The sequence below is a fragment of the Paenibacillus campinasensis genome (genome assembly GCF_002272015.1).
Taxonomy (GTDB): Bacteria; Bacillota; Bacilli; order Paenibacillales; family Paenibacillaceae; genus Paenibacillus_AQ; species Paenibacillus_AQ campinasensis.
This window is the reverse complement of sequence record NZ_NPBY01000010.1, coordinates 1-56890: the sequence shown is the minus strand read 5'-3', so window position 1 is coordinate 56890 and position 56890 is coordinate 1. Positions and strand designations below refer to the sequence as shown.

62 protein-coding genes, 1 riboswitch and 1 other annotated feature (1 of these 64 cut by a window edge) are annotated in these 56890 nt (G+C 52.7%); of the genes, 7 read left to right on the top strand and 55 right to left on the bottom strand.

The genetic code is table 11. The features are described from left to right. The 3 genes from prsW to CHH67_RS02945 form a co-directional block, all read right to left on the bottom strand. Positions 1-532, bottom strand: partial view of a glutamic-type intramembrane protease PrsW gene (gene prsW / locus CHH67_RS02955; protein WP_095263491.1) — the 5' portion only. It extends 173 nt beyond the left edge of the window; only the first 532 of its 705 coding nucleotides appear in the window; it begins with the start codon at positions 530-532; the stop codon falls past the left edge of the window. A 55-nt stretch (positions 533-587) separates the two neighbouring features. After that, on the bottom strand, positions 588-1199 hold the full coding sequence (locus CHH67_RS02950) for a genetic competence negative regulator (protein ID WP_095263490.1): 612 nt from the start codon (positions 1197-1199) through the stop codon (positions 588-590). 198 nt (positions 1200-1397) lie between these two features. Beyond that, complete coding sequence (locus CHH67_RS02945) at positions 1398-1760, bottom strand: hypothetical protein (RefSeq protein WP_095263489.1); 363 nt, start codon at positions 1758-1760, stop codon at positions 1398-1400. Positions 1761-1854: 94 nt separating this feature from the next. Here CHH67_RS02945 and CHH67_RS02940 point away from each other — a divergent pair, with 94 nt between their 5' ends. Next, entirely contained in the window at positions 1855-2775 is a 921-nt protein-coding gene (locus CHH67_RS02940) for a polysaccharide deacetylase family protein (RefSeq protein ID WP_095263488.1), read from the top strand. A gap of 103 nt (positions 2776-2878) precedes the next feature. Here the strand turns inward: CHH67_RS02940 and CHH67_RS02935 are convergent, their stop codons facing one another. The 3 genes from CHH67_RS02935 to CHH67_RS02925 all read right to left on the bottom strand — a co-directional run bounded on the left by CHH67_RS02935 (position 2879) and on the right by CHH67_RS02925 (position 4697). Beyond that, positions 2879-3691, bottom strand: a complete 813-nt coding sequence (locus CHH67_RS02935) for a metallophosphoesterase (protein ID WP_095263487.1) — start codon at positions 3689-3691, stop codon at positions 2879-2881. After that, a complete protein-coding gene (locus CHH67_RS02930; RefSeq protein ID WP_244908067.1) occupies positions 3692-4027 on the bottom strand; it encodes a hypothetical protein in 336 nt (111 codons plus the stop codon). It lies immediately after the preceding gene. Positions 4028-4097: 70 nt separating this feature from the next. Further along, positions 4098-4697, bottom strand: coding sequence for a CPBP family intramembrane glutamic endopeptidase (locus tag CHH67_RS02925; RefSeq protein ID WP_095263485.1), 600 nt, complete (start codon positions 4695-4697; stop codon positions 4098-4100). Positions 4698-4935: 238 nt separating this feature from the next. After that, positions 4936-5165 (top strand) — a binding site (T-box leader). A 170-nt stretch (positions 5166-5335) separates the two neighbouring features. Here CHH67_RS02925 and serA point away from each other — a divergent pair. After that, positions 5336-6928 (top strand): phosphoglycerate dehydrogenase, encoded by a 1593-nt coding sequence (gene serA / locus CHH67_RS02920; RefSeq protein ID WP_095263484.1) that lies wholly within the window; start codon positions 5336-5338, stop codon positions 6926-6928. A gap of 104 nt (positions 6929-7032) precedes the next feature. Here serA and CHH67_RS02915 read toward each other — a convergent pair whose 3' ends face one another. From CHH67_RS02915 to CHH67_RS02740, 36 genes are all read right to left on the bottom strand, one after another. After that, entirely contained in the window at positions 7033-8463 is a 1431-nt protein-coding gene (locus CHH67_RS02915; RefSeq protein WP_095263483.1) for an ATP-binding protein, read from the bottom strand. 1 nt (position 8464) lies between these two features. Continuing rightward, a complete protein-coding gene (locus CHH67_RS02910; protein WP_095263482.1) occupies positions 8465-9181 on the bottom strand; it encodes a response regulator transcription factor in 717 nt (238 codons plus the stop codon). Positions 9182-9292: 111 nt separating this feature from the next. Next, positions 9293-10546, bottom strand: coding sequence for a c-type cytochrome biogenesis protein CcsB (gene ccsB / locus CHH67_RS02905; RefSeq protein ID WP_095263481.1), 1254 nt, complete (start codon positions 10544-10546; stop codon positions 9293-9295). Continuing rightward, on the bottom strand, positions 10543-12243 hold the full coding sequence (resB, locus tag CHH67_RS02900; RefSeq protein ID WP_095263480.1) for a cytochrome c biogenesis protein ResB: 1701 nt from the start codon (positions 12241-12243) through the stop codon (positions 10543-10545). Before resB ends, ccsB begins: the two co-directional genes overlap by 4 nt. Beyond that, entirely contained in the window at positions 12240-12767 is a 528-nt protein-coding gene (locus tag CHH67_RS02895; protein WP_095263479.1) for a redoxin domain-containing protein, read from the bottom strand. The genes resB and CHH67_RS02895 overlap by 4 nt, the downstream gene beginning before the upstream one ends. A gap of 113 nt (positions 12768-12880) precedes the next feature. Then, positions 12881-13651, bottom strand: coding sequence for a pseudouridine synthase (locus tag CHH67_RS02890; RefSeq protein ID WP_095263478.1), 771 nt, complete (start codon positions 13649-13651; stop codon positions 12881-12883). Positions 13652-13672: 21 nt separating this feature from the next. Next, positions 13673-14011: a peptidoglycan recognition protein family protein gene (locus CHH67_RS02885; RefSeq protein ID WP_095263477.1), complete on the bottom strand. Its 339-nt coding sequence runs from the start codon at positions 14009-14011 to the stop codon at positions 13673-13675. An 88-nt stretch (positions 14012-14099) separates the two neighbouring features. Beyond that, positions 14100-14633: a spore maturation protein gene (locus tag CHH67_RS02880; protein WP_095263476.1), complete on the bottom strand. Its 534-nt coding sequence runs from the start codon at positions 14631-14633 to the stop codon at positions 14100-14102. Positions 14634-14639: 6 nt separating this feature from the next. Further along, on the bottom strand, positions 14640-15272 hold the full coding sequence (locus CHH67_RS02875) for a nucleoside recognition domain-containing protein (RefSeq protein ID WP_095263475.1): 633 nt from the start codon (positions 15270-15272) through the stop codon (positions 14640-14642). 51 nt (positions 15273-15323) lie between these two features. Continuing rightward, a complete protein-coding gene (locus tag CHH67_RS02870) occupies positions 15324-16514 on the bottom strand; it encodes a D-alanyl-D-alanine carboxypeptidase family protein (RefSeq protein ID WP_155617390.1) in 1191 nt (396 codons plus the stop codon). A gap of 186 nt (positions 16515-16700) precedes the next feature. Then, entirely contained in the window at positions 16701-17165 is a 465-nt protein-coding gene (ytfJ, locus tag CHH67_RS02865) for a GerW family sporulation protein (protein WP_095263474.1), read from the bottom strand. Beyond that, positions 17138-17818 carry a DUF2953 domain-containing protein gene (locus CHH67_RS02860; protein WP_095263473.1) on the bottom strand — a complete coding sequence of 227 codons (681 nt, stop codon included), beginning with the start codon at positions 17816-17818 and terminating at the stop codon, positions 17138-17140. Before CHH67_RS02860 ends, ytfJ begins: the two co-directional genes overlap by 28 nt. Positions 17819-17985: 167 nt before the next feature. Then, the gene (scpB, locus tag CHH67_RS02855; protein ID WP_095263472.1) at positions 17986-18585 is read right to left on the bottom strand and encodes an SMC-Scp complex subunit ScpB; all 600 of its coding nucleotides are present in this window, start codon (positions 18583-18585) and stop codon (positions 17986-17988) included. Continuing rightward, the gene (locus tag CHH67_RS02850; protein WP_095263471.1) at positions 18554-19345 is read right to left on the bottom strand and encodes a segregation and condensation protein A; all 792 of its coding nucleotides are present in this window, start codon (positions 19343-19345) and stop codon (positions 18554-18556) included. Before CHH67_RS02850 ends, scpB begins: the two co-directional genes overlap by 32 nt. Positions 19346-19410: 65 nt before the next feature. Further along, positions 19411-19878, bottom strand: coding sequence for a 6,7-dimethyl-8-ribityllumazine synthase (gene ribH / locus CHH67_RS02845; protein WP_095263470.1), 468 nt, complete (start codon positions 19876-19878; stop codon positions 19411-19413). Between the two features lie 35 nt (positions 19879-19913). Then, positions 19914-21155: a bifunctional 3,4-dihydroxy-2-butanone-4-phosphate synthase/GTP cyclohydrolase II gene (locus tag CHH67_RS02840; RefSeq protein WP_095263469.1), complete on the bottom strand. Its 1242-nt coding sequence runs from the start codon at positions 21153-21155 to the stop codon at positions 19914-19916. Positions 21156-21213: 58 nt separating this feature from the next. Next, positions 21214-21888 (bottom strand): riboflavin synthase, encoded by a 675-nt coding sequence (locus tag CHH67_RS02835; RefSeq protein ID WP_095263468.1) that lies wholly within the window; start codon positions 21886-21888, stop codon positions 21214-21216. 33 nt (positions 21889-21921) lie between these two features. Further along, a complete protein-coding gene (ribD, locus tag CHH67_RS02830; protein ID WP_095263467.1) occupies positions 21922-23022 on the bottom strand; it encodes a bifunctional diaminohydroxyphosphoribosylaminopyrimidine deaminase/5-amino-6-(5-phosphoribosylamino)uracil reductase RibD in 1101 nt (366 codons plus the stop codon). A gap of 360 nt (positions 23023-23382) precedes the next feature. After that, positions 23383-23566: riboswitch (FMN riboswitch) on the bottom strand. Between the two features lie 123 nt (positions 23567-23689). Further along, on the bottom strand, positions 23690-24241 hold the full coding sequence (locus tag CHH67_RS02825) for an SMI1/KNR4 family protein (RefSeq protein ID WP_095263466.1): 552 nt from the start codon (positions 24239-24241) through the stop codon (positions 23690-23692). Between the two features lie 80 nt (positions 24242-24321). After that, positions 24322-25554, bottom strand: a complete 1233-nt coding sequence (locus CHH67_RS02820) for an MFS transporter (protein ID WP_095263465.1) — start codon at positions 25552-25554, stop codon at positions 24322-24324. A 95-nt stretch (positions 25555-25649) separates the two neighbouring features. Next, the gene (locus CHH67_RS02815) at positions 25650-26081 is read right to left on the bottom strand and encodes a peptidylprolyl isomerase (protein WP_095263464.1); all 432 of its coding nucleotides are present in this window, start codon (positions 26079-26081) and stop codon (positions 25650-25652) included. A 240-nt stretch (positions 26082-26321) separates the two neighbouring features. Continuing rightward, complete coding sequence (gene lysA / locus CHH67_RS02810) at positions 26322-27653, bottom strand: diaminopimelate decarboxylase (RefSeq protein ID WP_095263463.1); 1332 nt, start codon at positions 27651-27653, stop codon at positions 26322-26324. Positions 27654-27769: 116 nt separating this feature from the next. Beyond that, the gene (locus CHH67_RS02805; protein WP_244908066.1) at positions 27770-29374 is read right to left on the bottom strand and encodes a spore germination protein; all 1605 of its coding nucleotides are present in this window, start codon (positions 29372-29374) and stop codon (positions 27770-27772) included. Positions 29375-29404: 30 nt separating this feature from the next. Continuing rightward, positions 29405-29833, bottom strand: coding sequence for a stage V sporulation protein AB (locus tag CHH67_RS02800; protein WP_095263461.1), 429 nt, complete (start codon positions 29831-29833; stop codon positions 29405-29407). After that, positions 29830-30477, bottom strand: coding sequence for a stage V sporulation protein AA (locus CHH67_RS02795; protein WP_095263460.1), 648 nt, complete (start codon positions 30475-30477; stop codon positions 29830-29832). Before CHH67_RS02795 ends, CHH67_RS02800 begins: the two co-directional genes overlap by 4 nt. 199 nt (positions 30478-30676) lie before the next feature. Then, positions 30677-31432 carry an RNA polymerase sporulation sigma factor SigF gene (gene sigF, locus CHH67_RS02790; protein ID WP_095263459.1) on the bottom strand — a complete coding sequence of 252 codons (756 nt, stop codon included), beginning with the start codon at positions 31430-31432 and terminating at the stop codon, positions 30677-30679. Positions 31433-31443: 11 nt separating this feature from the next. Beyond that, positions 31444-31902 (bottom strand): anti-sigma F factor, encoded by a 459-nt coding sequence (spoIIAB, locus tag CHH67_RS02785; protein WP_095263458.1) that lies wholly within the window; start codon positions 31900-31902, stop codon positions 31444-31446. Beyond that, complete coding sequence (gene spoIIAA, locus CHH67_RS02780; protein WP_095263457.1) at positions 31899-32252, bottom strand: anti-sigma F factor antagonist; 354 nt, start codon at positions 32250-32252, stop codon at positions 31899-31901. The genes spoIIAB and spoIIAA overlap by 4 nt, the downstream gene beginning before the upstream one ends. A gap of 91 nt (positions 32253-32343) precedes the next feature. Next, on the bottom strand, positions 32344-33531 hold the full coding sequence (locus tag CHH67_RS02775; RefSeq protein WP_095263456.1) for a D-alanyl-D-alanine carboxypeptidase family protein: 1188 nt from the start codon (positions 33529-33531) through the stop codon (positions 32344-32346). 192 nt (positions 33532-33723) lie between these two features. Then, entirely contained in the window at positions 33724-34548 is an 825-nt protein-coding gene (locus CHH67_RS02770; protein ID WP_095263455.1) for a purine-nucleoside phosphorylase, read from the bottom strand. Positions 34549-34637: 89 nt separating this feature from the next. Then, positions 34638-35531, bottom strand: a complete 894-nt coding sequence (gene xerD, locus CHH67_RS02765) for a site-specific tyrosine recombinase XerD (protein WP_095263454.1) — start codon at positions 35529-35531, stop codon at positions 34638-34640. A gap of 45 nt (positions 35532-35576) precedes the next feature. Next, the gene (locus CHH67_RS02760) at positions 35577-35810 is read right to left on the bottom strand and encodes a YqzK family protein (RefSeq protein ID WP_095263453.1); all 234 of its coding nucleotides are present in this window, start codon (positions 35808-35810) and stop codon (positions 35577-35579) included. Between the two features lie 243 nt (positions 35811-36053). Next, complete coding sequence (gene fur / locus CHH67_RS02755; protein WP_095263452.1) at positions 36054-36518, bottom strand: ferric iron uptake transcriptional regulator; 465 nt, start codon at positions 36516-36518, stop codon at positions 36054-36056. An 89-nt stretch (positions 36519-36607) separates the two neighbouring features. Next, positions 36608-37252, bottom strand: coding sequence for a stage II sporulation protein M (gene spoIIM, locus CHH67_RS02750; protein ID WP_095263451.1), 645 nt, complete (start codon positions 37250-37252; stop codon positions 36608-36610). 156 nt (positions 37253-37408) lie between these two features. Beyond that, positions 37409-38623, bottom strand: a complete 1215-nt coding sequence (locus CHH67_RS02745) for an endonuclease Q family protein (RefSeq protein ID WP_095263450.1) — start codon at positions 38621-38623, stop codon at positions 37409-37411. A gap of 2 nt (positions 38624-38625) precedes the next feature. Then, complete coding sequence (locus CHH67_RS02740; protein WP_095263449.1) at positions 38626-39207, bottom strand: NUDIX hydrolase; 582 nt, start codon at positions 39205-39207, stop codon at positions 38626-38628. A gap of 94 nt (positions 39208-39301) precedes the next feature. On the opposite strand from CHH67_RS02740, the gene mciZ reads away from it, so the two are divergent. Next, positions 39302-39445, top strand: a complete 144-nt coding sequence (gene mciZ / locus CHH67_RS02735) for a Z-ring formation inhibitor MciZ (RefSeq protein WP_095263448.1) — start codon at positions 39302-39304, stop codon at positions 39443-39445. 123 nt (positions 39446-39568) lie between these two features. Further along, on the top strand, positions 39569-40777 hold the full coding sequence (locus tag CHH67_RS02730; RefSeq protein ID WP_095263447.1) for a tetratricopeptide repeat protein: 1209 nt from the start codon (positions 39569-39571) through the stop codon (positions 40775-40777). 121 nt (positions 40778-40898) lie between these two features. Here the strand turns inward: CHH67_RS02730 and CHH67_RS02725 are convergent, their stop codons facing one another. Then, a complete protein-coding gene (locus CHH67_RS02725; protein WP_095263446.1) occupies positions 40899-42026 on the bottom strand; it encodes a tripeptidase T in 1128 nt (375 codons plus the stop codon). Positions 42027-42139: 113 nt separating this feature from the next. On the opposite strand from CHH67_RS02725, the gene prli42 reads away from it, so the two are divergent. Next, the gene (gene prli42 / locus CHH67_RS02720) at positions 42140-42241 is read left to right on the top strand and encodes a stressosome-associated protein Prli42 (RefSeq protein WP_095263445.1); all 102 of its coding nucleotides are present in this window, start codon (positions 42140-42142) and stop codon (positions 42239-42241) included. A gap of 130 nt (positions 42242-42371) precedes the next feature. Here the strand turns inward: prli42 and lipB are convergent, their stop codons facing one another. The 5 genes from lipB to lpdA all read right to left on the bottom strand — a co-directional run bounded on the left by lipB (position 42372) and on the right by lpdA (position 48154). Further along, positions 42372-43052: a lipoyl(octanoyl) transferase LipB gene (lipB, locus tag CHH67_RS02715; protein WP_095263444.1), complete on the bottom strand. Its 681-nt coding sequence runs from the start codon at positions 43050-43052 to the stop codon at positions 42372-42374. Between the two features lie 68 nt (positions 43053-43120). Then, complete coding sequence (locus CHH67_RS02710) at positions 43121-44515, bottom strand: dihydrolipoamide acetyltransferase family protein (RefSeq protein WP_095263443.1); 1395 nt, start codon at positions 44513-44515, stop codon at positions 43121-43123. Between the two features lie 18 nt (positions 44516-44533). After that, on the bottom strand, positions 44534-45520 hold the full coding sequence (locus CHH67_RS02705; protein ID WP_095263442.1) for an alpha-ketoacid dehydrogenase subunit beta: 987 nt from the start codon (positions 45518-45520) through the stop codon (positions 44534-44536). Next, the gene (locus tag CHH67_RS02700) at positions 45511-46551 is read right to left on the bottom strand and encodes a thiamine pyrophosphate-dependent dehydrogenase E1 component subunit alpha (protein ID WP_095263441.1); all 1041 of its coding nucleotides are present in this window, start codon (positions 46549-46551) and stop codon (positions 45511-45513) included. Before CHH67_RS02700 ends, CHH67_RS02705 begins: the two co-directional genes overlap by 10 nt. 181 nt (positions 46552-46732) lie before the next feature. Then, positions 46733-48154: a dihydrolipoyl dehydrogenase gene (gene lpdA, locus CHH67_RS02695; RefSeq protein ID WP_095263594.1), complete on the bottom strand. Its 1422-nt coding sequence runs from the start codon at positions 48152-48154 to the stop codon at positions 46733-46735. A 311-nt stretch (positions 48155-48465) separates the two neighbouring features. Between lpdA and CHH67_RS02690 the strand changes: the two genes are divergently transcribed. Continuing rightward, positions 48466-48771 (top strand): DUF2627 domain-containing protein, encoded by a 306-nt coding sequence (locus tag CHH67_RS02690; protein ID WP_095263440.1) that lies wholly within the window; start codon positions 48466-48468, stop codon positions 48769-48771. Between the two features lie 203 nt (positions 48772-48974). Here the strand turns inward: CHH67_RS02690 and CHH67_RS02685 are convergent, their stop codons facing one another. The 6 genes from CHH67_RS02685 to CHH67_RS02660 all read right to left on the bottom strand — a co-directional run bounded on the left by CHH67_RS02685 (position 48975) and on the right by CHH67_RS02660 (position 54435). Further along, a complete protein-coding gene (locus tag CHH67_RS02685; RefSeq protein ID WP_095263439.1) occupies positions 48975-49187 on the bottom strand; it encodes a hypothetical protein in 213 nt (70 codons plus the stop codon). 56 nt (positions 49188-49243) lie between these two features. Beyond that, positions 49244-50134, bottom strand: coding sequence for an NAD-dependent epimerase/dehydratase family protein (locus CHH67_RS02680; RefSeq protein WP_095263438.1), 891 nt, complete (start codon positions 50132-50134; stop codon positions 49244-49246). Positions 50135-50296: 162 nt separating this feature from the next. Further along, a complete protein-coding gene (locus tag CHH67_RS02675; protein ID WP_095263437.1) occupies positions 50297-51268 on the bottom strand; it encodes a glycoside hydrolase family 43 protein in 972 nt (323 codons plus the stop codon). A 35-nt stretch (positions 51269-51303) separates the two neighbouring features. Further along, on the bottom strand, positions 51304-52218 hold the full coding sequence (locus tag CHH67_RS02670) for a carbohydrate ABC transporter permease (protein ID WP_095263436.1): 915 nt from the start codon (positions 52216-52218) through the stop codon (positions 51304-51306). A 67-nt stretch (positions 52219-52285) separates the two neighbouring features. Continuing rightward, positions 52286-53161, bottom strand: coding sequence for a carbohydrate ABC transporter permease (locus CHH67_RS02665; protein ID WP_095263435.1), 876 nt, complete (start codon positions 53159-53161; stop codon positions 52286-52288). An 86-nt stretch (positions 53162-53247) separates the two neighbouring features. Next, positions 53248-54435 carry an extracellular solute-binding protein gene (locus tag CHH67_RS02660; protein WP_095263593.1) on the bottom strand — a complete coding sequence of 396 codons (1188 nt, stop codon included), beginning with the start codon at positions 54433-54435 and terminating at the stop codon, positions 53248-53250. 342 nt (positions 54436-54777) lie between these two features. Here CHH67_RS02660 and CHH67_RS02655 point away from each other — a divergent pair, with 342 nt between their 5' ends. After that, positions 54778-55680, top strand: a complete 903-nt coding sequence (locus CHH67_RS02655; RefSeq protein WP_095263434.1) for an ArsR/SmtB family transcription factor — start codon at positions 54778-54780, stop codon at positions 55678-55680. A gap of 292 nt (positions 55681-55972) precedes the next feature. Here the strand turns inward: CHH67_RS02655 and spo0A are convergent, their stop codons facing one another. Next, positions 55973-56779 (bottom strand): sporulation transcription factor Spo0A, encoded by an 807-nt coding sequence (spo0A, locus tag CHH67_RS02650; RefSeq protein WP_095263433.1) that lies wholly within the window; start codon positions 56777-56779, stop codon positions 55973-55975. Between the last annotated feature and the right edge of the window lie 111 nt (positions 56780-56890).

The following is a 56890-nucleotide window of genomic DNA, read 5'->3' as shown; positions in this document are numbered from 1 at the left end:
GCCAAAACCAAGGAAGCAAAAGGGAGTATGCCAGAAAACGCCGGCTGCGTTTGCTTTTCATAAACTTGGCCTTGCCCATATAGTATCCCATAATAACGCCGAACATGGCATGGCCGGATACCGGCAGCAAAGCCCGGATCATCATCGGGCCGAAAGCAGCCTGGCTGTACCAGGCATAAAGCAGATTCTCGGCTGTTGCAAAACCCAGTGAAATGGCCGTTGCGTACAGGATGCCATCGTAGGGTTCATCAAATTCCATATGATTAAACATAATATGATACAGAACAAACCATTTCAAAAATTCCTCAACGCCGGATGACACCAGCAATGACTCGACTATCGGATTTTCACCCAGCCACAGGATCATCCCCCGTTGAAGAATCATGACGGGAAGCACGATCAAGAACCCGAGCAGGAATACCTTGATTACCATGTGCAAGGGCTCCTGATCATACCTGTCCTTTAGGTAAAAATACGTGAGCAGTGCAAGTCCCGGCGCCACGGCTGACGCAATAATCGAGAACAACAGCAATGTATTTCCCCTCCGTTAATTGCGCGCCTGTGTTCCGGCACGCACGCCCACATCGTTATTTCTGACGCTGAAAGTAGGCGCAGATCGTGTCCACTGCATGCTGTGGCATGATCTTGTTCCCGTATTCTTCCAGAACAGCTTCTGTCATCGGAGAGGATTCACCGAATTCGGCAAGCACCGCAACGGCTGCCGGCAGCTTGTCGCTATCGAGCTCCTCCGGCTCCAGATATAAAAACCATTTATCCATATGGTGATAAAGCTTTCCTGCTCCATTCACCAAATCTTTTAGCATATGAGCGGCTTCGATGAGCACTTCGAAATCCTGGAACACGTAAACCAGCGTATCGCTATGATCCAGCGTGACTTCCATTTCATAAATTTCATCAGGCATTTCATCTTCGGACAAGCCACCGAAATGATGATCGTACTTTCCTCTCGTTACAATAACGACCATACCTTGAGCAGGCAGGGCAAAAACCTCGACGGCCAGCGGTCCAGTTGCATCAAATCCGAGCTCGCTGTACGCCTGATCCATCATCTCCGTGAACAGATCGTATACCTTCGGTATCTCCTGCCACATCTCTTCCTTCTGGATCCCTCTCTCACTCAGATCGTCAAACGTGAGGAAAATCCGTATCTTATCTTGACTCAAACGTTCTATTTTCATGACAGGATCCTCCTTACGTAAACAAAAGTTTATAACAAAATATGATCCCTGCAATATGACGTGATAAAAATGGTTTTATATAATTGATTTTATCATTTAATAACCACAAATGCACGTAAATATGTAGCAATAGAAAAAAGAATCATTCACCGGGATAGGATATCCCCCCGGGAATGATTCAAACGAGGGTTTTAACGGTTACAAACCGGGTACAACCGTACCTGTTTCTTTCAGGATTTCCTCCACCTCATGCTTCACATCAGGGTTTTTGCGGATGAATTCCTTGATCTGGCTCAGATCTGCCGCCTTCGAATGGCTTGATGCCTGTGGACTGTAGTGCTGTGCAGATGTTTGACGGCTGCTGGAGCCGCCGTAACTTGCGGATGCTTTACCGCTCGCTGAGCTGTTGTTCATTCCTTGAACCTTGTTCATTGCTGTGCTGGCGAAGCTGCCCAAGTTCATGTTTTTCATCATTGACGTGAGGGAAATGCCTCGGCGGGACATCGTCCGGCTTACAGCGCATCCCACGGCAACTCCCCATAGAAATGACGAAGTTTTCACAATAATACCTCCTTCGTATGATAAACTCGGATTTAGTGTTGACGCGAAGGCTTGGACTCATTCGACATAAAAACAGGAAAGTGAGATGTAATTCATGGGCATGAAATCATCCGTGCTGCTCTTGGCAGCCTGTCTACTGCTTACCGCCTGCGGAGCGGATTCCGGCAAGGGAAGCGCCCCGGCGCCATCGCCAGAAGCCCAGCAGGAGCAGTCATCTCCTGGACAGATGGAAAAGGAGAAAGAATTGAACATGAACGTGAACCAAGATGCAGCAAGCAAGGAGCAAATGCAAAACCCAAGCGAGCCGAACGAGATGCAGGAGGCTGAGCAGCAGCCTGCCGATCCCGCGCCGCCGGGTTCTGAAATCGCATCCATTCAGCCGCAGTACCACATGAACAGCGTCTACCGGATCGTCCCGAATGAGGAATCGGTGCCTGCGAACACGGTGCTGCTTACGTTTGACGATGGCCCGAAGGACGAAGCATTGATCCATCGTATGATCGACATTCTGGACAAGCATGATGCGAAAGCGATCTTTTTCGTGAACGGATACCGCGTGAAAGCAAATCCTGAACTGCTCCGGCTCATCCACGAACGGGGCCAGATCATCGGCAACCACAGCTGGGATCACATCGATCTGAAGAAGGAGAGCCCGGAGGTCGTCAGACAGCAAATTGTCGATGTTCAGAACATCGTCGAGGAGACGATCGGTGAAAAACCGAAATTTTTCCGACCGCCTTTCGGATCAGGCGGCGATGCGGTCAAAGCGATTGTCGAGGAGAACGGCATGCTCTACATGACCTGGTCGAACGGCTCCCTCGATTGGGAAAGCAAGTATAAAAACAAGCCCGAGGCAATCATCCAAAATGTGCTGGATCAGCTGCATCCGGGCAGCAACATCTTGATGCATGAACTGCCCTGGACGGCAGACGCGCTGGACGGTCTGCTGACTGAGCTTGAGCAGCAAGGATACCATTTCGTTCACCCCGAGAGCATTGAATTGACTATCAGGTAACGATCGGCTAACGCACCTCGAGCTTATCTTATGTTCGCTTCAAGCGTGCCGGCTCCCAGCAACAAAAAGCCTTGATTCTTCTCGCCATCCGGCGTGAAAGAAATCAAGGCTTTTGCTTTAACGTTATGAGATGAAGCTCAGCGGGGCAGCCTAAACGCAGCGGGAGATGCGATGTACCGAACCCTTTGCTGATCAGGAAAGGCGGCCCGGCAGTCGCCCCGTCCTCCTTGCCGGGGAGGTCATACCAGCCGGCTTTGTAGCTCTGATAGAACTTCTCCAGCTTCACCGCACCTGCAAGCGGAAGCACGATCTGGCCGCCATGCGTATGGCCTGCCAGGACGAGATCGTATGGATAATCAGTTCTGTCCTTCACCCATCTCGGATCATGAACGAGGACTATATGATATCGCCCCTCCCTGTTGCGTCCCCGATACCGGGTATAGGGATGGTATTTTGAGGCTGGCTGCTGAATACCGCTCAGCACGATTCGATGCGCCCCTTTTACAAGCTCCACGCTTTTGTCGCTCAGAAGAACGACACCCGTCTCGCGCAGGATTTGGCGCACCTGTTCTTTACCGGCCTTCAGATCATGATTCCCGAGCACTGCATAGACCGGCGCATACTTGCGCAGCAGCTGCATATTGCTTCTTAGCCGCTCCCAGGGCACGCCCCGTTCCGTAATATCTCCCCCGAGAAAGACGCAATCCGCCTCTTCAAGCCAAGCTCGCAGCTTGCGCTCGGACAACTGTCTGCGATGTATATCTGTCATATACAGAATCTTGTACCCGTTAAAAGCGTCCGGAATGCGGGGCGAACATACCTCTTCCCTTCGCAACCGATACCCGTAAGCTTCCTTGCTCATCCAGCCAAGCAGCCCTGCTGCAGCCGCGGCTGACCCTGCAATCCACTCCCACATCTACAGCAGCTCCTTCAAAGGAGGCGCGCCTTTTACTCCCCACCATACCAGCGCAGCCATCAACAATACAAATAAAATAATCAATGAGTTCACAAACCATTTGCTCATTCGGACACGATACGAGGAATAGGTCCTCGTTCGCATCGGCAGCTCATCAAGCGCCTCCCCTTCCACAGCTGCTCTGCTTGACGCAGACTTCGGCACAGCTTCCGAGGAATTTCCCCGATAGCGGCTGCGCCTGCTCAGTCCGCCGGACGCTGTGGACCCTTCGGATGATGCGGCAACCTCTTCTTTATCATATGCAACTTGTGCATTTGGTGCGTGATTTGCTGACAACCCATGGGGCGAAGCGTCTGATGTTTTCTTGTTCCGGCCCTTATTGCGGCTCCGATGTCTTTCCAATCTGCTAAGCTCTTTCATGGTCCTCTTTCCTCCGAAATCGAATCAGCAGCCCTGATATAAAGTCGATCAGGAAATGGCACAGGATCGGCGCCCACAGCGTTCCCGTGTGGATGTACACATATCCAAGTCCATAGCTGCTCAGAAACACCCAACCCGTCGGCAGCCAATGCCTTAAATATCGAACGTGAATGAGTGCAAACAAAATACTCGTCCAATAGGGGCCGAATGCATGCTGGATAGCCCCCCGAAACAGCAGTTCCTCGCATATCGAGACGACAAGGGCAATCACAAAGATGTGCCACACCGGCCTTGCGCGAAACAGCATCTCATTGATGCCCCCGTCATCCATATCCTCTGAGGAGAAAATTCGCGACAGGACGAAATCTGCCACAAGCATCGTACCTGCCAGTCCGAGTCCCCAATACAGAAAATTCAAATCTGCAGGAAATGCAAGCAGTCCGAGCGGGTTTCTGTTCTGCAGCAGAATCCATACGCCTCCGACAATCAGCGTGATCGCCTGCGTCAAGTACAGATTGATAAGCAGCAAGCGGTCATTCAACTGATGGGCTTCGATTCGTTTGACACGTATTTTGAATTTTTTCATGAATAATTAGCCTGTCTTTCGTCTTTGATTTTATGGATCCATCTTGCATGAGGTCGATTGGGACAGTCAAATATCAAGTGAGTGGCGTCCAAGGTAGGCATAAGCATCATAGCAAATAATTTATACGATATTCAAGGCGACAAGTTTCTTAATCCGTTGAAATAAACCCGTTTCCGATTGGGTTTGACCTATTGACACAGTGTCAGGACCATGATACATTATGAAAAAATTAATCGCGACGAAACCGATGATGGAAAGAAGATGCTGTAACGTCCTCAGAGAGCCGATGGTTGGTGGAAATCGGTGGCGAAAGGTAATCTTTAGCGTTCCTGAGCTATTTCGCTGAACTTGTAAGTAGGCGCAAATCGGATGATTTCCGTTACCAATCATGGTCAATCAGACCGCTTGAGGCTGCCTTATCATCGGCAGCGAATAAGGGTGGCACCACGAATAACTCTCGTCCCTTACTACGGAAGTAGTATGCGGATCGGGAGTTTTTTACATGTCAGACTCTCTGTCACACCACCGCGTCAACACATATAGGCGCATCCCTCTGGCATAACGGAATACGCAGCAATGCGTGCTCCTTATTCAAATATATCATCATGCGAAGGATTAGAAGGAGGACTTGACTATCCATGTTTAAAGTATTGGTATCCGACCCGATCAGTGATCTGGGCATTCAGCAGCTGATGGATGCACCGGATGTGCAGGTAGACAAGAACACAGGATTGACAGAGGACGAGCTTGTTGCCATCATCGGTGAATATGATGCGCTTCTCGTTCGCAGCCAGACCCGGGTAACCGAGCGCATTATGAGCGCAGGAGCAAGGCTGAAGGTTGTAGGCCGTGCAGGTGTCGGCGTTGACAACATTGATCTGGAGGCGGCCACCCAGCGGGGCGTCGTCGTGATCAACGCGCCGGACGGCAACACGATTACAACGGCTGAGCATACGTTCGCCATGATGATTGCGCTAGCCCGTCATATTCCGCAGGCATATGCCAAAACGATCGGCGGCACCTGGGACCGCAAAACCTTTGTCGGCGTCGAGCTGCGGAACAAAACGCTCGGCGTGATGGGCATGGGACGCATCGGCAGCGAAGTTGCCAAGCGGGCAAAAGCATTTGGCATGAGCATCCTGGCCTTCGATCCGTTCCTGACCGAAGAGCGGGCTGACAAGCTCGGCGTAAAGCTGGCTTCCGTGGATGATATTATCCGCCATGCGGACTTCATTACGGTCCATACGCCGCTTACTCCTCAAACCCGCCACATGATCGCCAGACCGCAATTTGAAGTGATGAAGCGCGGCATGCGCATCGTCAACTGCGCTCGCGGCGGCATCATTGATGAGAAAGCGCTCGTGGAAGCCATTGACGAAGGGATCGTCGCCGGCGCCGCCTTCGACGTCTTCGAGCATGAGCCGCCGGAGCAGGATCACCCTTTCCTCGGCCATCCGAAAATCATCGTGACCCCGCATCTGGGTGCATCGACGATTGAAGCGCAGGAGAATGTTGCGATTGACGTGTCCGAACAAGTGCTTCATATTTTGCGCAACGAGCCGTTCAAAAATGCGGTAAACTTCCCGCTCGTGGCCGCAAGCGTCATGAACAAGCTGCAGCCATACTTCTCCCTCGGCGAAAAGCTCGGCAGCGTTGCAGCGCAGGTTACAGCCCATGCCGTAAGAGAAATCCATGTCGACTACGCCGGTGAGCTTGCCGAGGTGGATACGCAGGCGCTTACCCGCTACATTGTGAAGGGGGTACTGGAGCGTCATCTCGGAAGTGAAGTGAACATCGTCAACTCCATGCATCTGGCCAAGAGCCGCGATCTGCATGTCGTGGTCTCCCAGACGCCGAAAACCAAAGACTTCACCAACCTCGTCACCGTCAGCTTGAAATCCCAGAACGGCACGGAGCAGACCGTTGCCGGTACGCTGCTGCTCGGTTACGGAGAGCGCATTGTCAGACTGAATCAATATCCGGTCGATATCTCGCCCGAAGGTCATCTGATCCTCATCTCCCACAATGACAAACCGGGCATCATCGGCCGTGTCGGTACGCTGCTCGGCGAGAACGGCGTCAACATCGCTTCGATGCAGGTTGGCCGTAAAGTGGTTGGCGGTGAAGCGATTATGCTGCTGACTGTGGATAAGGACGTGCCTAGCGACGTGCTGATCAAGCTGGCCGGCCTGTCCGAGCTGAACACTGCCCAGCAGATTGTCCTTGGCTAACAGAGCCCCAACTGTTTCACGAACAACAAGATTAATTCCAAATCTTCAACAAAAAACACGCTCGGGATGAGCGTGTTTTTTGCCATTCTAGAGCATATCATCTATCATTTTGGCGCTTTTGCCGGAATCGTGATTGTAAAGGAAGTGCCCTTCCCTACCTCGCTATCGACGTGAATATTCCCTTTATGCGCCGTGACGATGTTCTGAACGATCGCCAGCCCGATCCCTGTTCCGACAGATTCTCCGCGGACACGGGCCTTGTCGGCTTTGTAGAAGCGGTCAAACACAAACGGAAGGTCCTCTGAAGGGATGCCTACCCCTTGATCGGAGATGACCATTTCGAGCCATTCCTCCGCTTGCACTGACACTCGGTTGACGTTAATGGCAACCTCTTTGCCAGTCGGCGTATGACGAAACGCATTGTCGAGCAAATTGGTCAGCACCTGCTCCAGCCTGTCTTCATCCGCTGACTCCAGCATCAGATGGTCATGCAGCTTGTTCAGGTGAAGCTCAATGCCGCGCTCTTTGGCCCTGACCGCGAATTTCCGGTAGACTCTCTCGCACAGCTCACCGGCATCGACCTCTCTTAGCATCAGTTCCGCGTGACCAGCCTCCATGCGGGTCAAATCGAGAAGATCCTTCACCAGTCGTCCCATCCGCAGCGACTCTTCATGAATGACCTGAATCAACTCCCGGCTCTCCTCAGGCGAGGCGGCCATCCCATCCAGAAGCGCCTCGCTGTAGCCCTGCATCATCGACAGCGGCGTGCGGATTTCATGGGACACATTCGCGATGAAATCGGTCCGCATCTTCTCCAGCTTCACCTGCTCGGTAATATTGCGGAGGACAACGACCGCCCCGCGAATGACATCCTCTGAATAGAGCGGCGCCATATGCGCAGACCAAATGCCGTGCTTGACATGAATGTCCGCGCTTTTATCCTCGCCATCCCTTACGGTGCTATAATACAGCTCGGTAAGCGGCTTGGGCAGCACATCGGCAGCCCAGCCGCCTCCCTGCAGCTCCTCATCCCATTCCAGGCCTTGCCATGCCTTCATGATTTCTTGCCCCTGCGGGTTCGCCAGCACGACCTGCCCATGATTGTCAAAGGTAATGACCGCATCGCTCATGCTGCGCAGCACGCTGGCTAGATGCTCCTTCTCATGATTCAGGTTGCGAATGTTCGTCTCCAGCTCCGCGGCCATATGGTTAAACGTATTGGCCAGTTCGCCGATCTCGTCACTGGTCACCAGATTGAGTCGCGTGCCATAGTTCCCTCTGCGAATTTCGTTTGCCGCTTCGATCAGCTTCTGCATCGGCTGCGTAATTTTGGTCAGCAGAAACAGTCCGAAAAAGGTCGTCATCGAAAAACCGATAATGGATACGTACGTAAACAGCCGCTTGATTGCCATTGAATTGGTGAACATCGTGTCAATATACGGCAGCAGGAATACGCCAAGCGTCAGCAGCACGCAGGCGACCAGACAGGTAATCGTAAGCCACAGCTTGCCGACAAGCGATCTCAGGAAGCCCACGTTACTTCGGAACCTCCAGCTTGTAGCCGACGCCCCACACAGTGGTAATCATCGCGGCCGCCTCTGTGGACACTTTATTCAGCTTCTCACGCAGCCGCTTCACATGGGTATCCACCGTTCTTAAATCGCCGAAAAACTCATAATTCCAGACGTCCTTCAGCAGCTCTTCACGGGAAAACACTTTGTCCGGCGAAGAAGCCAGATAATGCAGCAGCTCATATTCCTTCGGGGTCAGGCTGATTTCATGCCCGCCTGCCGTGACGCGATGCGCATCATGCTCAATGACCAGATGCGGAAACACAATGCTGTTGCTCGGTGCCGTTTCCTTTGTCAGATAGGCCGTCGCCGACGAACGGCGCAGAATTGCCTTCACCCGGTAGATCACCTCGCGCGGGCTGAACGGCTTGACAACATAATCATCTGCACCGACCTCAAACCCCTGAACGCGATTGATTTCTTCTCCTTTTGCCGTAAGCATCAGAATCGGCGTAGACTTGACCTGGCGCAAACGGGAGCATACCTCCACGCCGTCTATGCCGGGAAGCATGACATCGAGAATGACCAGTCCGTAATCTTCGGACGTCGCCTTGCGCAGAGCGGTTTCACCATCCTCCGCCTCTTCGATTTCATATCCTTCCTTCTCTAGATACATCTTCAGCAACCGGCGAATCCGCTCCTCATCATCCACGACCAGAATCCGGCTTTCATGCTCTGACATCCGCGACAACTCCTTCATATAGGATAGGGAAAATCAGAAGCGGCCCTCCACACCTGTATGAGGGCCCTTCTGATTTGCCTTTCAATGCTATTCGGTTATTGATGTTTCAGCTTAATCCGTACCTGCGTACGAATGCAAGCCTGCAATAATCAAGTTCACCCCAACGAGCGTGAACATGACAACGATAAATCCGATGACGGACAGCCACGAGGAATACTTCCCCTGCCAGCCGCGCGACAGCCGGAAATGCAGGTAAACACTGTAGAACAGCCAGGTAATAAGCGCCCATACCTCTTTCGGGTCCCAGCCCCAGAATCGGCCCCAGGCAATTTCAGCCCATATCATCGCAAAGATCAACCCGCCAAGTGTAAATACCGGGAAGCCGATGGCAATCGCCCGGTAACTGATCTCATCGAGATCATCGGGATTGAGCCGCTTCAAAGCAGGTTGAATAAACAAGGCGATCGGTTTGCGCAAAATAAGACGGAACAGGCCATACAAAATGGCACCGCTCAGCACGGACCACAGCACCGTATTGAACTTCCGGCCCGCGTTGACACCCTCCATCCAGGACGGAGCTTCAAACAGCGGCGATTTCATGCCGAGGAAAGACGTCATGCTCTCGGTTTCGCTGTTGTAAGGCGCCACAAGTGGCGGCATGCTGTATTCCACTCTTACTATTGTACTTGTTTCTGTCTCCGGGTCAACTTGCGGCTGGTTGAAGACGGCTTCGTAGCCACCAGCGCGGAAGCTGTATACCGATACGATAAAGCCGATCAGCACAACGATCAGGAACATGCATAGCTCCAGCCACCGCTGCTCCCTGCGGGAGCTTTTGCCGCTCTGGCTGAAATCCACCGTTCTGAGCAGGTGCATCAGACCAGCGATAAAACCGACGGCAAAGAATGCGTCGCCAAGCGCAGCCAGCGTGACATGAATGCCGAGCCAATAGGACTGCAGCGATGGAATGAGCGGCTGCACTTCCTGTGGAAACACCGCCGCATAGGCCATGATCAGAATCGTCAGCGGCAGCGCGAACAAGCCGAGCAGCGATTTTTTGTAAATGAAATACAGAATAAGAAAAGCGATCATGATGGCCAGCGCCATAAACGACATAAACTCATACATATTGCTGACCGGAACATGCCCAGCGCCGGCCCAGCGGGTAAAGAAATAGATCAGATGACCGACCAGGCCGAGAACGCCTGTTATAAACGCGATTTTGCCCCATTTCGCCAAATGCGCCTCCGGATCCCGCTTGCGGAATCTGCGTCCCATCACAGCGATGGTGTACATGAAAAACGAAGCACAGTATAGAAAAAAGGCCGCTATAAACGCGTCGCTGCTGATTTCAACTAGCGTCATGATTGACTCCCCCTGTTATTATCCAGTGACTTTTCATCGACATCGATCCCCATCTGCTTCAGAATGGCCGATACCTCGCGTCGCAGTCCGAACCAGTTCTTGTTCGTATGCGCTCCGAGCGTCAGAGTACCCTCATCAATCCGCAGCCAGATTCGGCGGTGGTGGAAGTAAAAGCCCATGACAAGGCCCACCATGCCGATGAAAGCTCCAACCCATATGAACGGCATCGCTTTGTCCACGCGTATGTTCAAATAAGTTGTTGATGCGGCAAAATCCACATCCTCCATGCCTTGCACATCCAGGTCGAACAGAACTTCGCCGCCGGCCAGCTGGGCGTTAATGGCGTCCTGCTGGAAGCGCTCCTTGTCCACCTGCTTCGGGAAGTAGAAATATCGGATGCCCTCGCCCGGCAGATCAGGACCTTCGATCTGGAACAGATAGGCCGGCGCATTCGGACGTGAAGACAGATTGACAGGCTCTCCGTTATCGCCAAGGCCGAAATCCTGATAATACTCTCTCAGTGTCAGGCGGTACTCCCCTGCCTCATATTCCTTGACAGGATCACCGATCGACAATTCGATCTTGCCGTATTCCTCGCCGGTCTTGCGGTTTATGAGCACCGGTGAAACTGAACGCAGGATCGGCGTCAGGTCATAATCGAATTGATACGCTTTCAGCCCTTCATAATTCAAAGGCTTATTTACTTCGATGTTGTGACGGGTTACCTCCACCAGCTCCGGCTCTGCAGCCGGGTTGTCGCAATTAGCATCGCATCGGTACAGAATGGCCTGCGTTTCAAACCTTTTGGGCAGCACCTTTCCCCGTCCCTTGAATTCATTCGGCAAATCATCCTCCGTGTAGAATTCAACCTCGAATCCGTCATTCATCAAATAATAGCTCGTATTCTTGATATGCACCGGCTCCCCTTCCGGGAAAGCCATATGCTCGTCCATATGCAGGCCGGGTAAATTCCGAGCCAGTACCGCCAGCAGAAATACGATAAGCCCAATGTGCAAAATATAAGGCCCCCACCGGCTGAAACGCTGTTTCTCGGCCAGGAGAGTGCCTCCATCTGTACGGACACGGTATCCTTTCTTGCGGATGACCGGCTTCACACGCTCGACCCATGCAGCTCCATCTTCCTCAACAGCGCCTTGATACACGACCTTCTGCCGCGTCAAAAACGACATGTGCTTCGGAATCCGCTGGCGGCTTAGCGCCTTGTATAGCGGAAGGACCCGGTCCAGACTGCAAATGACCAGCGATGCGCCGATCATAATCAGCAGCAGGACAAACCACCAGGACGTATATGTATTCGACAATCCGAGCAAGTAATAGATATGCCCTATCGTTCCGTACTCTTGCTTGTAATAAACCGACCCGTCGATATTCAGGAAGGTGCTCTCCTGCGGAAAAATAGTGCCCAGCGACGATCCGATCAATGTAATCAGGATCAGGTAGATCGCCACTTTGACAGAGGAGAAGAAGTTCCATACCCGGTCAATCAGACCGGGATTGGCCTTCTGCGACCTGCGCGCAACCCCGTCATACCGCATCTCCAGAATAGGCTGTGCCTCCGCTTCCTCCGTCAACGGTTTGCCGCATGCTTCACACAGCACCGTACCCACCGGATTCTGATGGCCGCACTCGCATTTCGTATTCTGGATCAAAGATTGTGATTTAGGACCTTGACTCATTTTGCGTTCACCAACTGTTCGATTTGTTTGTCAAGGGTGCTCAAATCAAGCTCGCCAATCCGGATATGGTTGATCTTTCCGGAAGCCGTCACGAAGAAGGTTGTCGGCATGGGGCCAACCCCGAACGTCTTCACCGCTTCCCGTTTCGGGTCCCTTAGTATCGGGAACTCGACACCGGTTTTGGCTACAAAATTTTCGACTGTCATGTTGTTCTCGCCAACGTTAATGCCGATGATTTCCACCCCCTGGCTTCTCCACTTCTCCCACTGTGCCTGAAGGGCAGGCATTTCCCGGACACACGGTGGACAGTATGTGCCCCAGAAATTGATCACTCTGGCCTTGCCATCGTACTGGCTCATGGTATGTACTTCGCCGTCCATGCCCAGGAGCTGAAAATCCGGGGCGCGTTCCCCTTCCTTGGGCACGCCGTCGGAACCGAACACCACGGTGGCTACAGCGTATATTCCGATCAGAACAATCGCCAGCAGAATGACTACTTGTACGCTTTTTTTAGACTTTCCCATTGTGCGATAGCTCCCTTTCCATGACTTTCATCATATGGACCCTGAGCGGGTTGTGAACATCCTATGAACATTATAACGAAAAATGTCACAAGCGCCGCTCGCCATTTTGAATATTATGTGTCGGGTTTTTGCCTCTTCGCCTTGGGATTCGCCTTCGGTTTGGCCGCTTTGGCCATCTGCTTCAGATGGTTGATCTCATCCGGCGTCAGATGACGGTACACGCCGCGCTTCAAGTTTTGCAGCAGCAAATCACCGTAGGCAATCCGCTTGAGCCGGGTCACCGGATGGGATATCGCGTCAAACATGCGCCGCACCTGACGGTTGCGCCCTTCATGTATCGTGATCGTGATGACGGCGAATTTGTTGTCCGGATCGACATCCTTGTATTCCACCTCAGCCGGCGCTGTCATCCCGTCCTCGAGCATGATCCCTTGACGGAGCCTGTCCAGGTCCGTGCCGTGAGGCACCCCCTTCACGGTTGCCAAGTAGGTTTTGGGCACGTGATATTTCGGGTGGCTCAGCATATTGGCGAACTCGCCGTCGTTGGTCAAGAGCAGCAATCCTTCGGTATCATAATCAAGCCGTCCGATCGGGTATACCCGTTCATTGACCCCTTTCAGGAAATCGGATACGATTCTGCGTCCCTCCGGATCGGAGGAGCTCGTAATGACACCCTTCGGCTTATTCAGCATCAAATATACTTTCTTCTCGTTTTTGATCGGTTTCCCGGAAACCGTTATGATATCCTGTTCGGGATCGGCCTTCGTGCCCAGCTCGGTTACGGTCTCACCATTCACCTGCACCTTGCCTTCAAGAATCAGTTCCTCGCACTTGCGGCGGGAAGCTACTCCGGCCTGGGCCATAATTTTCTGTAATCTCTCCATGTCTTTTAGGTCACCTCATCCCTAATGATAACCATCGGCGGGATAAATCACAAGCGAGTTCCACGGAAATTGCGCTCCCGGGCAGGAGCTGGAGTGGGGAATCAGGTATAGCGGAGACATTTGGTAGAGCCGGGAAAGCTCCATAATGATTTTGCTGGCGGTGAACAGCTGCTCTTTCTGGGCGCTTGTCATCAGGTTGTAGTCGCGGTCAAAATCCCCTTCGAGCGCAATGCAAATATACCCCGCACGGCTAGGTGCGGGGCTGGGCGTCACCGTACCGTCAGCGCGAATCAGGAAATCCCAGCTTCCATCGTCTTTCCCGCAGACGGTATGATGAATGATGAATCCTTCGAGTTCCATGCCATCACTCCTTCAGCTCGGGCTTGAAAGCAGTATATGACAGCGATGGATTGCAAGTATGGGCGAATATACTCCTGCATCGATTTTATTAGCCAAACACGATTAAACATACGGCAATAGCGGCAATAAACCCGACGATATCCGAGAAAAGACCGACCTTGAGCGCATATCTGCCGTTGCGGATGCCTACCGCGCCAAAATAGACCGTCAGCACATACAGCGTCGTGTCGGTGCTTCCCTGGATCGTGGAGGCGATGCGACCAATCAAGGAGTCCGGGCCATAGGCGCGAATCAGCTCGGTGGTGTAGGCCAGCGACCCCGTCCCGGTCAACGGGCGGAGCAAGCCGAGCGGCAGCACCTCGCTCGGCACCCCGAGCGACTGCAGAAACGGGCCTGTCCAGCCCACAAGAAATTCCAGTGCTCCGGAAGCGCGGAATACGCTGATCGCCACCATCATGCCAACGAGATGGGGGATGATCTGAATCGCCGTGGAGAATCCGTCCTTCGCCCCATCAACGAAGGATTCGTAGACCGGTACCTTGCGCGTGGCAGCATACAGAGGGATGAATGCTATGATGATCGGAATCGACCAGGCCGAAATTACGTTTAACCATGACAGCAATGTCCATCACCCTTTCGCATCCGTACTCAGACCGGCCCCAGCCCCTGGCGGCTTCGCCTTGTGAAACGTCCTGAACCGGTACCAGCGGTCCGCAGCAATGGCAGCTGCGGTAGCAATCGCCGTAGCCAGAAGTGTGGTGCCTACGATTTCGGACGGGTTGGCAGAATCATAATTGAGCCGGATCGCAATCAGCGTCGTTGGAATCAACGTAATGCTGGCCGTATTCAGCGCAAGCAGCGTGCACATCGCCGGCGTCGCCGTTTCCTTGTCGGGATTCAGCTTCTGCAGCTCCTGCATCGCCTTGATCCCCATCGGCGTTGCGGCATTGCCAAGCCCGAACAAATTCGCGCTCATGTTAGACAAGATATACCCCATCGCCGGATGGTCCTTCGGCACATCTGGAAACAGGAATCGCACGACAGGGCTGAGCAGCTTCGCCACCTTCTTCAGCAGGCCTGCTTCCTCCGCCAGACGCATCATCCCGAGCCAGAACACCAGGATGCTGATCAGGCCGAAGGAGACGGTCACACCGGTCTGAGCGCCATCGAAGGCCGCCTTGGTTACGCTGTCGATATTCCCGTTCACGGCGGCGAAGACAAAGCCAATGACAAGCATCCCCATCCATATCCAATTGATCATAGAACTAAGCTCCCCCCTCGTAACGATGCGGCGTTGTGCTTGCTGAAGAAATCAGTTCCGCTCCCCGCCAAACAGCGATTTCAGCACTTCACGGGCCGATTCCCACAGGCTGAGTGCGCCATATGGAGCCGAGGCGGACGCTGTGCGCTGTCTTAACTTCTGCTGTGGAATATCGGGAATTGGGCTGCCTTCAGCATAAACGGGAACCTGCCCAATCTTCTGACCCTCGAGCAACAGCTCGATATAACCGCGCATGCCGAACGAAAGATCCGGATTGCCAGGCTTGCGGAGCACCAGCTTCTTCACCAGCTTCTCCTCTTCACCATGAGCGAACGGGTAGATGAAATCACGGCCGCTTACGAGACTCTGGCCTTGAATCTTCTGGCCCTTGACCGTAATTTGCTTCAGCGGGAAATGCTCGAAGCCATAGTCCAGCATGGTTGCATGGTCGTTCCAGTCGTTGCCGTCGTTCAAAGTGACTGCGGCGATCTGCTGCCCGCCCCGGGTTGCAGAGCTGACAAGACAGCGGAACGCTTTTTTCGTATACCCGGTCTTTACGCCGTCAGCCCCTTCGTAGAACCGAAGCATCTTGTTTTTGTTGTCCCACTTGTAGTCCCATGAAGCATTCGGATTCGGCGCTCGCTTGGTCGGAGTTTTCACAATCTCGCTAAATATCGGGTTTTGGAGGGCATAGGCGGTCAGCATCGCGAGATCATTGGCTGATGAGTAATGCTCATCATGATCCAGGCCATGAGGGTTCATGAAGTGGGTGTTGGAAAGTCCTAGCTCGGCTGCCTTCTCGTTCATGAGCAGCACGAACCCTTCCTCTGTTCCGCCGACATGCTCGGCGATGGCGGTGGCAGCGTCATTGCCCGAACGAAGCATCAAGCCGTACAGCAGGTTCTCCAGCGTCATCTCCTCCCCCAGCTTGAGGAACAGCGATGAGCCTTCCTTGGCAAACGCATTTTTGGATACGGTAACCCTGTCGCTCAGCTTCCCTTGCTCAATCGCCACAATCGCGGTCATAATTTTAGTAAGGCTGGCAATTCGCAGGCGGTCATCCCCGTTTTTACTGTACAGCAGCCGGCCTGACGTGACGTCAATGAGTGCAGCAGCCTGAGCATGATTGGGCGGCCCATTCTCGTGATGCGCATAGGCCGGAAGAGCGGTATAAGCGAAGCATACGACGGTCATCATGATCGCAAGCAGCGATCTGCAGGCAGTCCGATTGAACATGTTCATTTTTATAATCCTCCGGTGTTCGGAAATCTTGTACAAGTATATGTACTTGTCTAATGAGGTATGTCCATATTCAAGATAATGTGGTCCAGAAACATAAAATGACGGGTCAGGCAGACGCCTGCACCGTCATTTTATGTTTGAAGCATGGACGTTACATCAATGTTCCGCTAGCAAGCAGCTGGACGTTTAAGAATACGTTGGCTCGCTTGAAGACGAGGAAGCCGAAGCGGATGAGGAACCGCCCCCGCTTTGGAACATGGACTGAACCTGCTCCAGCAGGTACGGAGTCGCATCGATAATGCGTTCGAACAGATGCGTCTGGTTGTCCAGCGGCACGATATGAACGCCATCCTTTCCGACGACGAGAAAAGCAATGGGACTGATGGTCACCCCGCCGCCACTGCCGCCGCCGAACGGAAGTTCGTTGTGATCCATGGACGAATGATCAGCGGAAGACCGGTGATCCCCGCCTGCCTCGACGTTGTAATCACTGCCCCCGGCCGCAAAACCAAAGGCCACCTTGCTTATAGGCAAAATGACGCTGCCGTCAGGTGTGTTTACAGGGTCACCAACAATCGTATTGACGTCCACCATGCCCTTGATGTTCTCCATCGCGGTTTGCATCAAGCCTTGAATTGGGTGTTCTGCCATGATTTAATTCCTCCTTTCATCTTTAACACGCGAACCATAAGTACCAGTCCAGCATACATAGCTTTACCGCAGGAGATTTCCGCTATGCAGCGCATTTCGGTGGAAATTTGCGGCGGTCCGTTAAATATGGGCGATATGTCAAGCTGCGGAATTTGCTCCATCTTCAGCTTGTACGATACCCATCCAAGCAGCGTATGCTTGATGCTCCACATCAGTCCGGTGGCAACCGCGGTTTCGGCCGCGTTGTCCAGCGCTACCCTGGTCGTCCACTTGAGTTCCTTCAGGCGTATCCGGGTCAAGGTTCGTTTCATCCATCGCTTGAAGCTCGGCGATTTGGTAAGGCCGCCGTTCAAACCTCGCAAGGGGAAGGACATCGGAATCGATTTGGCCGGTTCGTCCCCGTCCTCCTCCTGCTCCTCCTTGTCCGGCACTTCCTTGATCTCCAGTTCAACCGCCCCGTTCGCCACCTTAACCGGAATGTCGTATTCCCGGCGCAGCAGCCCAAACAACATGGTGATGCGTATGTTTACTTTGCATTCTTTGGTGCTAAGACGTATGCCGAAGCTCATCGTAATCATCGAGCTCAGCACGATCAGCAGCAGGATGACGAACAACAAGACCAGCCCGATCGCCAGTAAGACCCAGATGCTCACACACGTTACCTCCAGACAATGAATATACCCGTTGGCTTAGTATGGCAATTCGATCGTAAAATGATGCGGATACTAAAAAACACGGTGCGCCTGATCCAGCGGGATAACCCCGCTTGTCTGGCGCACCGTGTTTTATATAGCGATGACGTAAACTCAAACAGGCCATCTCAATCAACATCATCAATCGTAAGCTGCCGACCGTCCAGCTTGTCGAACAGCAGCTGCGTTTCCTCCTCCAGCTGATCCGTATCCTCGAACTGGGAAGGCTCCGGCAAGTCCTTGATGCTGGCCAAGCCAAAATAATCTAAAAACGCCTTGGTCGTCCCGTACAGAATCGGGCGGCCGATCGCTTCGGCTCTTCCGACCTCCTCGATCAAGCCTTTGTTCACCAGGGTGTGAATCGCCCGCTCGGACTTTACGCCGCGAATCTCCTCGATCTCCACCCGGGTTATCGGCTGCCGGTAAGCAACGATTGACAGCGTCTCCAGCGCCGCCTGGGACAGTGCGGACCGGGATGGTGAATAGGCCAGCCGTTCAAAATACGGCGCATGCTCAGGCAGCGTAGCCAGCTTGTAGTTTCCGGCAATCTGAACGATCTGGATCCCGCGATGCTGACGCTCACAGTCCTCCTTCATCTCCTCCAGTGCGGACGTGATCAGCTCCGCCTTCTGCTCCGTAATTTCGGAGAGCTGCTTCACCGACAGCCCCTCTTCTCCTGAAAGAAACAGCAGTCCCTCAATAATCGATTTCAGCATCGGATATTCCATCAAGTCTTTCTTCCCCTCTCCACTCCATAACGATATCTCCGAATAAGGATTCCTGATAACACCAGATCTGCTTCATCTTCATCAGTTCCAGAATGGCCAGGAATGTCACCACAATTTCATGCCGCTCCATCTCCTCATGCAGCAGCTTCGAGAACAGCACACGCCCTCCGCGTCCAACATTCTGCAGCGTGTCCACCACTTGGCGAATTCGGTCCTTGACCGAGATTTCATCCCGTTCAATGCGGGCGTAAGACGTCCGCTTCACCGCTTTGCTAAGGGCACGCTGAAAGGCGGCAATCAAATCGGAAATATGTAATCCTTCAACCGGGCTTTCCGGCGTCACAGGCATATAAGGCGTTAAATCTTCGGCTTCCTTGGAATATATCTGGCTGCGCTCCCATTCCCGTTCGTGGAGGTGGCGAGCGATGCCTTTATATTTTCGATATTCTATCAGCTTCTGAATGAGCTCGGCTCTTGGGTCAATATCATCATCTTCATAAAAATCGAACTCGTCCATTTCAATAACCGGGGGCTTTGGCAACAGCAGCTTGCTTTTGATGGACAGCAGCGTTGCCGCCATCACGAGAAACTCGCTGGTAATCTCCAGCTCCAGCTCCTGCATGCTCTGCAAATAGGCCATGTACTGATCGGTAATCTCGCTGACGGGAATATCCTGGATGTCAATTTCCGCTTTATCAATGAGATGCAGAAGCAGATCAAGCGGACCTTCAAACGTCTCCAGCTTGTACAATACGGTCACGGTGAATCCTCCCGCCAAAAATAAAATGCAGTGTCCTTAAAAAAGAACACTACATTAAATAAGCACTATTTTAGCTGTTTCGTCAAGTTTGCCATTTCAATGGCCGCCATCGCGGAATCCCAGCCCTTGTTGCCCGCCTTCGTTCCTGCACGCTCGACCGCTTGCTCGATGTTCTCGGTTGTGACGACGCCAAAAATCGTGGGCACGCCGGTCTTCAGGTTAATGGCGGACACCCCTTTGGCCACCTCGTTGCACACATAATCATAATGGGTCGTTGAGCCGCGAATCACGGTCCCGAGCGTAATAATCGCATCGTACTTGCCGCTTTCCGCCATTTTCTGGGCGATGAGGGGGATTTCGAAAGCGCCCGGTACCCAGGCCACATCCACCTCGTCGTCCTTCACCCCATGCCGCTTCAGCGCGTCAAGCGCCCCGCCCAGCAGCTTGCTTGTAATAAACTCGTTAAAACGTCCCACGACGATCCCGTATCGAAGTCCTTCGGAAACCAGATTACCTTCAAAATAATGTGCCATGTTTGTCATCAACCTTTCGAATTAGAATTTATGATTTATATTTTGCTGCTTTCGTTTTGCTCGATGTCATCAAACTCCAGCATGTGTCCGAGCTTGGCCTGCTTGGTGTGAAGATATGCGGTGTTGTCTTCATTTTCCGGCATTTGAATCGGCACCCGCTCGACCACTTCCAGCCCGTAACCCTCCAGTCCCTTGATTTTGCGAGGGTTGTTGGTGAGCAGACGGATTTTGCGGACACCCAGATCCTTCAGAATTTGGGCCCCGATTCCGTAGTCACGCAGGTCGGCTGGAAATCCAAGCTTCAGATTGGCATCCACCGTGTCCAGCCCTTCTTCCTGGAGTTTATAAGCCTTCAGCTTGTTGATCAGTCCGATGCCGCGGCCTTCCTGACGCATGTACAGGAGCACTCCGCTGCCCGCTTCATGAATTTGTCGAAGCGCAGCCTCAAACTGCGGTCCGCAGTCGCAGCGATGCGAGTGGAACACATCGCCGGTCAGGCACTCGGAGTGAACGCGCACAAGGAAGGGCTGCTCACCGTCAATTTCTCCCTTGACGAGGGCCACATGCTCCTTGTTGTCCACATCGTTGGTGTAGGCTACCGCCTGGAACACCCCGAAGTCTGTCGGCATGCGCACGGCCACTTCGCGATGAACAAGCTGCTCCTTGGCATTGCGGTAATGAATAAGATCCTTGATGCTGATCAGCTTGAGCTGATGCTTCTCCGCAATTTCCACCAGATCAGGCAATCGGGCCATCGTTCCGTCTTCTTTGATCACCTCACAGATGACGCCGGCTGGATATGAGCCGCACATCCGTGCCAGATCGATGGCCGCCTCAGTATGTCCAGCCCGGCGCAGAACGCCGCCATCCTTGGCGATGAGCGGGAACATGTGGCCCGGCCGCCGGAAATCCGCTGCGGTCGCTGCCGGATCCATAATGCCCCGAACGGTGAGCGAGCGTTCATACGCGGAAATGCCCGTCGTCGTATCCTTGTGATCGATCGACACGGTGAACGCAGTGCCGTGGTAATCCGTGTTCTGGGCGACCATCGGCTTCAGATCCAGCTCCTCCGCTCTCTTTTGGGTCATCGGCAAGCAGACGAGCCCGCGGCCCTCTTTGATCATAAAATTGATGACCTCCGGCGTTGCCATTTCCGCTAATGCGATGAAATCCCCTTCATTCTCACGGTCTTCGTCATCAACGACGATGATGACTTTCCCTTGCTTCAGGTCATCCAGCGCTTCTTCAATCGAATGAAATGAAAACTGTTCCTCCATCGTTCCATCCTCCTTATCCATAAATGTGCTGATACGATCCTCTATCTCTTGTGTCGTTCTATATGAAACCGTGCTCGGCCAAATATTCCCGGCTGATCCCCGAGCCGGCTTCTGTCCTTCCGCCGTCCTGCCCTTCATCCGGGCGGTAATGCAGCAGGTGATCCACATATTTGCCCAGAATGTCGGTTTCAATGTTGATCGTATCGCCAGCCCTCTTGTATCCGAGTACGGTTTCGCCCAGCGTGTGCGGAATGATCGAAACGGTGAAGGAGGATGCGGTGGTCTTGACGACCGTCAAACTAATTCCATCCAGCGTAACCGACCCTTTCGGAATGATGTATTTAAAGAGCTCCTTGTTCTCGGGTGCGATTTCATACACGACCGCATTATGATCAGCATGGACGCTTCGAATCGTGCCTACCCCATCTACATGACCCTGTACAATATGCCCGCCAAAACGTCCGCCTGCCGCCATCGCCCGCTCCAGGTTCACCTTGCTCCCGGCTTTCAGCGTCTTCAGAGTCGTATTCCTGTAAGTTTCCGGCATCACATCCACCGTGAACATGCCCGTATCGATCGAAGTTGCCGTCAGGCATACCCCGTTAACCGATACGCTGTCGCCCAGCTTTAGGTCATCCATAATGCGCGAGGCAGCAATGCTGAGCACCATCGCCTCTCCCTGGCGGCTAATGCGGCGCATTTCCCCGATCTCTTCCACTAATCCGGTAAACATCGTTTAGGTTCGCCTCCTTTCCTCCCAGCTTCGTTATTTCCAGACGGGAACGCCTGTAATGCATACATTGTCCCCAATCCGCTCCACCTCCAGCTGTTCAAGCTCCACCGCATCGCTCATGCGCTCATAACCATCGAAGCTGAAGCTAGCAGGCGCATTGTGCCCGCCAACAATCTTCGGAGCCAAGAACAGCATCATGCGGTCAACCAGCCGTTCTTCCAGCATGGCCCCGTTTAATGTACCGCCGCCCTCAAGCAGAACCGAGCCGATCTCCATCTCGCCGAGACGCGCCATGCCTGCCTTGAGATCCACACGCGGACCGTCTCCGCACCGGATCACCGTCAGCCCGGCTGCCTCCAGTGCATTCTGCTTCTCCCGGTCGGCCAGCTCCGTCGTCAGAATGATCGTCGGCGCAGCCTTATCTGTCACCAGCCGGCAATCCATCGGGATGCGAAGCCTTGAATCAACGACTATTCTGGCCGGATGCAGGCCATCCACCGTAAGCCGGGTGGTCAGCTGTGGGTTGTCCGCAATGACCGTCGACACCCCGACCATAATACCTTGATGCCGATGCCGGAGCGTATGAACAATCTCACGGGATGCTTCATTCGATATCCATTTGCTGTCTCCGGTCCGGGTGGCAATTTTCCCATCCAGCGTGCTGGCGGTCTTCAATGTGACATAAGGCAGCCCTGTCGTAATGTATTTGATAAACCGCTCATTCAACCGGAGCGCCCTGTCCTGGAGCACGCCTGTGTCCACTTGAATGCCCGCAGCCCGAAGCTTCTCAATGCCGGTTCCAGCCACGCGCGGATTCGGGTCCTCGCAGGCAACGACAACACGCTTGACACCCTCTGCAATCAGCCGGTCACTGCAGGGTGGTGTTTTGCCGTAATGGCTGCACGGCTCGAGCGTGACGTACACGGTACTGCCCTTCGCTTTGTTGCCAGCCATGTTCAAGGCGTGAACCTCCGCATGCGGCGTCCCGCGGGCAAGATGGGTCCCCACACCGACCAGCGCTCCATCCTGAACAACCACGCAGCCGACCACCGGATTGATGCCCGTCTGGCCTTGTGCTCGTTCCGCCATATCCAGCGCCAGCGACATGTAGTATTCATCATTCATAATGTCCATTTTGCCCCTCCTCAGCCTTATGTTTCGTCATGCGGGCAGCTAAGGTAAGGATGCCCCGCGTGACGTATGGACGAAGCAAATTTCTGCAAGAAATAAAAGAGCCCTGTCCGGATTCTCAAATCCAAACAGGGCCTCATGGGAGTATTCAAAAGATAGCAATAAACAAGTCTATGCGTATCCAAGCATCACAAATAAACATTCAACCCCCGATGGACACATCCAACCATCCGGATTCACTTGTGAAAAACCGCACATAGCTTGAAGCATTGCTTCTGTTATCGGACATTGACAATGTTTAACCTGAAGATAGGCATACCGAGAATCGGCATAGCCACATGATTAAACAGATGCCAAGCTTCGTCCATCCTTCTCCCATCCAGACTATACTGTCGGTCCCGGATTTGCACCAGGTCCACCGTATGCGCGCACTTTCACGCATCCGGGTCACGGACTAAGCCCGCGTCTACAGCTCTTACTTTCCTACGCTGATTATGACACGTGCATCACCGCCGGTTGGGAATTGCACCCGACCCCGAAGGATAACATGTTATGAAGTTTTCTCAGTAAATAACTTTACTGTTGCTTATAAAAATAACACTCACCTTGCAAAAATGCAAGCATCGCAAATGTCGATTCGGTGTCAGACTGGCTAATGGCACTGTTATCATTACCCCAGTCCCAGCTCGTGTACGATCACATCATCATCAAAGATCGCGCGAATCACCTCTTCCCGATGCGAAACACATACGTTCAACCAATCGTGAAAGCTGTCCATCACTCCATATAATTTAGGCTGGAACGTATCATAATAGCCGACCCGATATTCATGATCTTGCATCTTCTCGACAATAAAACACCACATATTCCCATTATGGTCATAAGCAAATGGAATGAGCTGGTCCACCGTAACATATCCGCCTTCACGAATTGGAATAGGCTGACCATCATCGACCTTATGAGGCCCCGCTGTCCATGGTCTGTAGGTATGTTGAAGGGCGCCGATTTGTTGATTCCCTTGTCCCACAGCGGATATTTCCTGACAGCGATATAAGTATGCACCGTTGCTGAACTCGGATACGAATTTGCAATACGATTCCGGCAGACGCACCCCCAAAGCAATTTCGGTTTCCTTAATATCAGCTTCGGTTGCAGGCGGATATACCTCATGCTCTGAACGTTCCTGTTGTAACGTTGTGATCACGGAACTATTCAATTTCATTCCCTCTATCGCTCCTTCACTTCATGTTCACCTTGGTCCTGATATCAAATTAACGGTGCGGGTAAGAGCTCTGATTCCCATCACAGGAGAGCCTTCCCTTCCTCATGACGGGCTCCTGGCCCGGTGCTCGGCTGTCGAATCTGCAATGAATACGCAGCCACACTAAGAACCACCAGACCAACGGCAAAAATCGCAAATAACCAAACGGCCTGGTGAAGCGGGAGATGATCCAGACTCCAGCCCGTAACGAGCGGCAGGATGGCACCGCCTATGCCTCCCGAGGCGATCAATATGCTAGGCGTCGATTCCTCGCTCCCCTCCAGCAGCTTGCTCGCAAATACGAGCGCGATGGAGAACAGCCCGGACATGAACAGCCCCAGCAGCAATATGATCGTAAATGCGGCCCACACCTGCTCCGCAAACGGAAAGATGATCAACATCATCAATGTCAGCAAACAGCTCAGCAGCACATAGACCCGGTAATGGATCTTCTCGGCCAGCGTTCCGGCGAATATCCGGCCGACCGACATCGCCACCCAGAAGCAGGTGATGCTGAGGGCGGCCGTCTCTTTCATTACCCCAAGCTTCTCAATCAGAATGGCTGGCATGAAGTTGGCCAGACTCATCTCGGTTCCTACATAGAGAAAGAAAAATACGATAAACAGCGCCAGAATGCCAAACGCGCTTCCCCGATACTTATACGCCGCCTTGCCAACCGGCTCCTCGCCTTCAGCCGAGGCCGTATCGCCCCGCGTGTCAAGCACTGCGTCAGCTTCACCAAAGGAGCTTCTGGACCAGAACAGCAGCGTCACAAAGGAAAACAGGGACACGACAAAAAACGAAAACTTCCACCATTCCTGCGTAATGAATCCGCTCGCAATCATCGGCATCACCATGGCGCCAACGCCGAAGAACACCTCAAGCCGGCTCATAGCCACCGCCGTCTTGTCTTTAATGGCCGCAATAATAATCGTTCCGATGACCGCTTCAATCATGCCGAAGCCGAAGCCTGCGGCGACAGCAATCACGTACAGCCACTCCCATGGCGGCAGCAGCGTGTACAGAAACTCGGCTGCCGTCAGCAAACCGGCAGCGATCAGCAGTCCCCCTCTTTTGCCAAAGCGGCGGTTGATCAGCGGCGAGACAAGCACGCCCACCAGAAAGCCGGCAAATTGGGTGAAGATGAGCATGCCGCCTTCACTGTATTCCCGGCCGTAATGCTCGAGCATGACCGGCAGCACCGAACCCAGCACAACATGCGCCAGACCGATTAAGAAATACGATAAACACCCGATCCATAATAACCGTTTCATATCAATCTCCTTCAGGTATGAACATAAGCCAAAAGGATCTCTATATTCCACGAAACCGCGGAATGTGAGATCCTTTGGGATGAATGTATCTTTAATTATGCTTCGAATACTTCCACTTTCTCCATTTTGTCGCGGCCTTTGAACTCGTCCACATATTCCATACCTTCAACCACTTTGCCAAATACGGTATGCTGACCGTCCAGGTGCGGCTGCGGCTCATAGCAGATATAGAATTGGCTTCCGCCTGTGTTGCGTCCGGCATGCGCCATCGCCAGGCTTCCCCGCTCGTGCTTGTTTGGGTTGATCTCACAGTTGATCGTGTATCCAGGGCCGCCGGTACCTGTGCCGTTAGGGCATCCGCCTTGCGCTACGAACCCAGGGATTACGCGGTGAAACACCAGACCGTTGTAGAATCCGGAGTTTGCCAGCTTCTCAAAGTTGGCTACGGTGTTTGGCGCGTCCTGATCGAACAGCTCAAGCAGCACCTCTTTGCCGTTTTCCAATGTAATTTTCGCTTTTTTTGCCATATTGGGTAACTCCCTTCGTGAGTGCTATGATCGATATTTCTGTATTCAGACAATACAATGACTAGTGTACTATGAAAACCATTTTTAAGCAAAGTGCATCGAGAATCGCAGGCAGCAAGGATCGAATCCCCACCGCCGACTCTCTTTCGCCGTGTGAAGGAGGATGCATCCATCGAAAGCAAACAAGACCCGGCGGGGCATGCGCCTCTCCAGGTCCTGTTCCGTCATCCTAAGATTATATTAGCTGGATACCGCTTCTTTGTGCAAGCGCGCAGGAACGACATCATGGCTGACAATATCGTCAAGCGACTCACGACGAACGACCAGCTCGCTTTGGCCATCCTTTACAAACACAACCGCCGGTTTGCGGATCCGGTTGTAGTTGCTGGCCATGGAGTAGTTGTACGCTCCTGTGCAGGATACCGCGAGCAGATCGCCTGTGTTCACTTTCGGCAGATCCAGATCCCAGATCAGCATATCGCCGCTCTCACAGCATTTACCGGCAATGGATACCGTCTCTTCGACCTTCTCGTTTGCACGGTTGGCCAGAATCGCCTCGTACTTCGACTCATACAGCGCCGGACGCGGGTTGTCTGTCATTCCACCGTCTACAGCCACGTATTTGCGAACGCCAGGAATATCCTTGCTTGTACCTACCGTGTACAGCGTGGTGCCCGCATCGCCCACGATGCTGCGGCCCGGTTCAACCCAAATTTCAGGAAGCTCGGAACCGATGCCGGCGAAATGCTGCTTCACAGCATCCGTAATCGCTTTGACATATTGGGAAACCTGCAGCGGCGTGTCTCCCTCTGTGTAGCGGATGCCGAATCCGCCGCCCAGATTGACTACCGTGAACACTACGCCAAGCTCGCTCTTCACTTTGGAAGCAAAATCAGCCACGCGCTGAACCGCCATCTGGAAGCCTTCCACCTCGAAGATCTGCGATCCGATATGCGAGTGAATACCCATCAGCTGGATGTTAGGCTGTTCCGAAGCCAGCTTCACCGCTTCGAAGGCCGAACCGTTGCCAATGTCAAAACCGAATTTGGAGTCGGTCTGACCTGTGGAAATATATTCATGCGTATGCGCTTCAACGCCTGGTGTCACGCGCAGCAAAATGTTCACGTTCACGCCTTTGTCAGCCGCAATGGCTTGCAGCATGTGAAGCTCTACTGCATTGTCAACCACAAAGCAGCCAATCTTCGCATCAAGCGCCATCTCGATTTCTTCGATCGTTTTGTTGTTGCCGTGGAAATGAATCCGCTCCGCTGGGAACCCAGCCTGCAGCGCCGTGTACAGCTCGCCATCGGATACAACGTCAAGGGACATGCCTTCCTCTTCAGCAAGACGGCACATCGCCATCACACAGAAAGCTTTGCTGGCATAAGCGACCTGGAATTTCAAACCGGAAGCCTTGAAAGCTTCAATATATTCCCGGCAGCGGTTGCGCACCGACTGCTCGTCTACAATATAAAGTGGGGTGCCGTATTGGGCCTTCAATTCGGTGGTATCACAGCCGCCGATCTCCAAATGGCCTTGTTCGTTAATTTTGCTAGTACCGTGTAAAAACATGGTCACAATTCCTCCGATCTAGGTATGCATCATTTGAATCGAGTAATTGTTCACAGTATAGCAGACGCATTATCATTTTCAAAATGGATTTTTCAACAGAACATTTGTGTTAATTATCAATGTCCATCTCTCGGGTTCATTTCGGACCCCATTTTGGTATGGTCTCTTGTTTTGTTCAGCGCCGGGCGTCTGGTAGATAACAGCAGCGGTTTGCGCACCAAAACCTCCCCCATCGCCTTTGCACTAAATGGTATAAACGGCCACAGATACGACGAATTGTAAGAGCGATGTGTCGTCAGAGCCAGGATGAGCAGTGTCGTGCCAATCACCAATCCTTTGACGCTGAACATCGCGGTGACAATCAACAGAAACAAGCGGACGATGCGATTGGCAAGTCCCAATTCATAGCTCGGCGTAGCGAACATGCCGATGGCAGCAATCGCCATGTACAGCACAACCTCGTTCACGAAAAATCCGGTTTCGACCGCCATTTCCCCGATCAGAATGGCTGCGATCAAGCCCATGGCGGAAGCCAGCGGCGTCGGGGTGTGAACGGCAGCCAGCCGCAGCAGGTCAACACCAAATTCCACCATGAGAAACTGGCCGATCAGCGGAATTTTGGCGTTCTCCTGGGGGCCCAGAATCGTTAGTAACGGCGGCTTGAGCTCAGGATGGACGACAAGGAGCATCCAGAGCGGGAGCAGAAACATCGAAACGAAGATACCGCCGAACCGCACCCAGCGCAAATAGGTTCCCATGAAAGGCGTCTGCCGGTTCTCTTCCGCATGCTGGCACAGATCAAAAAAGGTCGTCGGCATAATCATGACGCTCGGCGAGGTATCCACCATCACCACGATTCGCCCTTCCAGCAGATGGGAGGCAACCACATCCGGACGCTCGGAATACCGGACGAGCGGATACGGATGCCAGCCTTTGTTCACAATCGCCTCTTCGAGCTGCTTGTCTCCGATCGGAAGCCCCTCGATGTCAATCTCCTTGATTTTATCCCGGATGGCTTCAACCTGTGAACGATCGGCGATGTCATCCACATACAAAATGCAAACATCAGACTGTGTCCGGCGACCCACCTTCATGATTTCGCAATGCAGTCCCGGATCACGCACACGCCGACGCACCAGATTGACGTTCGTAACGAGCGTTTCCGTGAAACCGTCTCGCGCGCCACGGACCACCTTCTCAACCGCTGGCTCCTCCATCCCTCTGACGGGATAGACCCGGGTGTCGATGAGGATAACCTTGCCTTCTCCCTCAACGAACAGCGCGCTTTCCCCGGTCAGCACCTTGTCGATGGCCTTGCTCAGCTTGTCGCTTTCCTCCACCTGAAAATGCGGAATATAATGATTGACCATAACGTCGACCGCATCGGATTCGATGTCGTCCGGCTTCAGGTAGCTTAGCCTTTTCAATATTTCGGTTACGCTGGCCCCATCGGTCAATCCGTTCAGGAACAACAGGCCGACCCGCCTTCCGGCAAATGTCATTTCCCGAAAAATGATGTCGTAGGAAACGTCCAGCCCCATCACTTCCTTCAGCGTATCTTTCAGCTGATCGAAATGATCCGGAATCTCGTCTCTCTCCTGCCAGTAGAGCACCGATTCCTCCGTGCTGTCTGACCGCTCGGCATTCCGCTTGCGAAACAGCGCCTCCTCGCGCTCCTTGGCTTCATTATTCCCGACCGTTGTCTGCGTCTCATCCGCCATACGCCAATCTCCCCCAGTCTTCATTAGTCATCATTTGTTGAAAACAAACCAGTCAAACAGCGAGCCAGCCACCTTGCCGGCCACCATCGCCATCAGCAATCCGAACAAATACCCGGTCAGCCGCAGCCGTTTGGCCAGAATCGGCAGCACGTTCAGCACCTCGGTCAGCGCGGCAGCCAGCATGCCGATAAATGTGCCACACAATAGCCCAATCAACGTGCTGACAAGCGGCCCGAGCGGAACCGACCACTTCCAGAAGTCCGCCATCGTCCCGATAAACGTTCCGCTGATTAACGCGCCTTCATACCAGTGCACGCGGTGATAGGTCGAGGTAAGCTGTGACAGCCTCGGAATAATGTCCAGCACGATAATCAGGGCAATCACTCCGCCTCCCACCGCAATCCCGCCGGCAGCGCCCAGAATACAGATGAAGATGCCCTGCGCGATGCTGGCTATCATGGCTTCCTGCCTGCCGGCTCATTCTTGCTGCTCATCTTGCGATACTCCTCCGCCACGACGAATTGGTCGAGATTTTCCTGATACAGGTACATTTCGACCTCCAGCGGGGTCGGCTCTTCATTCCACTTCTTCTTGAACAGATGGTTAAAAAACACCGTCATGCCAAATCCGAGGCCAAGCGAATAGGCAATCTGAAACAAATACGGCTGCTCGTCCCGCTTGCCGGTCAAGATCTCCACAATCCGGATCTGAACCTCCAGCATATTCACATCGGCATGAAAATTCATAATCGTCAGCATCGAGCCAAAAAACAGCAAAAGCCAGACGAGCGGAAACCAGTAGCGGGAGGACCGATTCGGCGGACCGACCAGCTCGACAAGCGTATGATGATTCCCCATCGGCTCAATATGAGCGCCGGGCACGAATTGTTGGATTTTCGGAATAATCTGGATTAAATCAATGACGAGGCGATTGCCGTCTTTGTCCCTGGGCTTGGCAAGAGGCATATCCAGCAGCTTCTGCTCCCACGCAGCAGGTTCGCAGACGATAAAGGCAACGTCACGGAGCTTGACCACGCTCTCTCTGGGTAAACGAACCCGGCTTTTCAGCTGCAGAAACACCATTGGAGTGGGACTCACCTTCATCCGATACACTCCTTTACTGCTAAATTACTGTTAGTATGGTAAATCCCGCTCGTTTCTACTCGATTCCCCCCAACTTTTTTGACTCCCTTGAGAAAACTGCCCCCCCTTACTTAAAGGCGATCAAAGCGCAGCAAAAAGACGCCTTCCACCGGAAGACGCCTGTGCTTGCAAGCATAAACGAACTGTTAGCCGCAACTAACTATTGTGCAATTTCGTTGCGTATGCTCTGCAGTATTTTTTTCTCCAGCCTGGATACCTGCACCTGGGATATGCCAAGGCGACTGGCTACCTCGGACTGGGTTTGATCCCGGAAATATCTCAAATATACGATAAGCCGCTCTCGCTCGGACAAACCGCCGATCGCTTCATTCAAGGCCAGCTTGTCAAACCACCGTTCCTGTGAATCATCCGCGATCTGGTCCATCAGCGTGATCGGATCTCCGTCATTCTCAAATACCGTCTCATGAATTGAAGTCGGCGGCTTGTTGGCCTCCTGGGCAAACACCACATCCTCCGGTGATACCCCAAGCTCCTCCGCCACTTCCTTAACCGTAGGCAGACGATCCAGCTGCTTGGACAGCTCATCGCGCTTCTTCCTTACCTTATTGGCCATTTCCTTCAGCGAGCGGCTGACCTTCAGTGTGCCGTCATCACGCAGGAACCGCTGAATTTCACCGATGATCATCGGAACGGCATACGTGGAAAACTTGACATCATAACTGAGATCGAACTTGTCAACAGACTTCAGGAGACCGATACAGCCGATTTGAAACAGGTCATCCGGGTCATAGCCCCGGTTCATGAACCTTTGTACAACCGACCAGACGAGACGAATATTACAATTGACGAGCGTGTCCCGTGCAAGCGTGTCCCCGCTCTGGCTAAGTGCAATGAGTCGTTTAACCTCCGCGTCGTCCAAAAAGGTCTGCGAAGTCTTCTTCACATCGGCATCCATTTGTCCAACCCCTAATTATATAAAGCTTTCTTGGATTCGATCCTCTTCTTCATTCTGATCGACGTCCCCTTGCCGGGCTCGCTGACCACTTCAAATTCGTCCATGAAGTTCTCCATGATGGTAAAGCCCATACCGGAGCGCTCAAGCTCAGGTTTGGAGGTATAGAGCGGCTGCTTCGCCATCTCCAGATCCTCAATGCCCGCTCCCTTGTCCTCGATCAGCAGCGTGATCATATCCCCGTCAATCCCTGCCTCGATTCGGACAACGCCTTCGGGGTTGCTGTCATAGCCATGGATGATACAGTTGGTCACCGCTTCGGATACTACGGTTTTTAGGTCGCTAAGCTCGTCCATCGTCGGGTCCAGCTGGGATACAAAGGCAGCCACAGCGACGCGGGCGAAAGATTCGTTCTCCGACCTTGCAGCAAATTCCAGCGTCATGAAATTGTGCTGTGCTTGAGCCTCACTCATGACACCACCTCCAGACCCGAGAGTGCGGTCCCCTCGTTTTCGTAGATCGGCATAATTTTGAACAGCCCCGACATCTCCAGCAGGCGGTATACCTGCGGTTTGACGTCACAGAGCGCCATCTTGCCGCCCTTATGCTTGATCGATTTATACCGACCCAGGATGACGCCCAGGCCGGAGCTGTCCATAAACTCCAGATTCTTCAGACTCATCACCAGATGCTCCGTCTGACGTTTTGTGATGGCATCATCCAGCATGATTCGGACATGATCGGCCGTATGATGATCCAGTTCACCGGACAAACGGACGATCAGGACATGTCTGTGATGCTCCATATCCACATGCAGATTCATGTTTGCTCACTCTCCTCCCTGACTTGAACAACAATTTCTACATGGTGAAAAGACATTCCTGCCCCGCGACAAAACTAGAAGAAAACTGCTATCAATCTACATCAAACAACTTGCTTGTCGTACGCTTGAACAGATTCCAGAAGCCGGCCTTCTTCACAGACACCGGGGAGGCCAGTTCAAACTCCTTGACCAGCTGCTCGCCTTGATAAACCGACAGCTTGCCAATGATCTGCCCCTTGTCCACCGGCGCTTTCAGATCCTCCACGAAATGAATTTCGTGCCGAAGCTCGGTCGTTTTGCCTCCTTTTTTCACAAGGACGCTATAATCCTTCTCGGCCTGGAGCGCAAGCTCAGGCACTTTCCCCTTCTGAATCTTGACGGTGCCCAGCACTTCCCCCGTCTTGAAGATCGAGTGCATGCTGTACTGCGAAAAAGCGTAATCAAACATCCGGGAAATATCGCTGTTCCTCGTCTTCGTGTCCGGGGCGCCCATCACGACCGCGACTGCACGCAGCCCGTCCCGCTTGGCCGTAGCCGACAGACAGAACTTCGCCTCCGACGTATACCCGGTCTTTAAGCCGTCAGCGCCCGAATAGAACCGCACGAGCTTGTTCGTATTGACGAGCCAGAATGGCTTCGGCGTATCCTGTCTTAAATAATCTTGATAGGCTCCCGTATATTTCGTGATTTCCTCATACTTGAGCAGCTCACGGCTCATGAGAGCAATGTCATGCGCGGTTGTGTAGTGATCCGCCGCCGGGAGACCGTTGCAATTCACGAAATGGGTGTTTTTCATGCCGAGCTCGGCGGCCTTGTCATTCATCATCTGCACGAATGCTTCTTCAGAGCCGGCGATCTTCTCAGCCATGGCCACAGAGGCATCATTGCCGGAAGCCATCGCAATTCCTTTGAGCATCTCTTCCACGGTCATCTCTTCCCCGGGCTCGAGGAAAATCTGTGATCCGCCCATCGACGCTGCATATTCGCTGGTCCGGACCTTGTCTGTCCATTTCAGCCGTCCGTCCTCAATCGCCTCCATCGTCAGCAGCATCGTCATAATTTTGGTAATACTTGCGGGAGGCAGCTTATCATGGCTGTTTTTCTCATAAATGATGGTTCCGGTATCCGCGTCGAGCAATATGGCAGAACGCGCGCTCGGTGCAAGCTCCTGTGTGCTTCCGGCATTTGCGCTCTTGTCATCCGCGGCATAACCAGGGGATGTCCCGCCAACCAAGCCGACAATCGCGGCCAGTATCCCGGTAAACAACGCTTTTTTCACAATCCGTCCCCTCCTGAAATATAGATCATCCCGTTCACATACGGGTCTCTATTCATTGTCGTCAGGATGTAAGCAAATTATTCCAATCGGGCACAACTAAAAATAGACCAACCGGAAGTTGCTCCGATTGGTCTATCACTGAAAGGCCGCACAGGCGTCAAAATCTCATCAACCTGCAAACCTGATGCGTTGTTACATGTTCGGGATGATGCCCATGACCAGTCCCAAAAATTTCTCTCTCACCTTCTCTGCGGTCTCCATCACTTCTTCATGAGACAGCGGCTGATCCAAAATGCCTGCCGCCATGTTGCTGATGCAGGAAATGCCAAGCACTTCAATGCCTGCATGCCTTGCAACAATCACTTCGGATACCGTGGACATGCCGACCGCATCGGCTCCGAGCGTGCGCAGCATCACAATTTCAGCCGGCGTCTCATACGTCGGACCGAGCAGACCGGCATACACGCCTTCGCGAAGAACGATGCCCTGACTGACAGCCACCTCCTTGGCTACCTGGCGCAATCTGCGGCTGTAGGCTTCAGACATGTCCGGGAAGCGAACGCCAAGCGCCGAATCATTCGGCCCGACCAGCGGATTGCGCCCGGTCAGATTCAGATGATCCGAAATCAGCATCAGATCTCCCGGCTGATAGGACAGGTTCACGCCTCCCGCCGCATTGGTAACCAGCAGGCTCTTGACCCCGAGCTCCTTCATGACGCGGACAGGAAATGCGGTTACTTCCGGACCATAGCCTTCATACATATGGAAGCGGCCCTTCATCATGACGACAGGGCGTCCCTGGATATTGCCCAGCAGCAGCTCGCCTTCATGCCCTTCCACGGTGGATACCGGGAAATGAGGAATGTCCGTATAAGCGATCGATACCGTATCCTCCATTAAATCAGCAAGCACGCCAAGACCTGATCCGAGAATGAGTCCGATTTCCGGCTTGATCGTCGTTTGCTGCGCTATGTATGCTGCAGCTGCTTTGATCGTTTCTTGATTTATTGTTGTCATTATAGTTCTCCTCACAAATGTATTAATTTCTTCTATATAATTATAGATTACCCCAATCGGCCGGAGTCCGAACACAATTGGCACAATATCTATTCGCCCGATTTCGGATGAAAGCGATCGTAGACCTCTTTCATGCTCTTCTTGGGCGCCTGGTACATCTGGGTCGTCGACAAGTCAGAATGACCCAGCAACTCCTGAACGGACCTCAGATCTGCACCGTTCTCCAGCAGATGCAGTGCAAAGGAGTGGCGCAGCGTATGCGGGTTAATTTCCTCCTCGATTCCGGCAGCTTCGCCATGCTTTTTCATAATCTTCCAAAAGCCCTGCCTTGTCATTCGTGTTCCCAGATTGTTCAAAAATAAAGCCTCTGCCTCCCGGTCCGGCTTCAGCATGCGGCCTCGCATGCCGTCCAGGTAAACCTCGACCGAATGCGCAGCCCCCGGGCTGATCGGAACGATGCGCTCCTTGCCTCCGCTGCCGACACAGCGCATAAACCGCATGCTTGTATCGACATCCCCGACGTTCAGGGACACCAGCTCGGACACCTTGATGCCCGATGCATAGAGCAGCTCCAGCATCGCCTTGTCCCTTGCGCCGTGTGGCGTCCCCGGATCAGGCATGGAGAGCAGCTTGTCCACCTGGGCCGTCGTCAGCGCCCGCGGCTGCTTGCGCTCCGGCTTGGGCGTGTCCATAAACAGCGTAGGGTCTTGCACAATGACCGATTGACGCACCAAATACCGGAAGAAGGAGCGAAGCGCCGCCATGCACCGCAGCAAGGAAGACGATGCGCGTCCCTGCTGCTTGAGGCTTCCGATATAGAGGCTGGGCAGCGCCCGGTTCACCTCTTGCGGATGCACGATGCCCCGCTCGGCAGCAAACGCGATAAATCCGGCGATATCTGTTTTATAGGATTCGATTGTATTCTTCGAAAGTCCTTTTTCATCTTCCAAATAAGACATGTAGGCTCCCAAATATGGTTCCATCTGTTATCCCCGCTTTTTCCTGTTCCGGTTCCGCTAGTATGCCGCTTATTCCCCATACCAATAGAACAGCTTCAGCCGCATCGCCGGTGAATATTGGCTGTCCATCGTGCTCTCGGGCTGAAATGCCTTCACAGCCTGTCCGCTTGGCACCTGGTACGGATTGGACGGATTGACCCAATCGCCCACCCAGTCCAGTACATAATAGAAGAACACCGTCAGCACGGCAAAACATGCAACAAAGCGAATCAAGGAGATCATTTTGCGAATGGATATAATCACTGGCAGCGCCTCACCTTCGTGAAATACCTGATCATTCCCAAACTATGTCCCGTCCTGCACAAATATGACCGTTCGCACTGTTTCGCACCGTCCGCTAGCGTATACGTTCTTATGGAATCTACTCTCCTAATCCCTTCTATATGTACAAGAATCCTATCTTCATATAAAAAGCCCTCCCGGAAGGATCGCCGGATGAGGGCTCGCCGTGATCGTTAGGAATCACTGCAGGTGATCGATTATGAGTTAGGATTTATCCGTATCATTCTTGCCCTTTTCCTTGCAACGGTAGCATATCCCGTGGAAATCAAGCCGATGGTCGTATACGGTAAAATTAAATTCGCGCTCCAGCCGCTCCTCTAATGGTCCAAGCCAATCCTCACGAATTTCGTCCATGCTTCCGCATTGAGTACATATCAGATGATGATGATGATGTTTCGAGGTATCGGTTCTGAGATCATAGCGGGCGACGCCGTCGCCAAAGTTGATTTTCTCCACAACATGCAGCTCGCTCAGGAGCTCAAGGGTACGGTACACGGTAGCCAGACCGATCTCAGGAGCCTTCTCTTTAACGAGCATAAACACATCCTCGGCGCTAAGGTGGTCGTCTTCATTCTCCAACAATACGCTTACCGTGGCTTCCCTTTGGGGCGTTAGTTTATAGCCTTGGGATTGTAACTGCTGTTTAATTTTGTCGATCCGCGCTTCCATCGTTTCCCTCCCCCTTGGAAATCACACCACGTAAAATGGTCACTTCCTTCATTATAGGGGGACTTTACAAACAAAGTCAATCGGTTTTGCTAGAAGGCAAGATTCGTGGCCTGAACCAGCATCGGCGTCACCCACCTCATCATGCTAGGGGTCACCCACATCTCAAACGAGGCTGCTGCCAGCGTCGCCAGAGCCATAACCCCGGTCGTTATCGCATAGGACATCAGCGGCTTAGCCAAGCTTCCGCCCCGCTGCACCAGCAGCCGGTTGCGTATCATATAAAGGGAGAAATGGATGGCCGTCACGCTGCACATCATGACGATAGGGATCATCAGCATATTTTGCGGGGCGACCGACACGAGGGCAAACAGCAGTCCGCTCCATGAATATTGGCCGACCAAATATCCGACGGTAAACCCGATCAGCACACCCTTCAAAAAGTCCAATATAAGAATGCCCGGCAGCCCGATCACTGACAAGCCTAATATCCATATCAACCCGATCCATTTCAGATGAAGGGAAGCAATCTCCCAGAAACTGGATTGTCCGCTCGCTGGGCCGCCTTCATGAAGATTAACAAAAAAATGGTTCAAGTATCGCGCGATATCCTGCTGCTGCTCCAGTGACAGCGCACTGACCATCATCGCTCCGAACAGCACGCCTACCAAAAACAAGACGGCAACAAAAACATAGAGCGGGGCCTGATCCTTGAAGGCTTTGCGGAATGAATGCATAGAGTAGCGTCTCCTTTCATGGGTCTACTCTACTCTATGAAGACGGTCTCTTTTCTATGACTTTCTTATATCAATCGAGCGTGTGGTTCTTCGTATAGCCCACTCGTCATCCCTTGTCGCCAAGAAGCGACACCACCCGGATGCTGTAACGCCGCTTCATTTCATCACTTTCCCGTATGTCCCCCCGCCACCGGATGCTAACTGCAGCGTCCCGTTTCGGGCTTGTATAATGCTCTCCGCCAGCGCCTCTCCAGCCACGGCTGCCAGCTCTGTCTCCGAAGCTCGGTGTAATATCGCCATCTCCGTCCCAAAGGCGTCCAGCAGCTTCTTCATCGCCGATTTCCCGAGTCCGGGAATGAACTCAAGCGGAATCTGGTAATGATAGGGCGGACGAAACGCAGGAATGATCGGCTCGGTGCGATCTGCGAAGCTCAGGATGCGGTCGAGCACGCCACCCACAAGCTTGGTGCTGCCGCAATAAGGGCATCGCCCTTCCTGTGAGGCCGCATCCGCCTCGTCCATAATGCTCTCACACCCCGAGCAATAGGTCCGGTGATATTTACCGAGCCTCGGGTTCAATCCGTAGTTCGCGGTTACTCTGCGGCCGTCTCTTCGCTCCAGCGCCCGCTTGAACTCTGCAAAGGACGGCTCCTTCATCGCGATCCGGTTGTACTCCCGGCCAATCTTGCCTAGGGAGTGGGCATCGGAATTGCTGAGAAAGGAATACGAGTCCAGCTCCGAGATCAATCCGGCCATCGCGGAATCCGCACTCAATCCAAGCTCGATGCCGGATATGCCACCCGGATCAAACACGTCGGCCAGCCGATCGGTCATGCTGCCGTAGAGCCCTTTATGAGGCGTAAACACATGGGCGGGAATAAGTATCCCGCCCCGGTCGGTCACCTCTTGCTGAAGCTCTCTCGGCGAGACATAGATGCGCTGCGAGCTGAGCTGGATATTTTTCATATAACGGGCCATCCAGCCTGTAAAGTCCTGCATCATGTTGAGGGATGGAAAATAGGCCAGCACATGCGCCGCTCCCCGGCCTGGCCCCCGAACCTCGATCTCGCTGCCCAGCACAATGACCGTATCCCGGTAGGCGATGCCGCCTCCGGCCAGCTCCCTCATAATCCCGCTGTCCAGGCAGGCCATAATATCCTCCTGAACGGAGGGAGAATGACAATCAATGATTCCGGTCATCTGGATCCCTTTGCGCTCCGAGCTTTCGACTGCAATGTTCTCGAAGGTCAGATTGTTGCTGGCGCTGATCTTGACCGCCTGTCCGTTGGTTGCCCGGCCGATGTGAATATGAAGATCACAGAAAAATTGCGTGAGTTCTTGCTGGTGAGAAGCTGTATTGTCCGTGCTCATCATCAGATCTTTCCCGTCAGGCTGTACATATTCCAGGCATATACCGCGAGGATCGTCTTCGCATCGCTGATGCGCTCCTCCTGAATCAGCTGGTAGGCTTCCTCAAGTGTGATCTCGGCCATTTCCAGAAATTCGTCTTCGTCGGGATTCATGTCGCCTCGCGTTAAATCTTCGGCCAGATAGAGATGAATAACTTCATCCGCAAAGCCGGGGGATGTATAGAAAGAATGCAGCTTTCGAATCGAGCCGCACGTATACCCCGTCTCTTCCTCCAGCTCGCGCTTGGCCGCTTCCAGCGGGTCTTCGCCAGGCTCCAGCTTTCCTGCCGGGATCTCCACCTCGCAGCGTCCCAGCGGCTGTCTGTATTGGTCAACAACAAGCATTTTTTGATCCTTCAAGGCCAGTACCGCCACAGCTCCCGGGTGTCTCACCACTTCACGGGTCGCTGTATTTCCGTTCGGAAGACGAACCGTGTCCACCTGAAGTGAGATGATCTTTCCGCTGAAGATGTTGTTCGTTGACAGTGTGGTCTCCTCCAGCCTTGCGTTCGGGACGTGCCCGTTCTTGCTGCCGATATCGCTCATATCATGGCCTCCTTTGTCTGATACGTGGCATCTTTGTCCATGCTATTGCATAAGGTGTATTATATCAAATTTCGCGAGAAAGAAGGAACGAGCCATGAAGAGCTACAAAGGAACAAATTCCTTTCATATGGTGGGACAAGCTTGGCAAATCCGGATTATGCTGAAGCAATGGCAAAAAGAATGGGGCAAGGACGCAACGGTACTGGATGTCATTATGCCTCCAAAACCGAGAAAATAACGTAAATATTAACCGTAGTTTATAGGACTTTAGAATCATTTTGCGACGTTTGGTGTGTTTTTTCAAAAAAAGTTCACGACTTATGCATCGTTTCGTGTGTTGTTACAGTGGGAGGCTTCGAATATGCGACAAATCATGCTTAATGAAATCGATTTAACAGCGAATCTCATATGGAATGATTATGAGCGGGGACAATGGTATGAACGGCGCGGGCTGCTGAAGGAAGCATTGGAGAGCTACCGTGCGGCCACTTCGCGCTCGCCGGACGTCGAGCGGTCCACTGGTCAGGATACGGCACTCATCTGGCTGCAATACGGCAAGCTCAGCATGCGTCTGCGCTCCTTCTCCAATTCAGAGTCGGCGTATGCGCATGTGGTTCAGAGCAGCAATGCCTATGCACAGCATGCGCTGAACCAATGGGCTGCCCTGCTTCTCACGCAAGGGTTAAGCGATCCGGAGATATACAAGCATCTCTCCGGCAGAATCTCCGGTCTCGCTGCTTCGCCGGAGATGATCGGCTGCGCGATGTTTTATATCGGCGCTTATCGCGAGGCTGCGGAGTGCTTCAGAGGATGCCTTGACTCCCTCGGACCAAGCGGCGGCATCATGTATGCCAAGGCGCTCATTCGGCTGCAGCAAACGTCGGAAGCGCTGCGGCTGTTGGAGCAATTGGAGAATTGCCAGGTCCCTTCCGGCAGCAGTAACAGGAATGCATGGCAACAAGATCTGCGCCATTTACAGCTGCTGTGCCGATGGAAGCTTGCAGGTAATTCCCAATCGACGCTGACGCTGACCGATCCGCTGGAGCTGGCGAAAACCGCTGTATCGGTCGGTCTGATTCCGGAGGCAGAATGGCTGCTCTCCTTGAACGGGATCGATGCCGGTTATGCTTTGATCTGCCTGTTATACAATGAAGGCTACATTACGGAGGCCGTTTCCCATATCGAGATGCTGGGGCAGCTTCCCATCGGAGACGCTGGCATCTACAGCGAGAAATTGTGTGTTATTGCTGCCGAAGTCTTGTATGATCAGGGCAAGTACGAGGAGGCCTCGTCCCAGTTTCAGCAAATCCGCCAAGCCTGGCCATCCTGCACGGCCGCCCGATTCGGAGAAGCGGCGTGTCATCTGCAATCGGCGCTGCTGTCGTTGTCCCGAAGACTGGAAACCAGCTTCTCCTCCCCTAAGCTGCAGCAGGAAATTATGGAGCATATCGACAACATCGTCGCCGCCCTCAACCTCGTTGACAGCTCTGGCTGGCACACAAGCTGGACACCCTCCCAGAAGCGGGTTGATAACAAACGAAAAGCCCCATGCGCTGTTCTGCTTAACTAAACGCTTGTGACTTCATTTCATCGCTCTTTATATATAAAGGGGTGTCCGGGCTTCTCATCCCGAAACACCCCTTTTGCTATGTCTCAATCATGCAATAACCATGCTATGAACCTTTACCCACTTATGCCTTCGCATTCTCCTGTACAATTGCAACGACCAGTTCAGCCGCTTTGACGAGATCTGAAGCTTGAATACGTTCCTTGGTCGTATGGATCTCCTTGTAGCCCACCGCCAGATTCACAGTCGGCACGCCCAGACCGTTGAAGATGTTGGCATCGCTGCCGCCGCCCGAAGCAAACAGCCGCTCGTTCAGACCGATGCGGCCAATCGCCCGCTTGGCAAGCTGCACAACTTCATCGTGCTCGTTAAAGCTGAACGAAGGATAGATGATTTCGCTAATAAACTCCGAGTCAGCGCCGAATTCGCGCACCGTTGTTTCCAGCGCCTCACGCATATCGCTGATCTGCTTGTTCACCTTTTCCTGCACGATGCTTCTGGCTTCCGCTTCCAGCTGCACATAGTCACACACGATATTCGTCGGACCACCGCCGGCAAACTGACCGATATTAGCGGTCGTCTCATGGTCGATACGGCCCAGCTTCATTTTGGCAATCGCCTTGGCTGCAACCTGAATCGCGCTGATTCCATCCTCCGGATTGACACCCGCATGCGCGGATCTCCCCTTGATGATCATTTTAATTTTTGCTTGTGTCGGCGCAGCGACCGCGATGGAGCCGATATCTCCGTTGGAGTCAAGCGCAAAGCCCAGATCAGCATCCAGCATATTCGGATCAAGCGCTCTTGCGCCTACGAGTCCCGATTCTTCGCCTACCGTGATCACAAATTGAATTTGACCATGCGGAATGTTGTTTTCCTGAATGACACGAATCGCTTCCAGCAGAGCTGCGATCCCCGCTTTGTCGTCCGCACCCAGAATGGTCGTGCCGTCACTGCGAATCCAACCATCCTCTCCCAGCGTCGGTTTCACGCCTTTGCCCGGGGTCACGGTATCCATATGACAGGTAAACAGGAGCTTCGGCGCCTCCTCAGCCTGCTCCGCCTTCCAGGTAATGATCAGGTTGCCTGCACCATGTCCTGTCTTCTCCTTGGCGTCATCCTCCACAATGTCAAGCCCGAGGTTGCCGAATTTCTGCTTCAGCACGCCGGAGATCTGTTCCTCAAACTTCGTTTCACTATCAATCTGGACCAGTTCCATAAACTCATTCACGATTCGCTCTTTAGAGACCACTGGACTTCCCTCTCTTTCACATATACGTTACAATGTCTTATAAGAATGGCCTATTTCGATATCAGGCATGCTAGCAATGTACATTATTAAACTTAAATTAAAGGAGCAACACCATGCAACGAAAAAAGTGGTTTAAATTTGTCATTTATCTGATGCTGCTCGCCATGATCTGCTCGACCTTGATGATTGTCCTCGAGCCTCTCTTGTTCCGTTAATCGGACATGTTCTGCCCATTGAGTGACATGAGGTTCCGTTCATCTTCCCGGATTCAGGCTGAATACCGTCCAATCCGGAAAAAACGCTCCCGTTGCCACCCAAGCAGGTGTAGCGGGAGCGTCCGTTACTTTAACGCCACACAGGTGCATAAGGAAATATACGGGTGAAAAAAGGCAACAGCTCACGCGCTACTTCCTCCACCTCAAAGGTGTTCCCCGTAATATCCTCCAGTGAGGTTACTCCGTATTCCTGAATTCCGCACGGTATAATTCCCGCAAATCCGTCTTCGGCAATGCCTGCCTTGATATTAAAAGCGAAGCCGTGGCTCGTGACAAAGGCTCGCTGATGCCGGCATTTGTTAAACTTCACGCCGATGGCGCAAATTTTCCGGTCTCCGACCCACACTCCGGTATATTCCGGTTTTCTTCCGGATTCAATGCCGTGCGAAGCCAGATAATCTATAATGACCTGCTCCACGTTTCGGAGATAAGCGTGAAGGTCAAGCCCCTTTCCAGCATCCAGCATCAGCAAGGGATAGCCGACAAGCTGCCCAGGCCCGTGATATGTAATGTCTCCTCCGCGATCAATTTCGAACAGGCCTATGCCCCGCTTCTCAAGCTCTTCCCGGCTGAGCAACAAATGCTCGGGATGTCTCTGGGAACCAATCGTATACGTAGGAGGATGCTGGAGAAGCATCAGCTGCTCTGAACGCTTCCCCTCATCAATCCCTGCCACGATCTCCTTCTGAAGCTCCCAGGCATCTCCGTAATTCATCATCGGCGTGTACGTTACATCCAACTGTCTATTCATCTGCAGCGCCTTCTTTCACCTAAGAGTAATGCCGATGCCGATGGCCAATCTTTGTATCCATACCGTTTCTAGTACAGCTTGGTATCCAATGTATAGCCTTCCAGGTTGTCTTTGACCCTTTGCAAAAATCTTCCGCAGATGACACCGTCCAAAATCCGATGATCCAGTGACAGACACAGGTTAGCCATCGAGCGAACAGCAATCATATCATTGATGACAACCGGCTTTTTGACAATCGACTCAAACGTCAGGATGGCCGCCTGCGGATAATTGATGATCGGATACGACAAGATCGATCCGAAGGAACCGGTATTGTTGACCGTGAATGTGCCTCCTTGCATATCGTCGAGCGTCAGCTTGCCTTCACGCGTCTTCCGCGCAAGCTCGTCGATCTCTCTGGCAAGGCCCGCGATGTTCTTCTGATCCGCACGATGAATGACCGGCGTCATGACGGAATCCTCGGTCCCTACAGCGAGCGACAGATTGATGTCCCGCTTGACCACAATTTTATCGACCGCCCAGAACGAGTTCATGATCGGATAATCCTTGATGGCGTTCACGACCGCCTTCAACAGAAAGGCAAGATAGGTCAGGTTAACACCCTCGTTGCGTTTGAATTCATCCTTCAGTTTGTTCCGAAGCAGCACCAGGTTCGTTACATCCACTTCGATCATCGTCCAGGCATGCGGAATTTCGGTAACGCTCTGGCGCATGTTTCTGGCAATGGTGTTTCGTATCGGAGTTACGTCAATGAAATAGTCCGAGCGGCCGCCGCCTTCCACCTCAATGGTCGGAATCTTCGGCGTCTCCGTCAAATGCAGTCCGGAATGACGCACATCCGGGATCGGTGTGAAGAGATCCTCCTTCGACAATGGGGTAGCGGGTTGCTGCTTCAGGCCGCTAAACGGGGAGGCCGCTGATCCGGACTGCTCCCTTCTCTCTGCCCGGGCCGGTTCGGTAACAGCTGGCTGCGCCGCTGCGCCTTGTGATCCGCCCTGCTCGATATACTTCAATACATCCTTGCGCGTAATTCTTCCGCCCAGGCCAGTTCCCTGTACCCGGTTCAGATCGATCCCGTGCTGTGCAGCAAGCGTCTGTACCGCCGGGGAATACCGCGAACGCATCGACGTATCGCCAGATATCGCTGCACCCGGGGAATGTGCAGGTTCCGATGCACCACCAGCTGACGCCACCGTCCCGTCACTTGCTCCTGCAGTCTGAATACGGCAGATGACTTCACCTACACTGACAACCTGGCCCTCTTCGGCAAGAATGTCGCCCATAACCCCGTCAAGTGTAGACGGGATCTCTGCATTCACTTTATCCGTGATCACCTCACAGATCGGCTCATATTGCTCAATCGGATCACCAGGCTTTTTGAGCCATTTGGCAATCGTTGCAGACACGAGGGATTCTGCCAGCTGAGGCATCGCAACGTCGGTCATCGTATATTTATCGGTCATGCTCACAACTCCCTGTTCTTAATAAAGCGCCAGCTGACGCATCGATTCCTTGACTTTGTCCTTGTTCAACATGAAAAACTTCTCCATCGGCGGGCTGATCGGCATCGCCGGCACATCCGGCCCGCACAGACGCATAATCGGCGCGTCCAGATCGTACAGGCAGTGCTCCGAGATGATTGCCGCAACCTCGCCACCGACACCGCCGGTTTTGTTGTCTTCATGAACGATAAGCACTTTCCCTGTGCGTCTCGCGGATTCAATGATGGCATCCTGGTCCAGCGGCTGCAGTGTGCGCAGATCGAGGACGTGGGCGCTGATCCCTTCCTCTTTCTCCAGCTCTTCGGCAGCCTGCATGACAAAATGCAGCGGCATGCTGTATCCGATCACCGTGATGTCGCTGCCTTCGCGCAGGACGTTCGCTTTCCCGATCGGAACGACATAATCGTCCTCCGGCACGTCGCCGGTGATCAGTTTGTAGCACTTTTTGTTCTCGAAGAAGAGGACAGGGTCCGGGTCGCGAACCGCTGCTTTCAGCAGCCCCTTGGCATCGTACGCCGAGAACGGAGCAACGATCTTCAGACCCGGCGTGCCAAAGAAGATCGATTCCGGACACTGGGAATGATACAGCCCGCCGAAGATGCCGCCGCCAATCGGCGCGCGGACGACGATCGGACAGCTCCAATCGTTGTTCGAGCGGTAGCGGATTTTCGCTGCTTCACTAATGATCTGGTTCGTCGCCGGAAGCATAAAGTCGGAATACTGCATTTCCGCGATCGGCTTCATACCGTACATGGCCGCTCCAATCGCTACCCCGGCAATCGCCGATTCCGCCAGCGGCGTATCCAGCACACGCATCTCGCCAAACTGCTCGATAAGCCCCTTCGTGGTCGTGAATACGCCGCCCTTCACGCCAACATCCTCGCCAAGCACGAAGACGGATTCATCCTTCTCCATCTCTTCCTTCATCGCGAGGCGAATTGCATCAATATACTCCATTACCGCCATCCTTCAGTTCCTCCTTCGTCTTCCGCATACACATGAAGAAGCGTATCCTCAGGTTCCGGGAACGGAGCACGATCCGCGTATTCCGTCGCTTCTTTGATCTCCAGATTCAGCTGTGCCACCAGATCTTCGTCACGAGCCTCATCCCAGAGTCCCGCTTCGATCAGATACGTCTTGAAACGCGCCACGCCGTCCTTCTTCCAGTTCTCCTCCACTTCTTCCTTGGTCCGATAAGCCAGATCATTATCGGAAGTGGAGTGCGGGGACAAGCGGTACATAACCGACTCGATCAAGGTTGGCCCTTCTCCGCGCACAGCGCGCTCACGAGCTTCCTTCACCGCTGCGTACACCGCAAGCGCATCATTGCCGTCAACGCGGACGCCTGGGAAGCCGTAGCCCAGCGCACGGTCGCTCACCTTGCCGCTGATCTGCTTGTGCAAAGGTACAGAGATGGCGTACTGATTGTTCTCACACATAACAACAACTGGCAGCTTGTGCACCCCCGCAAAATTCAGCCCTTCATGGAAATCGCCCTGGTTGCTGGAGCCTTCGCCGAAGGTGACAAACGATACAAAATCCTTCTTCTGCATTTTGGCCGCGAGTGCGATGCCAACCGCATGCGGCACCTGGGTCGTCACCGGACTGGAGCCGGTCACAATGCGCAGCCGCTTGGAGCCGAAATGGCCCGGCATTTGGCGCCCGCCGCTGTTCGGATCCTCGGCCTTGGCGAATGCGGACAGCATCAGCTCGCGAGGCGTCATGCCAACAGCCATAACAAAGCCGTAGTCACGGTAATACGGCAGGAAATAATCCTTCTCCCGGTCAAGGGCAAACGCCGCAGCTACCTGACAAGTCTCCTGCCCGATGCCGGAAACGTGAAAATTGATTTTTCCCGCACGCTGCAGAAGCAGGTTGCGCTCATCGAATTTTCGCGCGAGCACCATATATTTGTACATGTCAATCACTTGTCCGTCAGTCAGTCCAAGCTGTTCATGCCTAAGCTTATTCGATGTCATCGTATCTTGTTCTTTCATGGAGATCCCTCCTTTTTCATGAGCCAGTCAAGCCTCCTGACCGATTCGGTTCCCCGATCAAGCGACCTCATATCAAGTATTAAAACCTGGTACTAAGACTTGGCTTAATCTTATTATAATCCCTTTTCCGGTAAAAAGAAATGAGGGATTGCATAGTGAGGTTATCCAACTGATGATCTGCCTAGAGGCCGATAGCTCGTCCATCCACGGCCAGCATGGCTTCGCCGAGCACTTCGGACAGGGTTGGATGCGCATGAACTGCCGCCCCGACTTCCCATGGCGTCGCATCCAGCACCTGGGCCAGCGCCGCTTCGCCGATCAGCTCGGTCACATGCGGGCCGATCATATGTACGCCGACAATATCGCCGCTGTCCTCATCGGCAATCACCTTCACAAAACCTTCCGTCGCCCCCTGCACCAAAGCTTTACCGATGGCCTGGAAAGGGAAACGTCCCACCTTGATCCGGCGTCCCTGCTCTGCGGCCTCCTTCTCCGTCAGCCCTACGCTCGCCGCTTCGGGACGGGAATATATACAGCGCGGAATCCACGCTTTCGGGTACGGCGCTGTCTTCTCGCCGGCCAGGTGGTTCACAGCTGCAATCCCTTCATGGCTGGCGGCATGGGCCAGCTGAAGACCGCCGATCACATCGCCGATGGCATAAATATGCGGCTCGGTCGTCTGGAGATGCTCGTTCACGGCAATAAGCCCGTTCTCAACCCGCACATCCGTATTTTCAAGCCCGATGTTTTCCGCGTTGCCTACGCGGCCTACAGACACCAGCAGCTTGTCTGCGCTTAGCGTCCGCTGCTCGCCCCCCGCCTCCACGGAAACGGTCACCTGCTCATCCACCACCGCATAGCTGTCCACAATCAATCTGGCGCCGGTATACACCTTCACGCCTCTTTTTTCAAGCTGCTTCCGCATTTCTTTGCCGATATCCTCGTCCTCGGTTGGCAGCAGCTGTGCGGTCGCCTCGATCAAGGTCACGTCCACGCCAAAATCATTCAGCATCGACGCCCATTCTACCCCGATCACGCCTCCGCCTACGATCAGCATCGACGCCGGCAGCTGCTCCAACTGGAGCGCTTCATCACTCGTCAGTATATGTATTCCATCCGCTTCAAGCCCCGGCAGCTGGCGCGGCCTTGAGCCTGTCGCTATGATAAGGTGGCCCGGCACGACCGTCTCCATCTCCCCACCCGGAAGCTCAACGGCAACCGCCCCGCTCCGCGGCGAGAAGATCGAGGGCCCGATCACCCTGCCTTTGCCCTGGATCACCGTAATTTTATTTTTGCGCATCAAATACTGAACGCCGTCGTGCAGCTTGTCCACAATGCCCTGCTTCCGCTTCTGCACTTTGTCAAAAGCAAGCCGGAGCCCGCCCGTCTCAATCCCGTATTGCTCGCTCTCTTTCATGTCGGCATACAGCTCGGCACTGCGCAGCAGCGCTTTGCTGGGAATACACCCCTTATGCAGGCAGGTACCGCCCAGCTTATCCTGTTCAATAATGACAACTTCCTTTCCCAACTGGGCAGCCCGAATCGCAGCGACATACCCCCCTGTACCTCCTCCAAGTATTGCAACATCACATGTTATGGCCACAAACGGCACCTCCACAATATAATCCATAATGGTTCTTCATTCTCTATCATTGTACTCTCTTTCAATCGTATTACAAAATAGCGAGAATTTAGACCAAAATCAATAGCCAGCATTTCGTTTGATCAATATATAGTATTGCACGCAAAATCTCATCTATATATTGTATTAGTAGTGGATACTCATGCCCGATTTACGCATAATGATTGACAACCTGTAAGAAAACAGGAAGCGCCGAAATGGACATCGAATTCGGAAAACGGTATGATAATCGATAGTTGAGTATCACTTACAGGATGGAAGGAAATTTGGTTATGAAAATGTTGATCTCCCGCTTTATCGCCATTCTTATTCTCGTCATCCCCGGATTTCTGGCGATGAAAGGTTTCCTGATGATGAAGGATGCATTCTTCCTATATATCGCCGTACACGGTGATGACAGCGTGCTCAATCCGACCTTCGAATGGCTCTCGTTCCTCGGCGGCCTGGCGCTGTTTGTCATCGGCATCGGCTTCCTTGGCGGATGGATTCTGTTCCGTGACCGGAAGCGCAATTATGTAGGGCCAAGATTCAAGAAGAAACGTCCTGCCGCCAAGCCGGGAAGCTCATCCGGCAACTGACACTTCGCTTATCCGGATATTCGAAAACGAAGCAGGTGCAGCAAAAGGTCGAAGACATCCGCTAGAACTTACGAAAGCGGCATCTTCGACCTTTTTGTATGTTACAACGATACCGCCAGACTTGCCCCGATCCGCCACAACCGCGCCAAGCCGATGCAGTACTTGTCCAGTTCCGCGTGCTTCGCGCATGTGGTTGGCTGTTTCTATTCCATCAACGCATCCTTCAGTTTACTGGACATGCGGGCTTCTTTCCCGCTTGCCTTGAGTACCGCTTTTCTCAAATTCATGTTCTGCCGGGCAACCTGCTTCAGCTCCTCGAGCATCTCATGCAGAAGCGCGCGTGCCTCTGCCGTAAGCGCTCCGGCTGCCGCAAGCTCCTGAATTCGCTGTTCCCACATCTCCGCCTTGTCCATCATGCCTACCTTCCTTTCAACTTGCCATCCGCAAGCGTCCGACAGGGACGCTCGTAGAATCACGGACGCTTCTTCAAATCGGCTGCCAGCTCCCGGATCAGCTCGGGCATCCATGCCTTCACATTCCAGAAAGTAAAGCCGGTCTCAGCCGCTCTTGCGTTGCTCATCACCCAATCTTGCGGCACGCCAAACGGTGATTGATGCTCTTGGGGAGCCTCCGACACCAGCGATGCTGTCTGTCCAATCTCCAGTTCGATCATACCCATAATTTCACGCACTGAAACAGTCCCGTCAGAGCAAGCATTGACCGGCCCCTCCAGTTTAACCTCGCCAATCCACTGCAAACATGCAGCTGCCTCCTCGGCATGAACAAACGATATTTGCGCATCCGGTGCCGGAAGTCCGATCGGCTCGCCTTGTGCAGCATGCTCAATGTGGAACCAGAGCCGCTTCGTGTAATCGTCTGTCCCGAGTACTATCGGGAATCGGACAGCTGCCACCGCCAGATTGCTTCTACCGAACAGCACCGCTTCGGACAGCCGCTTGCCTTCCTTGTAGCTGTATTTGCGCTCAGGATTGGTCTGAACCGGATAGTTATATGGATCGAAATCGCCCTCTTGCAGCGGATGGTCTGCGTTATCGTACACGGCCAACGTCGAGGTCAGCACATACAGTCCGGTCCGTCCTGCAAAAATCTCCGCTGCCTGTTCCGCTTCCTCCGGGGTATAACAGATGTTGTCATACACAACATCCCACTGCTGCCCCTCGACCGCTTGACGCAGCGCATCCGGATCGGTCCGGTCTGCTTGTAACCGTTGTACCTTATCCCCAAAGGGATCTTCACTAACTCCCCTTGTCAATATCGTCACAGCGGCTCCCGCTTCGATCAGCCGACTCACCAATCTGCGGCCAAAAAAACGGGTGCCGCCCAGCACCAGCACATTCTTCATCTCCGTCCCTCCTCCGTGTTATCCATGCCTCATTATCATACTCCCATTTGGTTCAAAAATCCAAAGCATGACGTTCACGCAAGCAAAGGAAAACGCCGTGTCCACACCACTGACCTTTCGTCAATGAGCGAAGACAACGGCGTTGCCGTCAGATGATAGGCTTTAGCGTGTATCCGGTCTTGGCACACCAAAGTTCGGCGTCCCGTCTTCATTCCAGCTTATCGCCTGCACGCGCGTATGGCGGTTCGGGTCGTAGAGCGGATCACCTTCAATCTCCTTGTAACTTCTGGCGTGATAGACCAGCAGGTCGAGCGAGCCATCCTCCGACACCGTAAAGCTGTTATGCCCCGGCCCGTATTGACGATTCACCTCCGAGGTGGCAAACACCGGCACCGGCGACTTGCTCCATGAGGATGGATCGAGCAGATCGCTGTTCTCATCCGCGGTCAGCATCCCCATGCAATAATGTTCACCGGTAGAACTTGCGGAATAGGTCATGAAAATCCGGCCATTTCGCTTCAGCACCGCTGCTCCTTCGTTGACAGAGAAGCCGATCTTCTCCCAGTCATACTCCGGAATGGACAGGCATACCTGCTCCCCTGAAAGCGTCCACGGGTTCTCCATCCGCGAAATGTACAGATTCGAGTTTCCCGGAATGTTCGGGTCCTTCTGGGCCCAAACATAATACCGGACGCCTCGGTGCTCGAACGTTGTCGCATCCAGCGAGAAGGATTCCCACTTTGTTTTGACCTGTCCTTTTTCCAGCCAGTTGCCTTCAAGCGGATTCTCAGCCGCATTTTCCAGCACGAACATGCGATGGTCGAACAGCCCGTCCCGTGTATCCGACGTATGGGCAGCCGCAAAATAAATGTACCATTTCCCATCCACAGCATGCAGTTCCGGCGCCCAGATGTTAGCGCTCATGCAGCCCGATTCATGCTTTCTCCAGACCGTGACGGCCGGTGCTTCTGCTAGCCCTTGAATGGTCAAGGAGCGTCTGAGCTCAATCCGGTCATACTCCGGAACCGAAGCGGTAAAGTAATAATATCCGTCCGTATGCTTGTATATCCACGGATCGGCCCGCTGTTCAATGAGCGGATTTTGAATATTGATTTGTTTATTTTCATGGATCATGGTGTTCTCTCCTATTTTCTTGTTCTATAGATCGGCTAGCCCTTGATGCCAGCATTCAGGTTAATCGACTGTACAAAATATTTTTGCGCGAACAGAAACAGCAGCAGTGTCGGGATGATTGCCAGAATCGCGGAGCCCATCAGCTGGCCGATCAGCCGGTAATTGCCGTAAATATCCTGGAGCAGCAGCAGTCCCGCCGTTACCGGCATTTTATCAACATCGGTATAGACGATGACGGGCCACAGGAAGTCGTTCCAGGAGCCTGTGAACGAGAACAGTCCGCACACGATCAGCACCGGCTTAATCAGAGGCAAAATGACCGAGAAATAAATTCTGAAATCTCCCGCGCCGTCTACTTTGGCGGATTCATCCAGATCCTTCGGAATGCCCTTCATGAACTGCCTGACCAGAAAAATATTACCCATACCAGCCAGACCGGGTATAATCATCGCCCATGCCGTATTCACCCAGCCGAACGCATCAATGATCTTGTAGGAAGGAATCAGGTTCACGACTCCTGGAAAGAAAGAAATGCCGAGCAGGGTAAAAAACAGCGTATCCCGGCCTTTAAAATTCATCCGCGCATAACCATAGCCGGTGATGGATATGATCACGATGACCAGTGCCGTATGTGTTGTCGCAATGAATATCGAGTTAACCAGCCACCGCAGGATAGGTGCCGTTGACGTGTTATTCAGGATCGTCACATAGTTATCCAGGATCCAGTTCACCGGAAGCAGCCTGAAGCCGGTTGATACCACCTCAGCCTGGGAACGAAAGGATGTCGTAATCCCGAAGATGACGGGAATGATCCAGATCACGCACAGGACAGTGAGAAACAGATAAGCGATATATTGGGATATCGGAAAACGCTTGCCCTGCAGCGGTTGTTGTACGGGAGATTTGATCTGCACTTCAGCCCCTGTATTGTTGAGCACTTGGTTGGACATTCACTTGCACCGCCTTCTTTCACTTATTCAGCATTTTGCAAAATCCACATAACTGCCGCCGCAAGTTTTACGAAGCATTCCGGTTCATCACATAGTACTGCAGCGCCGAGATGACCAGGATGACCAAGCCAAGCAGAACCGCCATCGCAGACGCCATGCCGGCAATCGATTCCCCATGACCAAAGGCCAGCTGGCGAATATACATCATCAGCACGGTCGTGCTCTGTCTCGGTCCCCCGTCCGTCATCATAAGCGGCTGACCGAACACGTTGAAAGCGCCGGCGGTCGTCATCACAAACGTATAGATGAGCGGGAAGCGAATCGAGGGCAGGGTAATGCTCGTAAAGCGGCGGATCGGACCCGCGCCATCCATCTCGGCTGACTCATACAGCTCTTTGGATACCCCGCTGATCGAGGCGCGATAGATGATCATGTTGCCTCCGACGCCGCCCCACACCGTAATGACGATGATGATAATCCAGGCGTAAGGCTGGTTCGCTGCCCACACTGTCTCTGAGCCGAACACATTGCCCGTAATGCCAAGCTGCTTGTTAAAGATCAACAGCCAGATGAGCGCCGCAGCGGAAATCGAGATAAGCCCAGGGATGTACAGCACAGCCTGGATGAAGCCCTTCAGCTTCACCTGTTTATGCTCCAGCGCAACCGCAATCATCAGCGGCAATGCAATCAGTATCGGCACGCTCAGGCCTACAAAAATCAACGTATTCTTCAAGCCGTTAAAGAACTGGGTATAGAAGGTCGAGCTCGTGTCTGACAATATCGTCCGATAATTATCAAGGCCAACCCATACCGGATCATTAATCAGATTCCATTTGGTAAACGAAGCGTATATCCCATAGATGGTCGGCAGACAGATAAAAATGATAAACAATATGAAATGAGGTCCTACAAAGAAAATAGGTGCAAAGGATTTCCTATTCATAACCTGACATTTCTCCTTTTAGTGGAGGAGCACCGCTCTGATGGAGCGGCACTCCTGCTCATGCTATTCATGTCATCTGCAGCTACTCATTCCCCTTGAGTGTTGCCCTCGGCAATTTTATCCTCCACAAACTTCTGCATCGTCTGCAGCGTCTCATCCAGGTCTACGTTCCCCCGAACGATGTCGGCAGCATACGTATCCACCGCTTCGGCTACATACGGATAATATTCGTAGGTGTAGATATACAGCGATTTAATCTCGTCCTCATTCGAGGTAAAGAAGGATTGAATGTAGTTCTCGTATTCCGGATTTTCAATGACCTGTTTACTCGCTACAATCTGGCCCGCCTTGGCCCATTCCATCGAGTTCTGGCGAATGAACTCTAGAAATTCCCCGATCCCTTGCTCTTTCTCGTCCGTGCGGTTGTCATTCTTCAGCATGGCAAACAGATGGGAGGAAGCGCGGTTGGTGAATTTGTCGGCAGAGGTAGAATAGATGTTCGTCACATCGAAGTTTAAACCCTCCACACTCGCATGGGCTGTCGAAGACCAGGTGCCGTCTGTGGAAAACAGGACATTCCCCGCCTGGAACATCAGATATCCATCCTCGCCAAATGGCGTCATCAACCCGGCGTCTGCAATCTTCTTCACTTCCAGAAACGCCTGCTTCATCGCTTCTGTATTGACCGCAGGCTGCCCGTTCTCTTGAATGTCTCCGCCCAGGTTCTGAATCTGGGCCATAATAACCCAGCCAAGCAGCGCATCGTTCACCACATAATCGCCCTCTTCAAGCTTGCCTTGCAGGGATAGCATTTCATCAATGGTGACCACGTTGTCGTCCAGAAAGCTCTCAGCGTTGTATTTCTGCAACAGATCCTTGTTGTAATACATCACATTGCTGTGAATATCGAGCGGGACGGTGTATTGAACGCCATCGATGTTGCCGGTCGTCCAGGCTTGAGGCAGATAATTGTCCTCTTTCAATTCCGGCTGGGCTTCCATCACCGCGGTCATCGGCTCCAGCACCCCTTGTCTGACAAATCCCGGCACACGGTCTGCGTGGATAATGGCCAGATCCGGAACGCCTTTGCCGGAGTTCAGCACCGTCGAAATTTTCGTGTACATATCGGACGTAATGACATGTTTCACTTTGATCTCGGGATTGGTATCGTTGTATTCCTTAACAAGCTGATCCATATAACTGCCGTCTTCTCCTGTCAGCGGTGTCCAGAATGTAATCGTATTTTTGTCATCTCCGCCGCAAGCGGTTAGCATGGCCGATATGGCCAAAACCACCAAGGTGATCCCCCATCTTTTTTTCAATTTGCTCTCCTCCAGTCATTGATTTAGTTCTTGATTAACAAAAGCCAACACCAAAGCAGATATAAAACAACTTTTGGTTCAGTATACAGGCAGATTGAAAGCGTTGTCAATAATGTTTTTGTAAACTTAATCATGTTTATTTTATTATGATTAATATATTAGTTAACTAAAATGAGTTTTAATCGATGATTATCAACTAGTGATTTATATACTAGTTAATCAAATTTGTGTTATGATTAACTTATACATAGATGGTGTTACGCCACAAGTAATCCTAGAGAAAGAAGTGATCGCATGCAGCTTGAAATTGATCAATCCTCGCTTATCGTTTATGAAGCGCTGGCCAGTGAAGTGCGTTTGAAAATCATCCAATTGCTCTCCAAAAATAAAATGAACATCAAAGATTTGGCGAAGGAGCTGCAGATCAGCAGCGCGATTGTCACGAAGCATATCCAGAAGCTGGAGGATGCGGGCATTATTAAGACAGAGCTTGTCCCGGGGAAATCGGGGCGGCAAAAAATTTCGATTCTGAAGGTCGATCATATCGAAATTAATTTTCCGAAGAAAATATTCCATTCCTATGCGTCCTATGAAACGTCGGTGCCGATCGGCCACTACACGGATTATGATCTGAAGCCAACCTGCGGTCTGGCAACGGAGAAGGATTTTGTCGGCCCGGTGGACGAGCCGAAATACTTTATGGACCCGAAGCGGGTGGATGCGGAGATTTTATGGTTTACAGAGGGGTATGTGGAGTATAACGTGACCAACTTTCTGAAGAAGGACGAGAAGCTGCAGCAGTTTGAGATCAGCCTGGAGATCGCTTCCGAGTTCCCGTTTGCCAACGATGTATGGCCGTCGGACATCACCTTCTCCCTGAACGGTATAGAGCTCGGCACATGGACGAGTCCCGGTGATTTCGCTGATACGAGGGGCAAACTCACCCCCGAATGGTGGCCAAGCAACATTAACCAGTACGGCCTGCTCAAGACGATCCGGATTACCAGCCACGGCACTTATATTGACGGCGACCCGCTGTCTCCGGTCTCCGTCAATGATTTGGACACCACCTGTGATCGCTGGAGTTTTCGTATCGAAGTGAAAGAAGATGCCGAGCACGTTGGCGGAGCCACCCTCTTCGGCAAGAAATTCGGCAATCACAATCAGGATATTGTGTTTAAGCTATATTATTTGTAGCAGCTGTTCGAAGAATAAACCCCCCGTCCAAGTAGACAGTAGTTAAAATGATTCTGCTGCTGCATGAAATAACAAACAAGCGCCACCTCGAAGAGATGGCGCTATTCGTTATTTGGTATCATTTCAGCAGCAAATATGCGTATGAAAGTTCTGATAATAAACGCAGAAACATGAGATCGACTAGATAACCAATGAATCGCAGACCGAGCACCATCACTTCGATGTGTCCGTCCTATAATTTTACGCAAACCGCGTGCTAGTCATCATCCGATTTCCGCGTCCCATCACCCTTTCACGACACTTTATGCTCGATTCTCAGCTTGTCTGCCACCATCGCGATGAACTCGCTATTGGTTGGCTTGGATTTGCTGATGTTGATGGTGTAGCCGAACAGATGGCTGATTGAGTCGATATTGCCGCGTGTCCAGGCCACCTCGATCGCATGTCGGATCGCACGCTCTACGCGAGACGGAGTTGTTTTGAATTTCTCGGCAATGGCCGGATACAGTGTTTTGGTGATGGCGCCCAAAATTTCAATGTTGTTGTACACCATCGTGATCGCTTCGCGCAAATACTGATATCCTTTAATATGCGCAGGCACACCGATTTCATGTATGATCGATGTAATGTTGGCATCCAGATTTTTGCCTTTGCCCATCGGTACAACATTGGATTTGTTCGCCGAGGTGAACGGCGTGCTGGAGGACAGACCGCTCGGAGCGCCCACCAGCTGGCGAATACGGCTTGCGAGCACTTCCATGTCAAACGGCTTCAGGATGTAATAGGAAGCGCCGAGCTGAACCGCACGCTGCGTAATATTTTCCTGACCAAATGCCGTTAACATAATGACTTTAGGCTGAGGAGACAAGTTCATATCGCGAAGGCGTTCAAGCACACCGAGACCGTCCAGATGAGGCATGATAATATCAAGGATCAACACATCCGGAACCTTACCGGCTTCCTCGATCATATTCAATACTTCCTCGCCGTTGTAGGCAATACCAGATACAACCATATCGGGCTGATCCGAAATGTATTCGCCAAGCAAATTCGTGAATTCACGGTTGTCGTCTGCTAATAAAACTTCAATTTTTTGCAATTCTTGCTCCTCCTTTATCTGATCAGTAGTCATTTTGATTTTCTTTTCTTGTATTTTAAACTTTCGACAGCCACATTTAAATTCCTTCTGTCGAAAATTATTTTTCTTTAT

Bases quoted from the DNA above. Each gene is read 5' to 3' on its own strand.
- CHH67_RS02950 (WP_095263490.1), bottom strand. From the start codon at position 1,199: ATGAAAATAGAACGTTTGAGTCAAGATAAGATACGGATTTTCCTCACG.
- CHH67_RS02940 (WP_095263488.1), top strand. From the start codon at position 1,855: ATGGGCATGAAATCATCCGTGCTGCTCTTGGCAGCCTGTCTACTGCTT.
- CHH67_RS02935 (WP_095263487.1), bottom strand. From the start codon at position 3,691: ATGTGGGAGTGGATTGCAGGGTCAGCCGCGGCTGCAGCAGGGCTGCTT.
- CHH67_RS02925 (WP_095263485.1), bottom strand. From the start codon at position 4,697: ATGAAAAAATTCAAAATACGTGTCAAACGAATCGAAGCCCATCAGTTG.
- serA (WP_095263484.1), top strand. From the start codon at position 5,336: ATGTTTAAAGTATTGGTATCCGACCCGATCAGTGATCTGGGCATTCAG.
- CHH67_RS02910 (WP_095263482.1), bottom strand. From the start codon at position 9,181: ATGTCAGAGCATGAAAGCCGGATTCTGGTCGTGGATGATGAGGAGCGG.
- ccsB (WP_095263481.1), bottom strand. From the start codon at position 10,546: ATGACGCTAGTTGAAATCAGCAGCGACGCGTTTATAGCGGCCTTTTTT.
- resB (WP_095263480.1), bottom strand. From the start codon at position 12,243: ATGAGTCAAGGTCCTAAATCACAATCTTTGATCCAGAATACGAAATGC.
- CHH67_RS02895 (WP_095263479.1), bottom strand. From the start codon at position 12,767: ATGGGAAAGTCTAAAAAAAGCGTACAAGTAGTCATTCTGCTGGCGATT.
- CHH67_RS02890 (WP_095263478.1), bottom strand. From the start codon at position 13,651: ATGGAGAGATTACAGAAAATTATGGCCCAGGCCGGAGTAGCTTCCCGC.
- CHH67_RS02885 (WP_095263477.1), bottom strand. From the start codon at position 14,011: ATGGAACTCGAAGGATTCATCATTCATCATACCGTCTGCGGGAAAGAC.
- CHH67_RS02875 (WP_095263475.1), bottom strand. From the start codon at position 15,272: ATGATCAATTGGATATGGATGGGGATGCTTGTCATTGGCTTTGTCTTC.
- CHH67_RS02870 (WP_155617390.1), bottom strand. From the start codon at position 16,514: ATGAACATGTTCAATCGGACTGCCTGCAGATCGCTGCTTGCGATCATG.
- ytfJ (WP_095263474.1), bottom strand. From the start codon at position 17,165: ATGGCAGAACACCCAATTCAAGGCTTGATGCAAACCGCGATGGAGAAC.
- scpB (WP_095263472.1), bottom strand. From the start codon at position 18,585: ATGGAATATCCGATGCTGAAATCGATTATTGAGGGACTGCTGTTTCTT.
- ribH (WP_095263470.1), bottom strand. From the start codon at position 19,878: ATGGCACATTATTTTGAAGGTAATCTGGTTTCCGAAGGACTTCGATAC.
- CHH67_RS02840 (WP_095263469.1), bottom strand. From the start codon at position 21,155: ATGGAGGAACAGTTTTCATTTCATTCGATTGAAGAAGCGCTGGATGAC.
- CHH67_RS02835 (WP_095263468.1), bottom strand. From the start codon at position 21,888: ATGTTTACCGGATTAGTGGAAGAGATCGGGGAAATGCGCCGCATTAGC.
- ribD (WP_095263467.1), bottom strand. From the start codon at position 23,022: ATGGACATTATGAATGATGAATACTACATGTCGCTGGCGCTGGATATG.
- CHH67_RS02825 (WP_095263466.1), bottom strand. From the start codon at position 24,241: ATGAAATTGAATAGTTCCGTGATCACAACGTTACAACAGGAACGTTCA.
- CHH67_RS02820 (WP_095263465.1), bottom strand. From the start codon at position 25,554: ATGAAACGGTTATTATGGATCGGGTGTTTATCGTATTTCTTAATCGGT.
- CHH67_RS02815 (WP_095263464.1), bottom strand. From the start codon at position 26,081: ATGGCAAAAAAAGCGAAAATTACATTGGAAAACGGCAAAGAGGTGCTG.
- lysA (WP_095263463.1), bottom strand. From the start codon at position 27,653: ATGTTTTTACACGGTACTAGCAAAATTAACGAACAAGGCCATTTGGAG.
- CHH67_RS02805 (WP_244908066.1), bottom strand. From the start codon at position 29,374: ATGGCGGATGAGACGCAGACAACGGTCGGGAATAATGAAGCCAAGGAG.
- CHH67_RS02800 (WP_095263461.1), bottom strand. From the start codon at position 29,833: ATGATAGCCAGCATCGCGCAGGGCATCTTCATCTGTATTCTGGGCGCT.
- CHH67_RS02795 (WP_095263460.1), bottom strand. From the start codon at position 30,477: ATGAAGGTGAGTCCCACTCCAATGGTGTTTCTGCAGCTGAAAAGCCGG.
- sigF (WP_095263459.1), bottom strand. From the start codon at position 31,432: ATGGATGCCGATGTGAAGAAGACTTCGCAGACCTTTTTGGACGACGCG.
- spoIIAB (WP_095263458.1), bottom strand. From the start codon at position 31,902: ATGAGTGAGGCTCAAGCACAGCACAATTTCATGACGCTGGAATTTGCT.
- spoIIAA (WP_095263457.1), bottom strand. From the start codon at position 32,252: ATGAATCTGCATGTGGATATGGAGCATCACAGACATGTCCTGATCGTC.
- CHH67_RS02770 (WP_095263455.1), bottom strand. From the start codon at position 34,548: ATGACAACAATAAATCAAGAAACGATCAAAGCAGCTGCAGCATACATA.
- xerD (WP_095263454.1), bottom strand. From the start codon at position 35,531: ATGGAACCATATTTGGGAGCCTACATGTCTTATTTGGAAGATGAAAAA.
- fur (WP_095263452.1), bottom strand. From the start codon at position 36,518: ATGGAAGCGCGGATCGACAAAATTAAACAGCAGTTACAATCCCAAGGC.
- spoIIM (WP_095263451.1), bottom strand. From the start codon at position 37,252: ATGCATTCATTCCGCAAAGCCTTCAAGGATCAGGCCCCGCTCTATGTT.
- CHH67_RS02745 (WP_095263450.1), bottom strand. From the start codon at position 38,623: ATGAGCACGGACAATACAGCTTCTCACCAGCAAGAACTCACGCAATTT.
- CHH67_RS02740 (WP_095263449.1), bottom strand. From the start codon at position 39,207: ATGAGCGATATCGGCAGCAAGAACGGGCACGTCCCGAACGCAAGGCTG.
- mciZ (WP_095263448.1), top strand. From the start codon at position 39,302: ATGAAGAGCTACAAAGGAACAAATTCCTTTCATATGGTGGGACAAGCT.
- CHH67_RS02730 (WP_095263447.1), top strand. From the start codon at position 39,569: ATGCGACAAATCATGCTTAATGAAATCGATTTAACAGCGAATCTCATA.
- prli42 (WP_095263445.1), top strand. From the start codon at position 42,140: ATGCAACGAAAAAAGTGGTTTAAATTTGTCATTTATCTGATGCTGCTC.
- lipB (WP_095263444.1), bottom strand. From the start codon at position 43,052: ATGAATAGACAGTTGGATGTAACGTACACGCCGATGATGAATTACGGA.
- CHH67_RS02710 (WP_095263443.1), bottom strand. From the start codon at position 44,515: ATGACCGATAAATATACGATGACCGACGTTGCGATGCCTCAGCTGGCA.
- CHH67_RS02705 (WP_095263442.1), bottom strand. From the start codon at position 45,520: ATGGCGGTAATGGAGTATATTGATGCAATTCGCCTCGCGATGAAGGAA.
- CHH67_RS02700 (WP_095263441.1), bottom strand. From the start codon at position 46,551: ATGAAAGAACAAGATACGATGACATCGAATAAGCTTAGGCATGAACAG.
- CHH67_RS02690 (WP_095263440.1), top strand. From the start codon at position 48,466: ATGAAAATGTTGATCTCCCGCTTTATCGCCATTCTTATTCTCGTCATC.
- CHH67_RS02685 (WP_095263439.1), bottom strand. From the start codon at position 49,187: ATGATGGACAAGGCGGAGATGTGGGAACAGCGAATTCAGGAGCTTGCG.
- CHH67_RS02680 (WP_095263438.1), bottom strand. From the start codon at position 50,134: ATGAAGAATGTGCTGGTGCTGGGCGGCACCCGTTTTTTTGGCCGCAGA.
- CHH67_RS02675 (WP_095263437.1), bottom strand. From the start codon at position 51,268: ATGATCCATGAAAATAAACAAATCAATATTCAAAATCCGCTCATTGAA.
- CHH67_RS02670 (WP_095263436.1), bottom strand. From the start codon at position 52,218: ATGTCCAACCAAGTGCTCAACAATACAGGGGCTGAAGTGCAGATCAAA.
- CHH67_RS02665 (WP_095263435.1), bottom strand. From the start codon at position 53,161: ATGAATAGGAAATCCTTTGCACCTATTTTCTTTGTAGGACCTCATTTC.
- CHH67_RS02660 (WP_095263593.1), bottom strand. From the start codon at position 54,435: ATGCTAACCGCTTGCGGCGGAGATGACAAAAATACGATTACATTCTGG.
- CHH67_RS02655 (WP_095263434.1), top strand. From the start codon at position 54,778: ATGCAGCTTGAAATTGATCAATCCTCGCTTATCGTTTATGAAGCGCTG.